This window comes from Bosea sp. F3-2, assembly GCF_008253865.1.
Classification (GTDB): domain Bacteria; phylum Pseudomonadota; class Alphaproteobacteria; order Rhizobiales; family Beijerinckiaceae; genus Allobosea.
The window spans coordinates 333,785-389,665 of the sequence record NZ_CP042331.1; the positions used below are offsets into that span (position 1 = coordinate 333,785).

Here is a 55,881-nt window from a genome sequence, read left to right on the forward strand (position 1 = left end):
CCGCGCAAGGTCCGCACTGTCGCGATCCGTCCCGACGGAACGCCGGTTCCTGCCGGCGTCGACAGCAATCAGCCGATCGCAACGGGCTCGGCCCCGAGTCGCTCGCTTGGCGCTGCTGCGACGAGCACCCAGCCCTCGCTGCAGCGGTCGGCTGCTGCGGCTCCTGCCCAGGCTGCTCCCAAGGCTCAGGAGCGCGCGACGACGCCGCCCGCCGCGACGACCCCGGCGGCTCCGACCCGTCTTGCCAGCGCTCCCGCAGCCGCTGCACCAGAGGCCGCTCCGGCGACAGCTGCGGTGCGAGCCGGCACCGGCGATTTCGTGGTGCAGCTCGGCGCGCCGGGCAGCGAGGCCGAGGCCCGCGCGACCTTTGCCGCGCTGCAGCGCAAATATCCGCAGCAGCTCGGCGGTCAGTCGCCGATCGTCCGCAAGACGGAGCTGGCGGGCGGCAAGACCGTCTATCGCCTGCGCGTCGGACCCTATTCCCGCGAGGATGCGTCGACGATGTGCACGGCGCTCCAGGCGGCTGGCGGGCAGTGCTTCATCGCGAAGAACTGAGCTCGCGCAGAACAGGCTGAAAATCGGGCGGCGGCATCCGGCAGGGTGCCGCCGTTCTGCTTTGAAACCGGCGCATGGCGGGGTGAGGGGCGCGCTTGTTTCGCCGCTTTGACCGTGCGAGTAGCCTGCCAACAACAGAAGGCTGCCTCGACCATCACGGCAGCCGTTGCCAGCTGGAGGTTACCCCATGGATCGCCGTAAATTCGTCAAGGTCACGGGTGCGGCCGCGGCCGGCAGTGCGGCCATCGCCGCGCCCGCTATCGCGCAGTCGCAGCCCAAGATCAGCTGGCGGCTGACCTCGAGCTATCCGAAGAGCCTGGACACGCTCTACGGCATCTCGACCCATGTCGCGAAGCGCGTCGCCGAGGCGACCGACAACAACTTCCAGATCCAGGTCTTCTCGCCCGGCGAGATCGTGCCGGCGCTGCAGGCGCTCGACGCCGTGCAGAACGGCACCGTCGAGTGCAGCCACACGCTGGCGAGCTTCTATATCGGCAAGGATCCGGCCTTCGCCTTCGAGACCTCGCTGCCCTTCGGCTTCAATGCCCGCCAGCAGAATGCCTGGCTCTATCAGGGCGGTGGCCTCGAGCTCTGCCGCGCCTTCATGAAGACCTACAACGTCCACACCATTCCGTCGGGCAATACCGGCGCGCAGATGGGCGGCTGGTTCCGCAAGGAGATCAAGTCGCTCGAGGACCTGAAGGGGCTGAAATTCCGCATTGCCGGCCTCGGCGGGCGTATCATGGCGCGGCTCGGCGTGGTGCCGCAGACCATCGCCGGCGGCGACATCTATCCGGCTCTGGAGCGCGGCACGCTCGATGCCGTCGAGTTCTCCGGCCCCTACGATGACGAGAAGCTCGGCTTCGTGAAGGTCGCCAAGTATTACTACTATCCGGGTTTCTGGGAGGGGAACGCCAATGTCAGCTTCCTCGCCAATCAGGATAAGTGGAACGAGCTGCCGGCATCCTATCGGGCGATCGTCGAGATCGCCTGCGCCGAGGCGAACGCCCACTGCTTGGCGAAATACGACAACAGCAATCCCGACGCGCTGATTCGCCTTGCCGGCAACGGCGCGGAGCTGCGGCCCTTCCCGCAGGAGGTGATGGCGGCGGCGTTCAAGGAAGCCTACGCGATGTATGGCGAGCTCGCCGCCAGCAACCCCAACTTCAAGACCTTCTACGATTCCTTCCTGCCGTACTGGAAGAAGGAGCAGCTCTGGTTCCGCATCGCAGAGCTGCCGTTCGACGCGTTCAACGCGCAGAACTACCAGCAGGTGAAGTAACCGGGCGCTCATTAGTCGAAACGCCGTCATTCCGGACAAGCGGCGAAGCCGCGCCGATCCGGAATCCATCGAAGGGCGATGCGCTCTACGATGGATTCCGGGTCTCCCTGTGGTCGCCCGGAATGACGAGATCCCAGGATGCGAGACGGGCGCTTGACCGCGCGCCCGCCGCTTCCTAACCCGGTGCGATGACTTCACGCGCCTTCATCGCCGGCTGCCTCGGCACGAGCCTCACCCAGGACGAGCGGGCCTTCTTCCGGGATGCCCGCCCCTGGGGCTTCATCCTCTTCAAGCGCAACACGCAGACGCCCGAGCAGGTTGCGGCTTTGACGGCGCAGATGCGCGAGACTGTCGGCTGGAACGCGCCGATCCTGATCGACCAGGAGGGAGGGCGCGTCCAGCGCATGGGGCCGCCGAACTGGCCGAAATACCCGTCGGCGCGCGCCTTCCTCGCCATCAACGACCCGATCAGCCAGCGCGAGATCGTCCGGCTCTCGGCGCGGCTGATGGCGCATGATCTGAAGAGCGTCGGCATCGATGTCGACTGCCTGCCGGTCCTCGACGTGCCGGTCGCCGGTAGCCATGACGTGATCGGCGACCGCGCCTATGCCTATGATCCCGATCAGGTGGCGCGGCTCGGCCGGGCGGCGGCGGAAGGGCTGATCGCCGGCGGCGTGCTGCCGGTCGTCAAGCACATGCCCGGCCATGGCCGGGCGCGGGCCGACAGCCACCATGACCTGCCCATCGTCGACGCATCGCTCGACGAATTGCGGGCGCATGATTTCCGCCCGTTCCGGCATCTCGCCGACATGCCGCTCGCGATGACCGCGCATGTCGTGTTCACGGCACTCGATCCGAAGCATCCGGCGACGGTTTCGCGCAAGATCGTGCGCGAGGTCATGCGCGGCGAGATCGGCTTCGACGGGCTGATCATGACCGACGACATTTCGATGAAGGCGCTCTCCGGTTCCTTCGAGGCCAAGGCGCGCGCCGCCATTCGCGCGGGCGTCGACGTGATCCTGCACTGCCACGGTATCATGGAGGAGATGGTCGCCATCGCCGGCACCGTGCCGGAGATGACGGGCGCCCGCGCCCGTCGCGCCACGGCGGCGCTCGGCCGCATCCGACACGAGCCGGAGCCGATCGATCTCGAAGCTGCGCGTGCGGAATTGGCGGCCGCGCTTGCGTTGAGCGCCTGAACGGCTGAATCTGCGTCCTCGGGGATGACAGTGGGGCAGGGCCTCAGATGACGGCCGAATTGCCATTCGAGGAAGATGCCGCGCGCCGTGAAGGCGAGCCATCACTCGTTGTCGATGTCGACGGCTATGAGGGGCCGCTCGACCTGTTGCTCGATCTCGCGCGCCGCCAGAAGGTCGATCTGCATCGCATCTCGATCCTGGCGCTGGCCGAGCAGTATCTTGCCTTCGTCGAGGAGGCGCGGGCGCTCAGGCTCGAGCTTGCTGCCGATTATCTCGTGATGGCGGCCTGGCTCGCCTATCTGAAGTCGCGGCTGCTGCTGCCCGAACCGCCCAAGGGCGAGGAGCCGAGCGCGGCCGATCTCGCCACGGCGCTGGCGCTGCGCCTGCGCCGGCTGGAGGCGATCCGCGCCGCCGCGCGCAAGCTCGCCTCGCGCGAGCGGCTGGGACAGGACGTCTTCGCGCGCGGCGCACCGGAAGAGATCGTCGCAGGCGCCCGGCCGGTTTGGGAGGCGGAGCTTTACGATCTGCTCGCAGCCTATGCGCAGCAGCGGCAGAAGCGGGTGCAGGGGCATATCTCTGTCGGCCATCGCGTCGTCTGGTCTCTGGTCGAGGCGCGAGAAGCGCTGCAGCGACTGGTCGGCGAGGCCGGGGATTGGACCGAACTCGACAGCTATCTGACGCAGTACATGACGTCCCATGGCCTGCCGGCGCGAGAGATGCGGGCGACGGTGCGAGCCTCGGCTCTGTCGGCCATGCTCGAAATGGTCAGGGAAGGGGTCCTCGATCTGCGGCAGGATGAGGCTTTCGCGCCGATCGAGCTGCGCCGCCGTTCGGCGCGGCCGCAGATTTTGCCCTTCGCCGGCAAGGATGCGTCATGACTGCCGCGATGGCCGCCCCCCTGGACGCCGAGGATGGTGGCGGCGTGGAAGCTTTCGCCCAGGCATTGCGCATTGTCGAGGCGCTGCTTTTCGCTTCGACAGCGCCCCTGTCGACAGAGGCACTGGGCCGGGCGATCCCGACCGGCATCGCGGTCGAGCAGGTGCTGGCCCGGCTTGTGGAGATCTATGCGACGCGCGGGGTCAACCTGCGCCAGGTCGCCGGCGGTTGGGCCTTCCGGACGGCGCCGGACCTCGGCTATCTGCTCGCCGCCGAGGCCGAGCCGCCGCGCAGATTGTCGCGCGCCGCGCTCGAGGTGCTGTCGATCATCGCCTACCACCAGCCGGTGACGCGCGCGGAGATCGAGGAGATTCGAGGTGTCGCCACCGCCAAGGGCACGCTCGATATCCTGTTGGAGGCAGGATGGGTGCGCCTGCGCGGACGGCGGCGCTCGCCGGGCCGGCCGGTGACCTATGGCACGACGCCCGGCTTCCTCGATCATTTCGGTCTTGACCGCATCGACGATCTGCCGGGCCTGGAGGAGTTGAAGGGAACCGGCTTCATCGAGGGCCGCCTGACGCGCGACCTCACGGTGCCGGTTCCGGATGACGATCCGAGCTTGCGCGATGACGAGGACCCGCTCGGTGATCTGTTCAGCCCGCTTGACGACGGCGAGGGGGGGGCGCAACAGGGGTGAGGAACGGCAATCTCGGTATTGCGGCTGTTTTCCCTGCGTCATCCCGGACAAGCCGCGAAGCGGCGCCGATCCGGGATCCATCATCGAGCGGTGTGTTCTACGATGGATCCCGGGTCTTCGCTTCGCTGTGCCCGGGATGACGCGTGAATTGTGAAAGGTGGGCATTCTTGGCGCGCAGCGACATCAAGGCGGGGTGGCTCGGCTGGGGCCGGCGCGGGACGGCCGGCGCGGCGATCCCGATGGCGCTGGGCTTCGAGAGCGTGACGCAGCGCTTCGGAGAGGTGGTGGCGCTGTCCAATGTTTCGCTGACAGTCAAACCGGGTGAGATCGTTGCGCTGCTCGGCCAGTCGGGCTGCGGCAAGACGACGCTGCTGAGGCTCGCTGCGGGTGTCGAGCGGCCGAGCTCTGGACGCGTGCTGCTGGAGGGGAGCGATGTTTCGGCGCCCGGCCGGTTCGTCGAGCCGGAGCATCGCGGTGTCGGCTTCGTCTTTCAGGACTATGCGCTGTTCCCGCATCTGACCGTCGGCGAGAATGTCTGCTTCGGCCTGCGCGGGCAGAGCGCGGCGTCGGCGGAGGCAACTGCGCTCAGGGCGCTCGCGCGCGTCGGCCTCGCCGACTTCTACGGGGCTTATCCGCATATGCTCTCCGGCGGCGAGCAGCAGCGCGTGGCGCTGGCGCGTGCCATCGCGCCGCGTCCCGGTGTGCTCCTGATGGACGAGCCCTTCTCCAATCTCGATCGGCGGCTGCGCGACGTGGTGCGCGACGAGACCGCCGCACTGCTGGAGGAAACCGGTGCCACTTCGATCATCGTGACGCATGATCCGGAGGATGCGATGCGCATCGCCGACCGCATCGTGCTGATGCGGGCCGGGCGCATCGTCCAGGTCGGCACGGGCGAGGAGCTCTATCGGACGCCCGCCAGCCTCTTTGCCGCCCGATTTTTCTGCGATTTTACCGAGGTCGAAGGTCGCGTCTCAGGCGGCGCGATCGATACGCCGCTCGGGCGCTTCGCGGCGCCGGGGCTGCCGGAGGGAAGCGAGGCGATCGCCTGCATCCGGCCGCATCGGGTGCGGATCGTGCCGAAGGGCTATTATCTGCCCGGGCGGCTCGTCGCGCGGCGCTTCCTCGGCGAGGTCGATCATCTGCTGATCGCCGTGGAGGGGTTCGACCGTGCGCTCTCGGTGCGGGCCGCGCTGTCGGACGAGATCACGGTGGGCCACGAGGTCGGCGTCGAGATTCCGTCCGACGAAGTCCTTGTGTTTCCGGCGGCAGATCAATAGGTTCCGCCGCCGAGCGATCGACCGGGCAGGGGTTGGGTTGGGGATTTCTCCCAGTCGAGGCAATTTCGGAGGAGTTTCGCCATGGGTGGCGTGAGCATTTGGCACTGGATCGTCGTCGGCGTCATCGTGATGCTGCTGTTCGGGCGCGGCAAGGTGTCCGAGCTGATGGGCGATGTCGCCAAGGGCATCAAATCGTTCAAGAAGGGCATGGCGGAGGACGATGAGCCGACGCCGAGCGCGACGACTGTCGATCCCAAGGTGATCGACCATACCCAGGCCAGCAACACGGCTGCGCAGGCTCAGGCCAAGGCCGAGCACAAGGCCTGATGCGGCTTGCGTCCGCTGGACGCGGTTTTGTGATGCGCGCGTTCTGATCCCTCGGCCTTGACGGCCGAGCGGAGGCGCGCCGAGAGGACGAGCCGTCGATGTTCGACATCGCCTGGAGCGAGATGGTGCTGATCGGGGCGGTGGCGCTCGTGGTGATCGGCCCCAAGGATCTGCCCAAAGCCCTGCGCACGGTCGGCCAGACGGTCAGCCGTATTCGCCGCATGGCCGCAGAATTCCAGGGGCAGTTCAACGAGGCCATGCGCGAGGCCGAACTCGCGGATCTCAAGAAGCAGGTCGAGGATGTCGGCGGGTCGGTGTCGAGTGCGCTCAACAACGACTACAAGCCGATCGAGGAGCCGAAGGATTTTTCGGCGGCGAGCGTGGGCGAGGCCGCCAAGCCCGAGGACGCAGCGCTGAAGGAAGCCGAGGCGAAGCTTGCTGCGCTGCCGACGCCGGAGTTGCCGCCGGTCGACATCGCCGCCGAGACGCCAACGCCCGCCGAGGAGCCTGTTCCGGCCGCCAAGCCGAAGCGGACGCGCAAGGCGAAGACTCAGGAAGAGCCGGTGGCCGAGAGCGCTCCGGCTGCCGAAACTGCACCCTCTGCCGAGGCAAGCGAGGCCGCCGAGAAGGCGAAGCCGGCGCGAGAGCGCAAGGTCAAGGCCGTGGCGGATGCGCCGGAAGAGCCCGATACGCCTTTCCCGGAGGCGGGTTCTGCTGAGGCGCCCCAAGAGGCGCCGAAGCCCGCTCGTAAACGCAAACCCAAGGCCGCTACCGCCAAGGGTGAGGAGACTTCCGCATGAGCGTCGCCAATCCTCGCGAGGGCGAGGACGAGATCGAGGCCTCGCGCGCGCCGCTCATCGAGCATCTGATCGAGCTGCGCTCGCGGCTGATCAAATCGCTGATCGCCTTCCTGATCATGTTCTTCATCTGCTTCGGCTTCTCGACGCAGATCTACAACATCCTGGTGATGCCTTATGTCTGGGCCGCCGGCAGCGCGGCCAACGCGCAGCTGATCTATACCGGCCCGCTCGAGCTGCTCTTCACCCATATCAAGGTGGCGGCCTTTGGCGCCGGCTTCTTCGCCTTTCCGGTGATCGCGACGCAGGTCTACAAATTCGTCGCACCCGGTCTCTACAAGAACGAGAAGGCCGCCTTCGCGCCCTATCTGGTCGCGACGCCGGTGTTCTTCACGCTGGGCGCGCTGCTGGTCTTCTTCTTCGCCATGCCGGTGCTGATGAAGTTCTCGCTCGGCATGCAGCAGGCGGCGACGGAGACCCAGGCCGGCATCGCGCTCCTGCCCAAGGTCAGCGAATACCTGTCGCTGATCATGACGCTGATCTTTGCCTTCGGCATCGCCTTCCAGCTGCCGGTGATCCTGACCCTGCTCGGGCAGGCGGGCATCATCGATTCGCAGTTCCTGAAGGACAAGCGCCGCTACGCGATCGTCTTCGTCTTCGTCATTGCGGCGGTGCTGACGCCGCCGGACGTGATCTCGCAGCTCATGCTCGCGATCCCGATGCTGCTGCTCTACGAGCTCTCGGTGTTCTCGGTCCGCCGCGTCGAGAAGAAGCACCAGGCGGCGAAGGCTGCTGAGGAGTAGACCTTTCTTCCCCACCGTCATTCCGGGCGTAGCGAAGCGAAGACCCGGAATCCATCGTAAGGCGCCTTGCTCTATGATGGATTCCGGATCGGCGCCGCTTCGCGGCTTGTCCGGAATGACGGGGTGGGGATGTGGCTCTACATCATGGCGAGTGGCTGGAACGGGACGCTTTATGTCGGCGTCACGAACAGCTTGAGCCGCAGGATCGCTGAACATCGCAAAGGACGCGGCTCCGACTTCGTTCGCCGATACGGTGTCATTCATCTCGTTTATGCGGAACGCTTTGAGCGCGCCGATGAAGCGATCGCACAAGAGACGCGCGTGAAGGCTTGGAAACGAGCCTGGAAGATTGCGTTGATCGAGAAAAGCAATCCGAGCTGGGCTGATCTGTCCGATACGATTCATCTCGATTGATCGGCCGTCATTCCGGACAAGCCGCGAAGCGGCGCCGATCCGGAATCCATCGAAGGGCGTTGTTCTCTATGATGGATTCCGGGTCTTCGCTTCGCTGCGCCCGGAATGACGGGAGCATATGGCAATGATGCCTGTTCCCTCCCGCGTCGTCCCGGTCTAGAGCATCCTGCGCTGTATTCCGCAGCGATGCATGGCCGGACGACGATGTACGACATCAGATGGATTCGCGAGAACGCCGCGGCGTTCGATGGAGGCTTGACGCGACGGGGCCTGGAGCCGCTGTCGTCGTCGTTGCTCGCGCTCGACGATGTTCGCCGCTCCGCCATTGCCAAGGCGCAAGGCGTGCAGGAGCGCCGCAACGCGCTCTCCAAGGAGATCGGCAAGGCGATGGGCGCGAAGGATGTCGCGCTCGCCGAGAAGCTCAAGGCCGAGGTCGCGGCGCTCAAGGAAGAGCAGCCGGCGCTCGAAGCCGAGGAGAAGGCCGCCAAGGAGGCGCTCGACGAGAAGCTCGCAGCCATCCCGAACACGCCCTTCGACGATGTGCCTGAGGGCGCCGACGAGCATGACAATGTCGTGCTGCATACGCATGGCGTTAAGCCGGAGGAGCGTGGGCTGCTCAAGGGCGTCAACGACCCGAAGCAGCATTTCGAGCTTGGCGAAGCGCTCGGACAGATGGATTTCGAGAAGGCCGCGAAGCTCTCGGGGGCGCGCTTCGTCGTGCTGGAGAAGCAGATCGCGCGGCTCTCGCGCGCGATCGGGCAGTTCATGCTCGATACGCATACGGAAGAGCATGGGTATACGGAAGCCAACCCGCCGCTGCTGGTGCGCGATGCGGCCGTCTACGGTGTTGGTCAGCTTCCAAAGTTCGAGGAGGATCTCTTTCGCACGACGACTGGTCATTGGCTGATCTCCACCGCGGAAGTAACGCTGACCAACTTTGTCGCGGACATGATTGTGTCCGAAGAGGAGTTGCCTCGCCGGTACACCGCGCTCACGCCCTGTTTCCGTTCGGAGGCCGGCTCGGCCGGTCGCGATACGCGCGGCATGCTGCGCCAGCATCAGTTCGAGAAGGTCGAGCTCGTCTCGATCACCGCGCCGGAGAAGTCGCGCGAGGAGCATGAGCGCATGCTCGCCTGCGCCGAAGCCGTGCTGAAGAAGCTCGACCTGCATTATCGCGTGATGACGCTGTGCACCGGCGACATGGGCTTCGCCTCGCAGAAGACCTGGGACATCGAGGTCTGGCTGCCGGGGCAGAAGACCTATCGCGAGATCTCGTCCTGCTCGGTCTGCGGCGATTTCCAGGCCCGGCGCATGAATGCCCGTTACAAGACCAGGGACGGCAAGGGCCCGTTCTTCGTGCACACGCTCAACGGCTCGGGCACGGCGGTCGGCCGGGCGCTGATCGCGGTGATGGAGAACTACCAGAACGCCGACGGCTCGATCACGGTGCCGGAGGTGCTGGTGCCCTATATGCGCGGCGTGACCAAAATCGAGAAGGTCTGACGCGCGTGCCGGTTTCCCCCTTCTCCCCTTGCGGGAGAAGGTGGCTCGGCGAAGCCGAGACGGATGAGGGGTCGCGCTGGCCTGCATCATTTGCTAGGGCGGTGCGATCCCTCACCCCAACCCTCTCCCGCAAGGGGAGAGGGGGCAGGGCGTGCCTCCCGCGCCCGCTTCATACGGCAGGTTCGAAACGACATGCGTATTCTCGTCACTAATGATGACGGCATCCATGCCGAGGGGCTGGAAGTGCTGGAGCGTATCGCGCGCCAGCTCTCCGACGATGTCTGGGTCGTGGCGCCGGAGAGCGACCAGTCCGGCGTCGCCCATTCGTTGTCGCTGTCCAATCCGCTCAGGCTGCGTGAGATCAGCGAGAAGCGCTTTGCCGTTGCCGGCACGCCGACCGATTGCGTCATCATGGCCGTGCGCTCGATCCTGGCCGAGGCCAAGCCCGACCTCGTGCTCTCGGGCGTCAATCGCGGCTCGAATGTCGCGGAGGATGTGACCTATTCCGGCACCATCGCGGCGGCGATGGAGGGCACGCTGCTCGGCATCCCGTCGATCGCGGTCAGCCAGGCCTATACGCCGGGCGATCGCACCAACATCCGCTGGGATTGCGCCGAGCATCATGCACCCGGCATCATCCGCCGGCTGCTGGAGGAGGGCATTCCCGAGGGCGTGCTCTTCAACCTCAACTTTCCCAATGCGGGGCCGAGCGAGGTGCAGGGCGTTTCCGTCACGGTGCAGGGCCGGCGCGACCAGGAACTGGTCAAGCTCGAGCCTCGCAAGGACGGGCGCGGCAACCCCTATTACTGGATCGCCTTCCAGCGAAGCCGCAAGGAGCCGGCGAACGGCACCGATCTGCGCGCCATGGCCGAGAACCGAATCTCGATCACGCCGCTGGAACTCGACCTGACCCATGAGCCGACACTGACCCGCTTCGCGCAAGTCTTCGCCTGAGAGGCGGCGGGGAGGGGGCATGAGCGAGGAGGTGCCGGCGAGCGAGGGCGAACGTACCGTCGCCTTTCTGCTGTCGCTGAGGGCGCGGGGCGTGCGCGACCTCGCGCTGCTTCGCGCCATGGAGCGGGTGCCGCGCGACCGGTTCGCTCCGTCCCGGTTTGCCGATCTCGCGCGCGAGGACGTCTCGGTGCCGCTGCCCTGCGGCCAGACGATGACCGCACCGCATACCGTCGCCAACCTGCTCGGCGCGCTCGACATGCAGATGGGCGCGCGCGTGCTCGAAGTGGGCACCGGCTCCGGCTATGTCTCCACCCTGCTTGCCGCGCTGGGCGGCGAGGTGGTTTCGCTGGAGCGTTATCGTTCGCTGGCGCTTGCCGCGCATGAGCGCGTCAGTGGCAGTGGCTTCGGCAAGCTGATCGATCTGCGCCATGCCGACGGCTTCCAGCCCGATCGCACGCTCGGCCGTTTCGACCGTATCCTCGTCAATGGTGTCACACAGACGGTGCCCGAGGCGCTGCTGATGCGGCTGTCGAATGGCGGGCGGCTGGTCGGCGCCCTGCGAATCGAGGGCGTGGCGCGGCGGGTGGTGGTGACGCGCCTCGGCGATGACCAATTCGACCACGCGACCGGGCCGGTGCTGCGCCTGCCGCCGCTGGTACCGGGAATTTCGCGCGCGCTCTGACGCACGATCGCGCCAGAGTCCGCTGATTTTGCCAGGAACCACGCGGTCAGCCCGGGCTTGACCCGGGATCCATGCCGGAGCGTTTCCGATCGAGGTTCAGGCATGGATCCCGGCTCACCGGCCGGGATGACTCGCGCTTCCATGAAAACGTAGCGGCTCTGGAGCGTTTTCCGATCAGGTTGATTGCAGACCCGTCATTGCGAGGAGCGAAGCGACGAAGCAATCCAGGGGGGTGGGTGAGACGTTCGACCCAGTCCTCCTGGATTGCTTCGCTGCGCTCGCAAAGACGGTTCAGACTGATCGGAAAGCGCTCCAACCGGCGGGGATTGCAGCGACACAGCCTGAAGCCACCGCGTCTGACGAAAAATCCAAAAAAGTGAAGACGGCTTCGCCAGCGAAACGCTTTCGTAACCTCAACGGGACTTTAATGCCCATCATCGAGTTGCGTCGTTCGCGAGTACTCTGTTCATGCGTAGCCAAGCCGGATCGATCAATCATCGCGCTCTCCGTCGCCTGTCGACGGTGTGCCTGTTTGCTGTCGGTGTCAGCGCCTGCTCCTCGGATACGATGCGCTTCACCGAAACACCCTTCGACAATCCCTTCAGGACGGCGCAGGCCCCGGCGCCGGCTCGCGACCCGGCGACCACCGGATCGATCGGGCGCTCCGCCAGCGCGCCGCTGCAGCCGGTCCCGTCCGCGCCAGTCGTACGGGCGCAGCCCCTGCCGCCGCCGCAGTCGGCCGTCGCGCTGAATTCGGCGCCACCGCAGGCGGTTTCCGGCAGCGCTAACGGCTGGTCGGCGCAGGGCGGTACGCCGATCGTGATCGCGCAGGGCGAAAGCCTCGACATGATCTCGTCGCGCTACGGCGTCCCGCGTGCGGCGCTCATGTCCGCCAACGGGCTGAGCAGCGCCAACGTTCCGCCCGGCACGCGGATCACCATCCCTGTCTATAATGCGAGCGGCGCCTCCGCTTCGGCGGCTGTTACCGCACCCGCTCCCCAGGCTGCGCCGGCTCCGGCTTCTTCGCAGCGCTTCGTCGCCGGCCCGGCTCCGGCCCGCCAGCCTGCTCCGGCAGTCGATGCGAGGGGGCAGGCCAAGGCTGCTGCCGATGCGAAGGTGGCCGCTGCCGCAGAAGCCAAGGCGAAGGCCGCTGCCGACGCCCAGGCGATGCGCGAATCCCGTGCCCGTTTTGCTGCCGAAGCCAAGGCCAAGGCCGATGCCCGCAAGGTCGGCACTGCCGTCCCCACGACGAGGCCCGTTGCCGAGGCGAAGCCCGCGGCTGCCCAGCAGCCGGTGAAGACCGCCGCTCCCGTTCAGCAGCCGGCGAAGCCGGTCGTGGTGGCGAACGCGCCTGCCGCCGAGCCGAAACCGACCGCGATTCCGAAGGCCGACCCTGCGCCCGAGCCGAAGACCACCGCCAGCCTGCCGAAGCAGGAAGAGGAGGCGTCTTCGGGCGACAAGGCCGATTTCCGCTGGCCGGCCCGCGGCCGCGTGATCACCGGCTACAGCAAGGGCGGCAACGAGGGCATCAACATCGCGGTTCCGGAGGGCACGCCGGTCAAGGCGGCCGAGGGCGGCACTGTCGCCTATGCCGGCAGCGAGCTGAAGGGCTACGGCAACCTCGTCCTAATCCGTCACCCCAATGGCTATGTCTCGGCCTATGCCCACAATGGCGAGCTCAAGGTGAAGCGCGGCGACACCGTCAAGCGCGGCCAGGTGGTGGCGAATTCGGGCCAGAGCGGCAACGTCTCCTCGCCCCAGCTCCACTTCGAGCTGCGCAAGGGCTCGACCCCGGTCGATCCGACGCCCTATCTGAACAACTGAGCCGAGTACGAAGCGAGCAAGTTCCAGCCTTCGATCGGTTCGCGAGACCCTCCCGATCGAAAAAAGGACGGGGCGGCCCCAGGAAGGGCCGCCCCGTTTTCGTTTGGATCGTGTTCTCCTCAACCGGAAACGCATGTCATTCCGGGCTTGACCCGGAATCCATCATAATGCTCAGCGCTCTACGATGGATTCCGGATCGGCGCGGCTTACGCCGCTTGTCCGGAATGACGGGCTTCTCAACCCTCCAGCCTCTTGCCCAGCCGGCCGGCGAGATCCTGGATGTACTGCCAGGCCGTGCGGCCGGAGCGGGAGCCGCGCGTCGTCGCCCATTCCAGGGCGTCACGGCGCAATTCCTCGGGGCCGATCGCCAGCCCGAAATGGCCGACATAGCCGCTGATCATCTCCAGATACTCGTCCTGGCTACATTTGTGGAAGCCGAGCCAGAGGCCGAAGCGGTCCGAGAGCGAGACCTTCTCCTCGATCGCCTCGCCCGGGTTGATCGAGGTCGCGCGCTCGTTGTCCATCATGTCGCGCGGCAGCAGGTGCCGGCGATTCGAGGTGGCGTAGAACACGACATTGTCCGGCCGACCCTCGACGCCGCCATCGAGCGCGGCCTTCAGCGATTTGTAGGAGGTGTCGTCGCTGTCGAAGGACAGATCGTCGCAGAAGACGATGGCGCGGTGCGGGTCGTTGCGCAGCTGGCTCATCAGGGCAGGGAGGCTCTCGATGTCCTCGCGGTGGATCTCGATCAGCTTCAGCGGCAGCGCGCCCTTGGGCGGATGCTGGTTGGTGTCGGCATGGACCGCTTTGACCAGCGAGGACTTGCCCATGCCGCGCGCACCCCAGAGCAGCACATTGTTGGCCGGCAGGCCCTTGGCGAAACGCTCGGTGTTCTCGGCCAGCGTGTCGCGGACGCGGTCGACGCCGCGCAGCAGCGACAGCGCCACGCGATTGACCTTCGGCACCGGCACGAGCTCGGAGCCAGCCGCCTGCCAGACGAAGGCATCGGCCGCCTTGAGATCGACCGGCTTGCGCCGCGGCGGCGCGATCCGCTCGAGCGCATCGGCGATCCGCAGCAGCGCCGCGAGGGTCTGGTCGGGGGCGATCTCGGTCGTGGCCATGGCTCTGCGCCTTCACTTCGTTTTGCCGAACCGTACCGTACCGTCCGGTACGGTTCTTGTGGCTAGCTAAACCGCGTCGTGGATCGAGCGCAAGGGGCATTGCGCGAATGGGGCTGAGCCCATAGGTGAGGTGCGCGCATGGACAACCGATCACGCCGCATTCGGGCAATTTTGTCCGAATGCGGAAAAACGTGATCGGCTCCAGAAAGATAGAGCATTGTTTCACGAAAATCGGTTTCCACTTTTCGTGCAATGCTCTAGGCGCATTCGGTTGATTTCACGGCGTTGCTGGCTATAGTCCGCGCGATTTTCGGCCGGGCGATGCTTTTGCCGCGTCTTGCGGCCGGCGGCCTGCTGCGCCGTCGTTAGAGAGGAGTCCTTCAGTGATCACCCCCGCTTTCGCCCAGGCGACAGGAGCCGGTGGCGGCACCGACATGCTGATCCAGCTCGTGCCGTTCCTGCTGATCTTCGTTATCATGTGGTTCCTGATCATCCGGCCGCAGCAGCGGCGGGCGAAGACCCATCAGGAGATGATCAAGAACGTGCGCCGCGGCGACACGATCGTGACCTCGGGTGGCCTGATCGCAAAGGTGTCGAAGGTCGTCGACGACGGCGAGCTGGAAGCCGAGATCGCCGATGGCGTGCGCGTGCGCATCGTGCGCGGCATGATCCAGGACGTCCGCTCCAAGAGCGAGCCGGTCAAGAACTAAGAACGCGGCGCTTCAGGCCCCGCATGGGGCCTGAGGCACCACAACAAGGCTGTTCACGCAGATGCTTCGTCTCCAGGCCCGCAAGGTCATTCTCGTCCTGCTCGTGCTGATCGTCGGCTGTGGGCTCGCCGTGCCGAACCTGTTCTCGCCGGAGACGCGCAAGTCGATTGCCGACAACGCGCCGTCCTGGATTCCGCGCATCTTCCTGCCGATCCATGCGGTGGTGCTCGGCCTTGACCTGCAGGGCGGCTCGCACGTCCTGCTCGAGATCGACCGGGCGGAGCTGGTGCGCAGCCAGGTGACCCAGCTGCGTGATGACGTCCGCCGCGTCCTGCGCGAAGAGCGCATCAGCATCCAAGGCGGGATTCAGACCACGACGCGCGGCGTGCAGGTGCGCGTCCCCGACGCGGCCGAGCGCGCCCGCGTGCTGCCGAAGCTGCGCGAGCTCGCCCAGCCGATCGGCACGCTCGGCGCCTTCGGTCCCTCGGGCAACCAGTCGATCGCTATTGCCGAGCAGCCTGATGGCCTGATCCAGCTGACGGTGACGGAAGCCGGCTCGAACGAGCGCATCCGTCGCGCCGTCGAGCAGGCGATGGAAGTCCTGCGCCGGCGCGTCGACGCGCTCGGTACCACCGAACCGAACATCCAGCGCCAGGGCCTCGATCGCATTCTGGTGCAGGTGCCCGGCCTGCAGGATCCGCAGCGCCTGAAGCAGATCCTCGGCGACACGGCCAAGCTGGAGTTCCGCCTCGTCGGCGACGCCAACAGCAGCGAAGTCGACATGCTGCCCTCGCAGGATGCCGGCGGCCAGACTGTCCCGGTGCTGCGCCAGCCCTCCGTCGACGGCGCCGACCTGATCGACGCGCAGCCGGCCTTCGATTCGCGCAGCGGTCAGCCGATCGTGAACTTCCGCTTCAACATCCGCGGCGCCCAGCGCTTCGGCCAGATCACCACCGAGAACCTCGGCCGCCCGCTGGCGATCGTGCTCGACAACAAGGTGATCTCGTCGCCGGTGATCCAGTCGCCGATCACGGGTGGCTCGGGCCAGATCTCCGGCAACTTCACGGTCGAGCAGGTCAACAACCTCTCGATCCTGCTGCGCGCCGGCGCGCTGCCCGCCAAGATGACGATCGTCGAGGAGCGCACGGTCGGTCCCGGCCTCGGTGCAGACTCGATCCGCGCGGGCAAGATGGCGACCCTGATCGCGACCGTGCTGGTGGTGATCTACATGCTGGCGACCTATGGCCTCTTCGGCCTGATCGCGAGCGTGGCGCTGCTCGTCCATGTCGGCCTGATCTTCGGCCTGATGTCCTTCCTCGGCGCGACGATGACGCTGCCCGGCATTGCCGGCATCGTGCTGACCATCGGCACGGCGGTCGACTCCAACGTGCTGATCTACGAGCGCATGCGCGAAGAGGAGCATCAGGGCCGCAGCCTCGTTTTGGCGCTCGAGGCCGGCTTCCAGCGCGCCTTCGCCACGATCATCGATTCCAACGTCACCATGCTGATTGCGGCGGTAGCGCTGTTCTCGCTCGGCTCAGGTCCGGTGCGTGGCTTTGCGGTCGTGTTCATCCTGGGCATTCTCACCACCGTCATCACGGCGGTGACGCTGACCCGGATGCTGATCGCGCTCTGGTATCGCTGGGCCAAGCCCAAGCACCTCCCGTTCTGACGCTGCCAGCTCTAGAGGAGATTGGCCATGCGCATGCGCCTGCTTCGCATCGTTCCCGACAATACCCGCATCAAATTCGTCTGGTTCCGCCGTGTCAGCTATCCGCTCTCGGCTGCCTATTCGGTCCTGGTGATCGTGCTGTTCCTGACGGTTGGGCTGAATTTCGGCATCGACTTCAAGGGCGGCACGCTGATCGAGATGCAGTCAAAGGCGGGCGCCGTCGACATCGCCCAGATCCGCCATACCGCGAACGGGCTCGGCTTCGGCGAGGCCGAGGTGCAGGAATTCGGCACGGGCGGCGAGGTCTCGATGCGCTTCGGCATGCAGCCGGGCGGCGAGACGGCGCAGCAGGCGGTCGTGGTGAAGGCGCGCGACGCCTTCGCCTCGCAGTACGAGTTCCGCCGCGTCGAGACGGTCGGTCCGCGCGTCTCGGGTGAATTGGTGCAGGCCGGCACGCTCGGCGTCGTGCTCGCGATCGTCGGCGTGCTGATCTACCTCTGGTTCCGCTTCGAGATGCCGCTGGCGATCGGCGCGATCATCGGCACGCTGCACGATATCGTGCTCACAATCGGCTTCTTCCTGATCACGCAGCTCGAGTTCAACCTCACTTCGATCGCGGCGATTTTGACCATCGTCGGCTACTCGCTGAACGAGACCGTCGTGGTGTTCGACCGTACCCGCGAATTGCTGCGCCGCTACAAGACCATGCCGGTGGCCGAGCTCCTCGACCTGTCGGTCAACTCGACCCTGTCTCGCACGGCGATGACGGCGACGACGACCTTCCTGTCGCTGCTGGCGCTGGTGCTGTTCGGCGGCTCGGCGATCGAAGGCTTCGCGCTCGTCATGCTGTTCGGCGTGGTGATCTGCACCTACTCGGCAATGTTCATCTCGACGCCGGTGCTGCTCTACATGGATGTCCGCTCGGCCGGCGCCCGCGAGGAAGCGCAGGAGACGGCGCGCGCCAAGGCTTCGGCCGCCAAGGCCAAGGCCTGATAGTTCCGTCATTGCGAGCGGAGCGAAGCAATCCAGGAGGACTGGGTTGAACGGTTCCGCCCTGCGGCCCTGGATTGCTTCGTCGCTTCGCTTCTCGCAATGACGGCGATGGAAGCCGGAGAGAGATAAGATGCCGCGCTTCGACGGTTTCGTTCCCGGCCGCTTCCCGCTCGACGCGATCGGGAGCGGCGGCTTCCGCTTCGCCGAGATGAGTCACAAAGGCTCGATCATCGCGACGCCGGCCGGCATCCGCATCTGGCCGGTGGCGCGCTTTTCCGAGGTGACGATCGAGAGCCTGCAGCCGGTGCTCGACGAGGCCGATAGCATCGACTTCCTGTTGATCGGGACAGGGGCCGATATTGCCTTCATTCCGCCCGCTCTGCGTGATCCGCTGAGGCAGGCCGGGATCACGGTGGAAGGCATGGCGACCGGAGCGGCTGCCCGCACCTACAATGTCCTCGTCGGTGAAGACCGACGCGTCGCCGCCGCGTTGATCGCGATCGACTAGAGCATCGGACCGAAAAGTGGAATCCACTTTTCGGACAAATCCGGTGCTCAGACAAAGGGATAGATCGCCACTTCGCGTCCGATAGGACGTGCGGCGTTCTAGGAACCCTGCCGGCAGTTTGGAAGGCCGGCCATGCGAGCGATGCGTAGCAGGGGCAAGGCGCTTGCCCTACATTAGGAACGGTCTCACGATGGCGGGCCGAGGCGGGACAATGCCGCACACTGAAACCGATGATCGTAGGGACATCGCGTCGGCGCGCTTGCCGGAGGCTTATGCTCATTGCGCGACGCTCGTGCGCGAGCAGGATCAGGATCGCTATATCGCCGGTCTCTACGCCCCCGAAGATCGCCGGGCGGCGCTCTATGCTCTCTATGCCTTCAGCCTCGAGATTGCGCGCGTGCGCGCGCTGGTCAGTGAGCCGTTGCCAGGCGAGGTCAGGCTGCAATGGTGGCGCGACGTGCTGGAAGGCCAGCCGGCCGGCGAGACGCAGGCGCATCCCGTGGCCGCGGCCCTGCTCGACACCGTCCGGCGCTATCGCCTGCCGATCGCGCCGCTGACCGCACTGATCGATGCGCGCATCTTCGACCTCTACGATGATCCGATGCCCTCGCTTCGCGATCTGGAGGGCTATGCCGGCGAGACGGCAAGCGCGGTGATCCGGCTGGCCTGCCTGATCCTGGCGGGCGGGCGCGATCCGGGTGGGGCGACGGCCTGCGGCCATGCCGGCGTCGCCTATGCGCTGACGGGTTTGATGCGCGCTTTCCCGTGGCATGCGGCGGAGGGGCAGGTCTATCTGCCGGCCGATATCCTCGCCCGCAACGGCGTCACGCGCGACGACATCGTGCGCGGGCGCGGCGGGCCTGGCGTGCTCTATACGCTGAAGGAGCTGCGGGAGATCGCCCGCAACCATCTGAAGAAGCTCGCGAGCCTCAGCGAAACGATTCCGCCGGCGCTGAAGCCGGCCTTCCTGCCCGCGGCTCTGGTGGAGCCCTATCTCAGGCGGATGGAGGTCAGGGGTTACGATCCCTACCGGACCATCATCACCCTGCCGGCCTGGCGCCGGCAATGGATCCTGTGGCGGGCGGCCCGTCGTCATGCCCGGGCTTGACCCGAGCATCTCGTGGCGCGGAACCACATCGTCATTCCGGGGCTTCGCGTCAGCGAAGAGCCCGGAACCCATGAGCACAACGCTGACTAAGGTTACGCGGGGAACCCTCTCCCGGAGGGAGAGGGCAGGGTGAGGGGTCGGCCGTTGGACGCTTTCGCCGTGATCTCACCGCTGCTGCGGTGAGGGCGTGCCTCGCTGGTCCAACGGCCTACACCTCACCCCTGCCCCTCTCCTTCCAGGAGAGGGGGTTCCCGCGCTGTCCGTGCTTTTCTGAAACAGCGTCGTGTTCATGGGTTCCGGGCTCAGGCCTTCGGCCTGCTCCGGAATGACGGAGTGCTTTACTCCGCCGCCTTCACCTCGATGCCGCTCGCCCAGGCATCCATCTCGACCTTCGCCCGCGCCGTCAGCGCCTGCTTGCGGGCAAGGCTCTTGGCCGGGCCTTTCAGGCGCTTGCCGTCAGGGCCGTGGGTGATGACCTGGTCGGGATGCGGGAACAGCCCGAAATTGATGTTCATCGGCTGGAAGGAGCGGGGCCCCTCGTCGATGGTGACGATGTGGCCGCCGGTGATGTGGTTGACCAGCGCGCCCAGCGCGGTCGTCGCCGGCGGCAGCGGCAGATCGCGGCCGAGGCGCTCGGCTGCTGCCATGCGTCCGGCGAGGAGGCCGGTCGCAGCGCTCTCGACATAACCCTCGCAGCCGGTGATCTGGCCGGCGAAGCGCAGGCGCTGGTCGGCCTTGAGCCGCAGGCTCTCGTCGAGCAGCTTCGGCGAGTTCAGATAGGTATTGCGGTGGATGCCGCCGAGCCGGGCGAACTCGGCGTTCTGCAGGCCGGGGATCAGCCGGAAGATGCGAGACTGCTCGCCATATTTCAGCTTGGTCTGGAAGCCGGTCATGTTGAACAGGGTGCCGAGCGCATTGTCCTGGCGCAGCTGCACCACGGCATAGGCCTTCACGGTCGGGTTATGCTTGTTGGTGAGGCCGACCGGCTTCATCGGCCCCCAGCGCAGGGTCTCGCGGCCGCGCTCGGCCATCACCTCGATCGGCAGGCAGCCGTCGAAATAGGGCGTGCCTTCCCATTCCTTGAACTCGGTCTTCTCGGCGGCAATCAGCGCGTCGATGAAGGCCTCGTACTGGTCGCGGTCGAGCGGGCAGTTGATGTAGTCGGCGCCGGTGCCACCCGGTCCCGCCTTGTCGTAGCGCGACTGGAACCAGGCAGTCTCCATGTCGATCGAATCGAAATGGACGATCGGCGCGATGGCATCGAAGAAGGCGAGCGAATCTTCGCCGGTCAGCGCCTGCAGCCCCTGCGCCAGCGCGGGCGAGGTCAGCGGGCCGGTGGCGATGATGACCTTGTCCCATTCGGCCGGCGGCAGGCCGGCGATCTCGCCGCGCGCGATGGTGACGAGCGGGTGGCTCTCCAGCGCGGCGGTGACGGCCTGCGAGAAACCGTCGCGGTCGACGGCGAGCGCGCCGCCGGCCGGCACCTGATGGGCATCGCCCTTGGCCATGATCAGCGAGCCGAGCCGGCGCATCTCCCAATGAAGCTGGCCGACGGCATTGCTGGATGAATCGTCGGAACGGAAGGAGTTCGAGCAGACGAGCTCGGCAAGCCCTTCGGTCTTGTGGGCGTCGGTGCCGCGCACGGGGCGCATCTCGTGGATGACGACCGGGACGCCGGCCTGCGCGATCTGCCAGGCGGCTTCGGAGCCGGCGAGGCCACCGCCGATGATGTGTACTGGTTCCATGGCTGCGATGTGTCCACAGCCGGCTTTCAGGTCAAGGGCAGAATCCGGATCGCCGTCATTGCGAGGAGCGAAGCGACGAAGCAATCCAGGGGGACTGGGTTGAACGTCTCACCCGGTCCCCCTGGATTGCTTCGCGGAGCCTGTCCTCGGGCTTGCCGAAGGCAAGACCCGGGGGCTCGCAATGACGGGAGAGCCATATCGTCTCCAAACGCAAAATGCCCGCCGTGAGGCGGGCATTCGCTCTTCGACCAGGTTCGAGGGGAGGGGAAACACGAACCCGGGAGAAACTAGGCTGAACGCGCCGCGCCCCATGCGCGGCGGTTCGAAGTCAGGATCTTCAGGCCGCCGCGTGCGAGCGGGCGATGAAGGTGATCTCCGAGCGCGACAGGCCGAGATCATCGAGCTCGCGGTCGGTCAGGCGGGAGAGCTCGCGAACGGTCTCGCGATAGCGGAGGTAAGCGCGAATTTTGGCAGCGATCATCGTGACGAACATGGTGGTCTTCCTTGCGTAATCCGGAGCGGGGCGGTGCCCACAGCGATAATTTCGTTGTGCACTGCATATAAGCGAGGCGGACTGCCTCCAACAGGGGCTGTCGGTCAGCTCTGTTATGCTTTTTGCGCATGACGAATTAAGTTTCCGGTCATTTTTGTGAGGTCGACCTGCGCTGAGGTAAGGGTTGTGGCTGAAATATGGTTGATTCTCTGCCCATAAATTAGGCTCTGGCTTTGTTTTGACGCTGGCGTCGTTCGGCCTGATTATTCGACAGGCATATTGCACTTGCTCAATCGAGCGTCGCGCAGGTGCTACAATTTTGCGTTGCAAAATGAGCTGCCGCCTATGCCGTCGCAGGCGACCAAAGCGTCTGCCGATCGCTCGCCGAATCCAGTCAGGAGGCGATGTTTGCCGGGCAGAAATTGCCGAATCTGCGCGGCGCGGCAAGTGTTTCCTTTCGCCGCTTGTCGGGTAACAATTTGAAATATCTGCTAAATTCATGATGGTTGGCGACGGCCTGGAGATTGCGTGTTCCTGCCCAGCAGAAAGGAGCGCGCGATGTCCGTCTCGTTCTCGACCTCGAACTGGCCCATCAATCTACCGACGACCTATGCGACGAAGCCGACAACGGAAGGCGAGTCGAAACAGGATTCCACCGCTTCCACCGCGGCCTCCTCGTCCTCGACCTCGACCGAGGCCGAGTTTCTGAAGATCGCCCGGATGACACCGGAAGAGCGGGTTCAGAAGGCGATCCTCGACAAGCTGGGCATGACCGAGGAGCAGTTCAACAAACTCGACTCGAAGGCCAAGGCTGACGTCATGGCCAGGGTTCGCGAGGAGATGCTCAGGCAGATGGAGGCGAAGAACGAACGCCGGACCGGAGCCTTCGCCGACATCAGCGTCTAGGGCCTGCCGATTTTCTACGGAAACACGCCGTCATCCCGGGCTTGACCCGGGATCCATGCCAGAGCGCTTCCCGACAAAGGTTCAGGCATGGATCCCGGCTCTCCGCTTCGCTCCGGCCGGGATGACGCGTGTTTCCATCAAAACACAGCAGGCTCTAAATGCGCTAAAGCCGGGCCTTCCGCCCGGCTTCATTGTTTCAGGTCGATCCGTCTGCGGCTGTCAGCTGGCCTTGCCTGCGTCGAAGCGCAGCAGCCGCAGCGCGTTGGCGGTGACGATGACGGTCGCGCCAGTGTCGGCGAGGATCGCGACCCAGAGCCCGGTGTAGCCCAGCACGCTGGTGACCAGGAACACGGCCTTCAGCCCGAGCGCGATCGTGATGTTGGCGTGGATATTGGCCATCGCCGCGCGTGCCAGCCGGATCAGCGCCGCGACGTCGCGGACGCGGCTCTTCAGCACGGCGCCATCCGCCGTCTCCAGTGCGACATCGGTGCCCGAGCCCATGGCGACGCCGATGCTGGCGGCGGCGAGAGCAGGGGCGTCGTTGATGCCGTCACCGACCATCATCACCGGGGTTTCCGCCGCGAAGGCCTTGATCGCCGTGACCTTGTCGTCCGGCATCAGCTCAGCCTTGTGTTCCATGCCGAGCTGACCGGCGATGGCGGCGCCCGTGCGGGCATTGTCGCCGGTCAGCATGGCCGAGCGGACGCCCATCGCCTTGAGCTCGGCGATGGCGGTGGCGGCGTCCTCGCGCGGCTCGTCACGCAAGGCGATGAACCCGGCGAGCGCGCCATCGACCACGACCGCGGCGACGGTCTTGCCGGCGGCTTCCAGTTCTTCGGCGGCAAGGCGTGCCCGCTCGTCGAACGGAGCCCGCTTCTCTGCATGGCGCGGCGCGCCGACGAAGACGGCGCGCCCGGCGACCGTGCCGGTGACGCCCTGGCCGGCGAGGGCCGCCGCCTCGGTCGCCGGTCCGTAGGCGATGCCGTCTGCGCGGGTACGCTCAAGCACGGCCTCGGCGAGCGGGTGGGCGGAGCCGTGCTCGACAGCGGCGGCCAGCGCCAGCACTTCGGATTCCGTACCGGCGAGGGCGGTGACATCGGTGACGCGCGGCTTGCCCTGGGTGAGCGTGCCGGTCTTGTCGAACGCGACGAGGCCGGTCTTGGCTGCTGTCTCGATGACGACGCCGCCCTTCATCAGCAGGCCCTGGCGCGCGCCGGCCGAGAGCGCGGCGGCGATCGAGGCGGGAACCGAGATGACCAGCGCGCAGGGGCAGCCGATCAGCAGCAGCGCCAGCGCCCGGTAGATCCAGACCGACCACTCCGCCCCAAACGCGAGCGGCGGCACCAGCGCGACCAGCAAAGCGAGCCCGACGATCGCCGGCATGTACCAGCGCGAGAAGCGGTCGATGAAGCGCTCGGTCGGCGCGCGTGCTTCCTGCGCCTCCTCGACCAGGCGGATGATGCGGGCGATGGTGTTGTCCTCGGCAGCCTTGTCGACGCGTACGCGCAGCGCCGCCTCGCGATTGACCGAGCCGGCGAAGACGGGCTCGCCGACGCCCTTGGTCTTGGGCACGGACTCTCCCGTGACCGGGCTCTCGTCGATGCCGGAGATGCCGTCGGTGATCGCGCCATCGGCCGGGATGCGGTCGCCCGGACGGACCAGCACGATCTGGCCGATTGTCAGGCTGGCGGCATCGACCTGGCGGGTCGCGCCATTCTCCTCGACGAGGGCGGTCTTGGGAACGAGGTCGCCCAGTGCCCGGATCGAGGCGCGGGCACGGTCGGCCGCCACACCTTCCAGCACCTCGCCGACGGCGAAGAGGAAGACGACCAGCGCTGCTTCCTCGGCCGCGCCGATGAAGAGCGCGCCGATGGCGGCGATCGTCATCAGCATCTCGATGGTGAAGGGAATGCCGGCGCGGGCGGCCGCGAAGGCGCGCTTCGCGACGGGCATGACGCCGACGATACAGGCCAGGATGAAGGCCCAGTGGCCGATATCCGCCCAGAGCAGGCGGACGGCGTAGGCGGCGCCGAGGAGCAGGGCGGTGCCGATGACGAGGCGGCCCTTGCCAGTCTGATACCAGCGCGCGCCGTCGGGCGTCATTTCATGGATATGGCCGGGGAGGCCGTGGCCATGATCCTTCGCCGCGGCTGCCTTGGTCGCCCTCGGGCCGTGGTCGTGCCCGGCATGATCGTGGCCATGGGCATGATCATGGTCGTGTGCATGGCCAAAGCGGCAGGCGTCGCCATGCTCATGCCCAGCATGGTCACGCGCGTGCCCGCCATGATCGTGGTCATGATGGTCGTAGTCGCGGCAGTTGCCCTTCGCGGCCGGCTTCTCGACCGGAGCCTTCGCCAGCGCCGCGGTGGTGTAACCGAGCCCGTTCACGCGCTTCTCGATCGCCTCGGGCGTGGTCGACCCTGCGTCGAGCGAGAGCGTCAGCGTCTCCGACATCACCGAGAGCTTCACGTCGCTGACGCCGGGGAGGCGTTCGACCGCGCCGCGAATCTTCGTCGCGCAGCTCGCACAATCCATGCCGCCGACCTTCCAGGCAAGGGTCTTGGCTTCGGCTTGGGAGGGGGCGGCCATAACTCGAGTCTCCGTCTCGCTTCGCTACGGGACTCCTTCTCTACAAGCTGTAGCCACTTCAGGTTCAAGAGAGAATTTCAGACCCACCCATGACGTCGATTCAGGGCGGCCATGCGGAGCCCGCTCAGGATTTGAGGCAGCGATCGGCGGGAGTGACGCGCTCCGCGCCATGCACGCCATGCCTGCATGCAGTATGCAAGTGGTGATTGACGGCTTCGGGAAGCGGGCCGGATAGTTCGCTCCGGGAGGAGCGAACAAAAAATGGCGCAGCTGAAACCATCAACGGCCCTCGCAGGGCTCCGGGTGCTGGATTTGACCCGCGTGCGGGCGGGACCGACCTGTGTACGGGTCTTCGCCGATTTCGGCGCCGACGTGATCAAGGTGGAGAGCCCGCCGGGCGTCGATCCGAACGAGAACATGAGCGGGCCGCGCCTCGGCTACGACATGCAGAACCTGCATCGCAACAAGCGCTCGCTCGCGCTCAACCTGAAGACGCCCGAGGGCAAGGCGATTCTGATGAAGCTCGTCGATGATGCCGATCTGCTCGTCGAGAACTTCCGGCCCGATGTGAAGGAGCGGCTCGGGCTCGATTTCGAGACGTTGCATGCCCGCAACCCACGTCTGATCCTCGTCTCGATCTCCGGCTTCGGCCAGTCCGGCCCGTATCGGACGCGCGCCGGCTTCGACCAGATCGCACAGGGCATGGGCGGGATGATGTCGGTGACCGGCCTGCCGGGGCAGGGGCCGGTCAGGGCCGGCATCGCGCTCGCCGATTCCTCGGCAGGGATCTATGGTGCTGTCGGCGCGCTGGTCGCGCTGCAGGAGCGAGCCACCTCCGGCAAGGGGCAGTGGGTGCAGACCTCGCTGCTCGAAGCCCAGATCGCGATGATGGATTTCCAGGCGGCGCGCTATCTCGTCGAAGGCTCGGTTCCGCCGCAGGCCGGCAACGACCACCCCTACCAGACGCCGATGGGCGTCTATCGGACACGCGACGGCGCGATCAATCTCGGCGTCGGCGGCGAGGAGCAATGGCGCTCCTTCTGCCGTGCGATCGGGCGGCCCGAATGGGGCACCGATGCCCGCTACGACAGCACCGAGAAACGTTTCGCGTGCCGGCCAGAGCTGCGGGAACTGATCGAAGAGCGGCTCTGCGAGGCCGACAACGCCGACTGGCTCGCGGCGATGGAGCGCCACAGCGTCCCGGCCGGGCCGATCTATGCGGTCGACCAGATGTTCGAGGACCCGCAGGTCCGCCATCTCGGCATCGCCAAGCCGCTGACCCATCCCGATCTCGGCGATATCCGCCTCGTCGGCCAGCCCGTGACGCTCTCGCGTACGCCGGCCGATGTCGCGACGCCGACACCGACGGCGGGCCAGCACAATGACGAGATCCTGGCCGAACTCGGCTATGACGAAGTGGGGCTCGCAAGGCTGCGGGCCGAGGGCGTGATCTGACGGAGGCCGGCGTGAACGACGAAATTCTATATGCGGTCGAGAACGGGGTCGGCACGATCACGCTCAACCGGCCGCAGGCGCGCAACGCGCTGACCTTCGCCATGTATGAGCGCATCGCCGAGATCTGCCGCGATCCGGCGGCTCATGGCGATCCGCGCGTGATCATCATGACCGGGGCCGGCGACAAGGCGTTCGGCGCCGGCACCGACATCTCGCAGTTCCGCGCCTTCTCCGGCGCCGACGATGCTCTGGCCTATGAGGAGCGGATCGAGAAGGTCATCGGCACGATCGAGCGCTGCCCGGTGCCGACGCTGGCGGCAATCTCCGGCGCCGTCACCGGGGGCGGCGCCAGCATCGCGCTCTCCTGCGACCTGCGGATCGCGACCGTGACGGCGCGCTTCGGCTTCCCGATCGCGCGCACGCTCGGCAACTGCCTGTCGATGGAGAATTATGCACGGCTTTACGCCATGCTCGGCCCGGCGCGGGTCAAGGACATCGTCTTCACGGCGCGGCTGGTCGAGGCGGAGGAGGGGCAGCGCATCGGTCTCTACAGCGAATTGCTGCAGGACCATGCCGCTCTGATGCGCCGGGCGGGCGAGCTGGCGCAGACCATCGCGGGCCATGCGCCGCTGACCATGCGCGCCACCAAGGAGGCGATGCGCCGCCTGACCGCCGCGACCGCTGAGGGGCTCGAAGGTCGCGATCTGGTCACGCTCTGCTACACCAGCGCCGATTTCCGTGAAGGCATGGAGGCCTTCCTCGGCAAGCGTCCCCCGAACTGGACGGGGCGTTGATCGGAAGCTGTGCCGTCATTCCGGGGCAGGCCGCAGGCCTGAGCCCGGAACCCCTGGATTCCGCAATCGTCATGCTCGGGCTTGACCCGAGAATCTCGTGCCAAGGGCGGCTCGGGAGCCTCCATCTTCGTGAGATTCTCGGGTCTCCCTTCGGGCGCCCGAGAATGACGGTGGAGAGGGGGCCCGCTCAGCTGTAGCGACCTTCCAGCCTGCGGTCGATCGCCAGCGCTGCCAGCGTGCAGAGCGCGCCGGAGAGCAGATACACGCCGACCCAGGCGAGGCCGAAGGTGCTCGACACCGTCAGCGCCACAAGTGGCGCGAAGCCTGCGCCGATGAGCCAGGCGAGGTCGGAGGTCAGGGCGGCGCCGGTGTAGCGGTACTGCGTGCCGAAGCTCGAGGCGACCGCGCCGGCAGTCTGGCCGTAGGAGAGGCCGAGCAGGCCGAAGCCGATGATGACGTAGATCGTCTGGCCGGCGAGGCTGTCGCCGAAGAGCAGCGGCGCGACGATGCTCGACAGGCTGAACAGGGCGATCATCGAGCCGGACAAGAGCAGCGTGTTGCGGCGGCCGATCTGGTCGGCGATCAGGCCGGAGGTGACGATCGCGCCTGCGCCGACCACAGCGCCGGCGCCCTGCACCAGCAGGAACTCCGAGACCGAGCGGTCGGTGAAGAGGTTGATCCAGCTCACCGGGAAGATGGTGACGAGGTGGAAGAGCGCGAAGCTCGCCAGCGGCACGAAGGCGCCGAGGACGAGCGTCCAGCCATGGGCCCGGATAAGCTCGGATACCGGCACCGGCATCAGCTCGCGCGTTTCCATCAGCTCGGCGAATTCATGGGTCGCGACCATGCGCAGCCGGGCGAACAGGGCCACGACGTTGATCGTCAGCGCGACGAAGAAGGGGTAGCGCCAGCCCCAGCCGAGGAAGTCCTCCTTCGAGAGAGCGCCCTCGAAATAGGCGAAGAGCCCGGCGGCGAGGATGAAGCCGAAGGGGGCGCCGAGCTGCGGCAGCATCGCATACCAGCCACGGCGATTGGGCGGCGCGTTGAGCGCAAGCAGGGAGGACAGCCCGTCCCAGGCACCGCCGAGCGCGATGCCCTGCAGCAGGCGGAAGCCGGCGAGGATGACGACGGACCAGATGCCGATCGTCTCGTAGCCCGGCAGGAAGGCGATGGCGGCGGTCGAGCCGCCGAGGAGAAAGAGCGCCGCGGTGAGCTTGGTGGCCCGGCCGTGGCGGCGGTCGATCGCGAAGAACAGCACCGAGCCGAATGGGCGTGTCACGAAGGCCAGCGCGAAGATGCCGAAGGCGTAGAGCGTGCCGGTGAGCCGGTCGGCGAAGGGGAAGACCAATTCGGGGAAGACCAGGACGCAGCCGAGACCGAAGACGAAGAAATCGAAATATTCCGATGTGCGGCCGATGATGACACCGAGCGCGATGTCGGCGGGCGTGACATGGTCGCGCCCGTGATCGACCGCCAGATGCCCCGGTGAATGGCTCGCCGCGTCAGCGCTCATGACCGCGAATTCCTCGCTGAGGGGCTGACCGGAACGACCGGGCTTGCCCGCGCCTCATACAAATGGATACGGTGGATAGAAGCTACCCGTCAAACCGTCGCAATGGGACAGATTGTCCGATGTGCGGTGCGAAAGAATGAGAATAGAGAACGGCTGTTCCCGGAAGAGGGGGGTCTCGAGTCTCTTGCGGATCTTTCGATTTTTAGCGGCTTTGCCGGTTTTTGCGCTGCTTGGCGGATGCCAGTGGGTACTGCTGTCGCCCTCGGGCGACATTGCGCTGCAGCAAAGAAACCTGATGCTCGCCTCCACGGCGCTGATGCTGCTCATCATCATTCCGGTGATGGCGCTGACGATTTTCTTCGCCTGGCGCTATCGCGCCTCGGCCAAGGCCACCTATCATCCGGACTGGAACCATTCGCTGCCGCTCGAGGTGGTGATCTGGTCGGTGCCGCTGCTGATCGTCGTCATCATCGGCGCGATGACCTGGATGGGCACGCATCTGCTCGATCCCTATCGGCCGCTCGACCGCATCAGCGCGGGCAAGCAGGCTCTCGCGGCCAAGGCCGGCGAGACGGCCCCCAGGAAGGAGCCGCTGGTCATCCAGGTCGTGGCCCTCGACTGGAAATGGCTGTTTCTCTATCCGGCGCAGGGCATCGCCTCGCTCAACGAGGTCGTGGCGCCGGTCGATCAGCCGATCGAGTTCCGCATCACCTCCTCTTCGGTGATGAACTCGCTCTTCATTCCCGCGCTCGCCGGCCAGATCTACGCCATGCCGGGCATGCAGACGAAGCTCAACGCCGTGATCAATCACCCCGGCGATTTCGAGGGCTTCTCCGCGAACTATAGCGGCGCCGGCTTCTCCGACATGCGCTTCCGCTTCCGCGGGGTCGACGAGAAGAGCTTCGGCGATTGGGTGCAGGGCGCGATCCGCAACGGCAAAACGCTCGGGCGCGAGGAGTATCTCGTGCTGGAGCGCCCCAGCGAGCGCGAGCCGGTGCGCCAGTTCCGCGACGTCCCGTCCGATCTCTTCGGCGCCATCCTCAACATGTGCGTCGACCGCGCCAAGATGTGCACGCGCGACATGATGGCGATGGATGCCAAGGGCGGCGGCGGCAAGGAGGGCATCCATATCGTCGCATCGCTCGAATACGACAAGAGCGTGCGCCGGGGCGGGCAGCCGATGCCGCCGCGTCCCTTCGTGACGGCGATCTGCACGCCGACCGATGTCTACGGCACCGCGGGCGTCACCGCTCGCGTCGCCAACTAGGGCGCTTGCGCGGAGCGAGCGAGGGAACCATGACGTCCTACCCCGACTGGTGGAAGCTGCTGTTTGGACGCTTCACTCTCGAAGCGATCCCCTATCACGAGCCGATCCTGATCGGGACCTTCGCCGCGGTCGCGCTCGGCGGCCTCGCGCTCGTCGCGCTGATCACCCGGTTCAAGCTCTGGGGCTATCTCTGGCACGAGTGGTTCACCAGCGTGGACCACAAGAAGATCGGGATCATGTACATGATCCTGGGCGTGATCATGCTGCTGCGCGGCTTTGCCGACGCGCTGATGATGCGCGGCCAGCAGGCGATCGCCTTCGCCGGCAGCGAGGGCTACCTGCCGCCGCACCATTACGACCAGATCTTCACGGCGCATGGCGTGATCATGATCTTCTTCGTGGCGATGCCCTTCGTCACCGGCCTGATGAACTATGTCATGCCGCTGCAGATCGGCGCGCGCGACGTCGCCTTCCCCTTCCTGAACAATTTCAGCTTCTGGATGACGGTGGGCGGCGCGGTGCTGGTGATGGCCTCGCTCTTCGTCGGCGAATTCGCCAAGGTGGGCTGGCTCGCCTATCCGCCGCTCTCGGGCGCAGCGTACTCGCCCGGGGTCGGCATGGATTACTACCTATGGGCGCTGCAGATCGCCGGCGTCGGCACGACCCTGTCGGGCGTCAACCTGATCGCGACCATCGTCAAGATGCGCGCCCCCGGCATGGACATGATGAAGATGCCGGTCTTCAGCTGGACGGCGCTGTGCACCAACGTGCTGATCGTCGCGACCTTCCCGGTCCTGGCGGCGACGCTCGCGCTGCTGACGCTCGACCGCTATGTCGGCACCAACTTCTTCACGAACGATCTCGGCGGCAACCCGATGATGTACGTGAACCTGATCTGGATCTGGGGCCATCCCGAGGTCTACATCCTCATCCTGCCGATCTTCGGCGTCTATTCGGAGGTGGCCTCGGCCTTCTGCGGCAAGCGCCTCTTCGGCTACGCCTCGATGGTCTATGCGACGGTGGTCATCACCATCCTGTCCTACCTCGTCTGGCTGCACCACTTCTTCACGATGGGCTCGGGCGCCAGCGTGAACTCCTTCTTCGGCATCACGACGATGATCATCTCGATCCCGACGGGCGCGAAGATCTTCAACTGGCTGTTCACGATGTATCGCGGCCGCATCCGCTTCGAATTGCCGATGATGTGGCTTGTCGCCTTCATGCTGACCTTCGTCATCGGCGGCATGACCGGCGTGATGCTCGCGGTGCCGCCGGCCGATTTCGTGCTGCATAACAGCCTGTTCCTGATCGCCCATTTCCACAACGTCATCATCGGCGGCGTGGTCTTCGGCGTCTTCGCCGGCATTGCCTACTGGTTCCCGAAAGCCTTCGGCTTCAGGCTCGATCCGTTCTGGGGCAAGCTTTCCTTCTGGTTCTGGGTGGTCGGCTTCTACGTCGCCTTCATGCCGCTCTATGTGCTCGGCCTGATGGGCGTGACGCGGCGCCTGAGCCGCTTCGAGGATCCCTCGCTGCAGATCTGGTTCGTGGCTGCGGCTGTCGGAGCGGTGCTGATCCTGTTCGGCATCCTCTGCTTCCTGATCCAGATCGGCGTCAGCATCCTGCGCCGCGAGGCGTTGCGCGATACGACCGGCGACCCCTGGGATGCGCGCACGCTGGAATGGTCGACCTCCTCGCCGCCGCCGGCCTACAACTTCGCCTTCACGCCGATCGTGCATGACCTCGACGCCTGGGCCGACATGAAGAAGCGCGGCTATGAGCGCCCGCTCGGCGGCTTCCGGCCGATCCACATGCCGCGGAACACCGGCGCCGGCGTGATCATCGCCGGGCTCGCGACGATCTGCGGCTTCGCGCTGATCTGGTACATCTGGTGGCTGGCGGCGCTCACCTTCGTCGGCGTCCTGGCGACGACGATCGCGCATACCTTCAACTACGACCGCGACTTCCACATCCCCGCCGAAGCCGTTCTGCGCGAAGAGGATTCGCGCACCGAACTGCTGAGCCGGGCCTGAGGGGCGATGATGAGTATAGACCCTCAGGCGATAGCGGAAGCGCAGGCCGCGAACGGCGTTCCGGCGTTCTACGTGACGGAAGACGAGCACGCGCACTCCGGCGGCTCGACCATGCTCGGCTTCTGGCTCTACATCATGAGCGATTGCCTGGTTTTTGCAGTCCTCTTTGCGACCTTTGGCGTGCTGGGGCGCAACTACGCGGCGGGGCCTTCAGGCGCTGATCTGTTCGACCTCAGGCTGGTGGCGGTCAACACCACCATGCTGCTGCTGTCTTCGATCACCTACGGCTTCGCCATGCTGGCGATGGACAAGGGCCGGCAGGCGGCGATGCAGGGCTGGCTGGTCGTCACCGGGATCTTCGGCCTCGCCTTCCTGGCGATCGAGCTCTACGAGTTCGCGCATATGATCCATGAGGGCGCGACGCCGATGCGCAGCGCCTTCCTGTCCTCCTTCTTCACGCTGGTCGGCACGCACGGGCTGCACGTCACCTTCGGCCTGATCTGGCTGACGGTGCTGATGGTCCAGGTCTCGCGGCGCGGGCTGATCGAGGCCAACCGGCGCCGGCTGATGTGCCTGAGCATGTTCTGGCACTTCCTCGACATCGTCTGGATCGGTGTCTTCACCTTCGTCTATCTGATGAGCGTGCTGAAATGAGCGCTAGCCAGAACCACGCCGAGCATCACGACGGGCACGGCAGCCACGGCGAGCCGCATGGCAGCCTGCGCGGCTATATCACCGGCTTCCTGCTTTCGGTCGTCCTGACCGCGATTCCGTTCTGGCTCGTCATGAACGACGTGCTCGCCAATTCGATGCTGACCGCGATCGTGATCATGGGCTTCGCCGCCGTGCAGATCGTCGTCCACATGGTCTACTTCCTGCACATGAACAGCCGCTCCGAAAGCGGTTGGACGATGATGGCGCTGATCTTCACGATCGTCATCGTGGCGATTGCGCTCTCGGGCTCGCTGTGGGTGATGTACCACCTCAACAGCAACATGATGCCGACCGAGCTGCACAAGATGTGAGAGACCGCTTGGCAACTCTACTGCGGCGGTCGACTGACGGCGCTTTCTGCGCTTCCGGTGCTCACGTACGAAAGTACGCTCCGCTCCGGTTCTCGAAAACACCGCCATTCGACTCACCGCAGCGAGTTGCCAACCAATCTCTAAGCGCGCCGCGATGACGCCGCCGCTGGAAGCCAGAGCGAAAGGCCGCCCGCGCCTAGCTCGTTTCGTCTTCGCCGTGGCGCTCTGCCTGATTACGTTCGTCTCGGCCGGCCTTGGCATCTGGCAGGTCCAGCGGCGGAGCTGGAAGCTCGCCCTGATCGCCCGCGTCGAAGCGCGCATCCACGCCGCGCCCGTCGCGGCGCCGGGGCCAGCGGAATGGCCGGCAATCGATGCTGACAATGCCGAGTATCGCCGCGTCGCCCTTCAGGGCCGCTATCTCGACGCGCCCGAGACACAGACCATGGCTGTGACCGAGCGCGGCCCCGGCTTCTGGGTGCTCGCGCCGTTCCGAGACGACGCTGGCTTCACCGTTCTCGTCAATCGCGGTTTCGTGTCGGAGGAACGGCGCGGGCCGGAGGAGCGGCGCAAGGTGGCCGGCGAACAGGCGAGGGTGGTTGGGCTGCTGCGACTGACGGAGCCGGGCGGCGGCTTTCTGCGCGCCAACGATCCTACCGGCGGGCGCTGGTATTCGCGTGACGTTGCCGCGATCGCCTCGGCGCCAGAACTGGGCGTGGTCGCGCCCTACTTCGTCGACGCTGACGCTGCCTCCGAACCTGGCCCATTGCCGCAGGGTGGCATGACCCAGGTCGGCTTCCGCAACACGCATCTGATCTACGCGCTGACCTGGTTCTGTCTCGCGCTGATGAGCGCCGGTGCCGGCATCTTCCTGCTGAGAGGCAAGGCCGATGAGGAAACGTCGGCCTCATAACACCGCGACGAGAAGGCGTCATTCCGGGCGGAGCAAAGCGAAGACCCGGAATCCATCGTGGAGCGCAGCGCCCTTCGAGGGATTCCGGATCGGCGCCGCTTCGCGGCTTGTCCGGAATGACGTCGGAGTCGGGCTGGTTCTCAGCCTTCGTTCTGCAACTGGCCAAGTTCGTGCAGCAGCGCCGCGCCCGTCCGGATGCCGCTCTGGAAGCAGTCCAGCGTCATGTTCTCGTTCGGGGCGTGGTTGGCCTCGTCATGGTTGGCATAGGGCGTGACATAGGCGGGGATGCCGAGGATCTTGGTGAAGACGTAGTTCGGCAGGCTGCCGAAGCCGGCCGGGATCAGCAGCGGCTCCTCGCCATGGGCGGCGACGAAGGCGCGGCGCAGCGGCGCGGTATAGCGCGAGGCGATCTGCGTCTTGGAGGGCAGCATGCCCGTTTCCTCGACGATGAACTCGACCTCCGGCGCGTGCTTTTCGACATGCGCCCTGACCTTGCGCAGGATGTCCTCCGGGTCCTGCGCCTCGACGAGGCGGATGTCGCATTTCACCAGCGCCTCGTTCGGCAGCACGGTCTTGGTGCCCGGGCCGCCATAGCCGCCATGGAAGCCGTTGATCGTCAGCGTCGGCTGGAAGCAGAGGCGGTCGTAGAAGGGGCGATCGAGCGGCGCGTCGAGGCGCTTGAGACCGAGGCCCTGCTTGAAGGCCGCGATATCGAGCGGCAGGCGCTCGATCGCCTCCAGGTCCTCGGCTGTCGGCGGTTCGACGTCGTCGTGCAGGCCCTCGATGGTGATCTCGCCAGCCTCGTTCTTCATGGTGGCGAGCAGATGGACCAGCGTCCAGATCGGGTTCGGCACCACGCCGCCGAAATTCCCGGAATGGACGTCGCGGCTGGCATGGCGGCAGCGCAAATCGAAGGAGACGACGCCGCGCGATCCGAACTTGATGGTGGGCGCGCCGCTGGCATGGCGCGGGCCGTCGGCGGTGACGGCAAGATCGGCCTTGAGCAGCTCCTGGTTGGCGCGCACGAAGCCGGCGATGCGCGGGCTGCCGATCTCCTCCTCGCCCTCCAGCAGCAGAATGACGTTGCAGGGCAGTTCGCTATGGACCTTGAGATGGGATTCGATCGCCAGGATCTGGGCGAAGTGCTGGCCCTTGTTGTCCCCGACGCCGCGCGCATAGAGCCGGCCGTCGCGGATCGTGGGCTCGAAGGGCGGGGAAACCCATTTGTCGAGCGGGTCCGGCGGCTGCACGTCGTAATGGCCGTAGAGCAGCACCGTCGGCTTGCCCGGCGCCTTCTCCCAGCGCGCGACGACCATGGGATGTCCTTCGGTCGGCACGAGGCTGGTCTCGAGCCCGATCTCGGTCAGCATCTCGACCAAGAGCGCTCCGACCTCGGCGATGCCGATGTTCTCGGCGCTGATGCTGGGGTGGCGCAGATAGGCGATCAGCCGGTCGAGGAAGGCGCTGCGGTTGGCTTCGATATGATCGAAGACCGGAGCCAAGGCGTCGGAGGAAGCCATTTCGTTGTAGGCCTTTGCAGAGAAGCGTTGACATCGTGATTCAGGGGGCGGCCCGCATGTCGAGTCGGCTCCCCGAGCGCGGCGCGGCCAGCCTAGGGGGTGATCCTGCGGCTCTCAACCAGCGCCTCGCCATTCCTGCCGCAGCGGCCATGCGGCAAGGGCAGGCCGTGAAATATAAGACCCTCGCGCCCTTCGCCCGCCTCGTCATGCTGAATTTGGAAAGCTGACGCGGCGATTTCACCGGTTTACGCCCGCGATCCGACGCGGCAAAACGGGCGGCGGCGGGCCGGATCCAACATGTCCCGGCCGCTTCTGGGGAACATCAATGTTTAGAACGCCGGACTTCGACGAGCTGATCGACCGCCGCGGAACCCATTCCGCGAAATGGGACACGATGGAGAAGAACTATGGCGTGTCGGCTTCCGACGGCATCGCGATGTGGGTGGCCGACATGGATTTCCGGCCACCGGCCTGCGTCCAGCAAGCGGTCGAGCGCATGGCAAGCCACGGCGTCTACGGCTATTTCGGCGATGACCGCACCAACAGCGACGCCGTCCGCTGGTGGATGAAAACCCGCCATGGCTGGGAGGTGGCGTCGGAAGCGATCTTCACGACCCACGGTCTGGTCAACGGCACGGCGCTCTGCGTCGATGCCTTCACCGCGCCGGGCGACGGCGTCGTGCTGATGACGCCGGTCTACCATGCCTTCGCCCGCATCATCCGCTCCGCCGGCCGGCAAGTGGTCGAGTGCAGGCTGGGGACCGAGGAGGGGCGCTACGTCCTCGACATTCCGTCGTGGGACGCGCAGATGACCGGCCGCGAGCGGATGCTGATCCTGTGCTCGCCCCATAACCCGGGCGGGCGCGTCTGGACCGCTGATGAACTCCGCGAGATCGCGGCCTTCTGCAAGCGCCACGACCTGATCCTTGTTGCCGACGAGATCCACCACGATCTGGTCATGCCGGGGTATCGGCACACCGTGATGCCGCTGGCCGCGCCCGACATCACCGACCGGCTCGTGATGATGACGGCGACCACCAAGACCTTCAACATCGCCGGCGCCCATATCGGCAATGTCATCATCCCCGACGAGGCCCTGCGCGAGCGCTTCCGCGCGCGGATGAACGCACATGGCATCTCGCCCAATTCCTTCGGCATGGCGATGGCGACGGCCGCCTACAGCCCGGAAGGCGCGGCCTGGGTCGACCGGCTCGTGGCCTATATCGACGGCAACCGGAAGCTGTTCGACGACGGGGTGAACGCTATCCCCGGCCTGCGCTCGATGCCGCTCGAGGCGACCTACCTTGCCTGGGTGGATCTTGCCGGAACCGGCATGGAGCGTGCGGAATTCACCGCTCGCGTCGAGAAGCAGGCAAAGATCGCGGTAAACCACGGTCCGAGCTTCGGCTTGGGCGGTGACAGCTTCCTGCGCTTCAACCTCGCGACGCCACGCGCCACCGTGGTCGAAGCCGTCGAACGGTTGCAGGAAGCGTTCCGCGACCTGCAGTAGCGCTGTTTGCTAGAGCATCGGACCGAAAAGTGGAATCCACTTTTTGGAGAAATCCGATGCTAAAACAAAGGGCTAGATCGCCACTTCGCGTCCGATAGGACGCGCGGCGATCTAGGCAGCTGCGCCCGGCAGGCAGAACGCGCGTTGCGCCTCGTGCGGGACGATTGCCTCGCCCCGCATTCATCTCTCCGCTTTTCGCCGGGCCCGCACCGGCTTATTGATGGGAGCGGGGGACCTCATGAAACGGATACCCGGATACCGCCGCCGCCTGGCTGACATCGGATAGCTGATGACGGCCGATGCTTCCCACCACGTCGTCATCGTCGGGGCCGGTTTCGGCGGCCTGGAAGCGGCGCGCAACCTTGCCGGCGCGCCGGTCAGGATCACGGTCGTCGACCGGCGGAACCATCATCTCTTTCAGCCACTGCTGTATCAGGTCGCGACGGCGTCTTTGCCGACCTCCGAGATCGCCTGGCCTGCCCGCTCGCTGCTGCGCCGCTACCCAAACGTCACCACGCTGCTCGGCAGCGTTGTTGGCGTCGATACGAGCGCAAGGAAGGTGCTGATCGAAGGCGAGCCGCCGCTCGCCTTCGACAGCCTGATCCTCGCGACGGGAGCGCGCCACTCCTATTTCGGCCATGACGAATGGGAGCCTTACGCGCCCGGCCTGAAGACGCTGGAAGATGCGACGAAGATCAGGCGGCGCGTGCTGTCGGCCTTCGAGCAAGCGGAGTGGGAGACCGACGAGGCCCGGCGCGCCGAATTGCTGACCTTCGTCATCATCGGCGCGGGGCCGACCGGCGTCGAGCTTGCCGGGACGATCGCGGAGTTGGCGCATGACACGCTGCGCGCCGACTTCCGCAATTTCGATACGCGCAGCGCGCGGGTGGTTCTGGTCGAGGCTGGCCCGCGCATCCTGGCGGGCTTCACCGAAGATCTCTCGGCCTATGCCGACCGCGCGCTGACCCGGCTCGGCGTCGAGGTCCGAACCGGACATGCGGTGTCGCGCTGCACCGAGGACGGCATCGAGCTCGGCGGCACCTTCCTGCCGGCGAAGACGATCCTGTGGGCGGCGGGCGTCGCCGCCTCGCCGGCGGCGGAATGGCTGGGCGCTCCGGCCGACCGGGCGGGACGGGTGATGGCCAAGCCCGATCTCACCGCACCTGGTCATCCCGACATCTTCGTCGTCGGCGATACGGCCCATGTCGTCTCGGCCGATGGCAAGCCCGTGCCGGGCGTCGCGCCCGCGGCCAAGCAGGAGGGGCGCTACGTCGCCGGGGTGATCAAGGCGCGGCTGAAGGGCGAGGCCGCGCCGCCGCCCTTCGCCTACAGCAATGCCGGCAATCTCGCGACCATCGGCAAGCGCGCGGCCATCGTCGATTTCGGCTGGATCAAGCTGAAGGGACGCATCGCCTGGTGGGCCTGGGGCATCGCGCACATCTTCTTCCTGATCGGCCTGCGCAACCGCCTCGCCGTCGCGCTCAACTGGCTGTGGATCTATACCAGCGGGCATCGCAGTGCCCGCCTGATCACGCAGGGGCAGACGAAAGGCGGTGAGACAGGTTTGCCCCGCTAGGAACCACGCCGTCATCCCGGGCTTGACCCGGGATCCATGCCGGGGCGCTTCCGACCAAGCTTCAGGCATGGATCCCGGATCTCCGCTTCGCTCCGTCCGGGATGACCCGCGTTCCAGGCGAACAGGGCACGCTCTAGGAGTGCGGGAAATCCTCTGGCCTGAAAAACGGCGTGTCCTTCAGCTCCGGCTCGTCGAAGGCTTCGAGGTCGCGCCTGACCTCGACGATGTCCTGCCGGAAAAAGGCTGCGACGAGCGCCTGCGCGACTCGCTCTCCGGCGATGGCGACGCCGGGGATATCGCTCGCGATCGCACCGTGGCTGACAAGGGCGCCGTGGTTGACGAGGTGGATGCGTGAGAGCTCGGCCGGTGCGTTGGCATCACGCGGCTGCAGCTCGAAGCCCGGTCCGAGATAGGGCGCCTGCGCCAGAGCTGGGCGCATGAGCCCGGTCGGCGGGGTGTAGCGATCGCTCCAGCGCGCGATATGCGGCGCGAACTCTGCAAGCTCCGGGATGCGGGTCGCATCGACCTGGAAGCCGGTGGCCACGACCAGGAAGTCATGGCGGCGCTCGATGCGGTCTTCGGGCGTCTCGATGTCGAGCACGACCTGTTCACCCTCGCGCCTGACCGCTGCCACGCTATGCCGGAAGCGGATGTCGAGCCCGTCGGATTTCAGGGCGCGCAGCACGGTCTCATGTGGTGGCGGCGCCAGCATGTCGTCGATATAGGCCGCGAGCGCCCAGCGCTCGGCGTCGGGCAGGGCGCTCCAACCGTGGAAGTAGCCGGGATTGGCCGAGCCGCGGCCCTTGTTGATCTGCGGCAGATGCGGCCGGCGCAGATACATCGTTGCGCTCGCTGCGCCCTGCTCCAGCGCCGTCGCGGCATTGTCCCAGGCCGAGGCGCTGCCGCCGATCACGCCGACCGATTTGCCGCGCAGCCTCTCGAAATCGATCGGGTCGTTGCTGTGGGCGGCGAAGTCAGGTTTCAGCGACTGTGGCACGACATCCGGCCAGACATCACCACCTGCGCCGCCACGCCCCGTGGCGAGAACGGCATGGCGGGCGAAAACAGTCCTTGCTCCTTCGGCTGTCTCGATATCGAGGGCGAGCAGGTCGTTCTGCGGCCGCAGCTTCGTCAGTGCGGCCCGGTGCTCGACGGGCAGTGACAGCACGCGCTGCAGCCAGCTCAGATAGTCCACCCAGACGGCGTTCGGGATCTTGTAGAGTGCTTCCCACGCCGCCTCACCGAAGCTCGCGCCATACCAGGCGGCGAAAGTGAGTGAGGGGATGCCGAGGGCCGGCCCTGTCAGGGTCTTGGGCGAGCGCAGCGTGTCCATGCGCGCATAGCGATTCCACGGGCCTTCGCGCCCGGGCTCGTTGGCGTCGAACAGGGCGATGTTGACGATGCCCTTGGCGAGCAGGGCCGAGGCCGCGGCGATGCCGTTCATGCCGGCGCCGATAATGGCGACGTCGAGAACCGGTTCACCTGCGTCCGTCGTCCGCGGATGGAGCCAGGGCTTGGCGGGGAAGCCGAGCAGGGCGAGGTCGCGCTTCAGCTGCGCCTCATGCCGGGTGAGGCCGCCCGCGATCGGAACCGGCGTGGCGATGCGCTTCATCACGGAACCTCCGCCGTTTCGCGAACAGCCTCGACCGTGCCGAAGCCCTGGCCGGGGATCGAGGCCAGCAGGGCCTGCGTATAGGGGTGCCTGCGTTGGCCGAAGACCTCGGCCACCGTTCCGGCCTCCACGACCTCGCCGTTCTTCATCACCGCCACGAGATCGCAGACCTGTGCCGCGACGCGCAGATCATGGGTGATGAAGACGATGGAGAGGCCGAGGCGCTCGCGCAGATCGGCGAGCAGCTTGAGCACCTGCGACTGCACGGAGACGTCGAGGGCGGAGACCGGCTCGTCGGCGACGAGGACGTCGGGTTCGAGCGCCAGCGCCCGTGCCAGCCCGATGCGCTGGCGCTGGCCGCCGGAGAACTCATGCGGATAGCGGTCCACCGCAGCCGGATCGAGCCCGACGAGACCGAAGAGCTCGCGAGCGCGCTCCAGAGCCTGCCGGCGCGGCATGCCGTTGACGACGAGCCCCTGTGCGACGAGATCCCCGACCTTGCGACGCGGATTGAGCGAGGCGAAGGGATCCTGAAACACCATCTGGATGTGCCGGCTGCGCGCCCGCATTTCGGCGCGCGAGAGGGCGGTCAGATCCTCGCCCCTCAGGCGGATCGCGCCGGTGTCGGGGTCGATCAGCCGGATGATGCAGCGCGCCAGCGTCGACTTGCCGGAGCCGGATTCGCCGACGATGCCGAGCGTCGCCCCTTTCGGCAGCCTCAGCGATACGTCCTTCACCGCATGGGTGACGCGCTGGCCGCGGCCGAGGAAGCCGCCGGTGCGATAGGTCTTCGAGACGTTCTCGATCGTCAGGATCGCCTCGCTCGCGAGGGGGCGCGGCGGCGGCGGCTCGAGCGCCGGCACGGCCGCGATGAGCTGGCGGGTATAGGGGTGGCTCGGCCGGCTCAGCACGGACGCGGGCTCGCCCTGCTCGACGACGAGGCCGTGCTGCATCACCACGACGCGATCCGCGATCTCGGCGACGACGCCGAAATCATGGGTGATGAAGAGCACGGCGGTGCCCTTGCGCGCCTGCAACTCGCGGATGAGCTTGAGGATCTGCGCCTGGGTGGTGACGTCGAGCGCCGTCGTCGGCTCATCGGCGATCAGCACCTTCGGATCGAGCGCGAGCGCCATCGCGATCATGGCGCGCTGGCGCTGCCCGCCGGAGAGTTCGTGCGGATAGGCCTTGGCGGCACGCTCGGGCTCGGGGATCTGCACCTCTGCCAACAGGTCCTGGACACGGGCCGCGATCGCGCGCTTGCCGAGGTCGGTGTGGATGCTGAGCATCTCACCGATCTGGTCGCCGATCGTTCGCAGCGGATTCAACGCCGTCATCGGCTCCTGGAAGATCATGGCGATACCGGCGCCGCGAACCTTTCGCATCTCGGCTTCGCCGAGGGCGGCGATGTCGCGGCCTTCGAAGAGGACGCGGCCGCGCTCGATCGCGACGCCCGTGGGCAGGAGCCGCATGATCGCATTGGCGGTCATCGACTTGCCGGAGCCGGATTCGCCGACGACGCAGACGATCTCGCCCGCGTTCAGGTCCAGCGAGACGTCCTGCATCGCGTAGGGACGATCAGCGCCCTTGGGCAAGGCGACGGTCAGTCCGTCGAGGGTGAGGATCGCGCTCATCGTCCCTTGAGCCTCGGATTGAGGGCGTCGTTCAGCCCCTGGCCGACGAGCGAGACGCCGAGCACGGTGAGCAGGATCGCGACGCCGGGGATGGCCGAGACGTACCACTGCACGCGCAGGACATCGCGGCCGAGCCCGATCAGGTTGCCCCAGGAGGCGACGTTGGGATCGGAGAGCTTGAGGAAGGCGAGCGAGCTTTCGAGCAGGATCGCCACCGCCATCACAACGCTGGCATAGACGATCACCGGCGGCAGCGCGTTGGGCAGGATCTCGCCGAAGATCAGCTTGAGGTCGGAGAGGCCGATGGTGCGGCCGGCCTGCACGAATTCGCGGTTGCGCAGCGAGAGGAACTCGGCGCGGGTGAGGCGGGCGGGTGCCGGCCAGGAGACGATGCCGATCGCCACCATCACCGTCGGCAGCGTCGAGCCGAAGACGACGACCAGCACCAGCAGGAGCAGGAAGTTAGGCAGGGTCTGGAAGGCCTCGGTGATCCGCATCAGGGCGGTGTCGACCTTGCCGCCGTAGAAGCCGGCGAGCGCGCCGATGACGATGCCGATCGCGACCGCAATGACCGTCGCGACGACGCCGATCAATAGCGAGATGCGCGCGCCGTAGAAGATCTGCGCGGCGATGTCGCGGCCGGAATTGTCGGTGCCGAGCAGGAAGCGCGGATTGGCGAAGGGCCATTGCAGCGGCCGGCCGGCGAGCGCCAGCGGATCGCGCGGGAAGAGCCAGCCGGCGCTCGCCGCCATGGCGATGACGACCAGCAGGAGGACGAGCCCGATCACGGCGGCCGGGCTGCGGAAATAGCGCTTGAGGGCGTCCATCGCTCAGCCCTCCGGCGCGATGCGCGGGTCGAGACGCGCATAGAGCAGGTCGACGATGAAGTTCACGACGATGACTAGGAGCGCCGAGACGAAGACGATGCCGAGCAGCGTGTTGAGGTCGCGCTGGATTACCGATTCATAGGCGAGGCGGCCGAGGCCCGGCAGCGAGAAGACGCTCTCGACCACGACCGAGCCGCCGAGCATCGTGCCGGCCTGAAGGCCGATCAGCGTCACCATCGGCAGCAGTGCGTTGCGCAGGACGTGGCGGGTGATGACCCGCGTCTCGTCGAGGCCCTTCGAGCGGGCGGTGCGGACGAAGTCAAGGTTCAGCACCTCCAGCATCGCGCCGCGCATCAGGCGCAGATAGATGGCGAGGTAGATCAGCCCGAGCGTCAGCGTCGGCAGGATGAGGTGGCGCGCGATGTCGAGCGTGCGGGCGAAGCCGGTGAGGCCGGCGCCGATATCCTCGAAATCACCCGCCGGCAGCCATTGCAGGTGGACGGAGAAGACGACGATCGCCATCAGCCCGAACCAGAAGGAGGGCGTGGCGTAGAAGATCAGGCCGAGCGTCGAGATCAGCGTGTCCTGCCAGCGGTTGACGTCGCGCGCGGCGAGGACGCCGAACACGATGCCGGCGAAGAAGGCGAAGGAGAGGGCCGAGACCATCAGCAGCAGCGTCGCGGGCAGGCGCTCGACGATGACGCTGGCGACCGGCTTGCCGTAGATGGCCGAATGGCCGAGGTCGAAGCGCACCAGCCGCCAGAGATACTGGCCGAGGCGCTCGGCGGTGGAGAGATCGAGCCCGTAGAAGCGGCGCAGCTCTTCGGCGAGCTTCGCGTCGCCGCCGCCCATCTGCGCCATCATGGCATCGACGGTGTCGCCGGGCGCGAACTGCAACAGCAGGAAGATGCCGATCAGGATCAGCAACAGGGTCGGGATCGAGGCGGCGAGCCGCCGCCCCGCGAGGGTGAGGATACGCATGCCGTGTTGCCGCGGGCCGCGCGGAAGGGCGGCCCGCTCTCCTGTTCTTACTCGGCCAACCAAAGGTCGTGCCAGCTCGACGAGCCCCAGCGCGGGGTGTTCGAGTGGTTGCGGGCCTTGGCGCTGATCGTGGTGACGAAGATCTGCTCGATCGGCGTCCAGATCGGCAGCTCGGTGTTCACCTTGCGGACGAACTCGCCATAGAGCGCCTTGCGCTTGGCCGGATCGACCTCGGTCGCGGCGTCGTCGATGATCTTGTCGATGGCCTCGTCCTTCCAGTCCCACTGGTTGGTCCAGGGCGCGCCTTTCGGCTGGCCGGAGCGGTACCAGACCGTGGTCGAGACGGCCGGATCGTTGCGGTACTGGTGCCAGCCTGTGGCGAGATCGAAATCCCAGTCGTTGTAGACGCTCTTCAGGAAGCCGCCGCCGTCGACGCGCACGATATCGACCTTGATGCCGACCTGCGCCAGCGACTGCTGGATGAAGGTGGAGAACAGCGAGATGTCCTCGCCCCAGGGGGCAGGGGTGAGACGCAGCGAGAAGCGCGTGCCGCCGGCGCCGGGCTTGTAGCCGGCCTCGTCGAGCAGCTTGACCGCCAGCGCCTTGTCGAACGGGTATTGCGGGCCGTTGTCGGCCGGGTAGAAATCGGTCGAGACCGAGGGGATCGGTCCGGTGCCGCGCTTGGCGAAGTCGCCAAGGAAGTTCTCGATGAAGAACGGGATGTCGAGCGCATGCGCGATGGCGCGGCGCACGCGGATGTCGGCGAGCTCCTTGCGGCGGAAGTTGAACTCGATCGTGTTGGTGCGGGCGTTGCCCTCGTTGCCCTTGGTCGAGACGATGAAGCGCTTGTCCTGCGACAGGCGGGCCATGTCCGAGATCGTCAGGCCAGAGAAGGGGCTGTAGTGCAGCTGGCCGGCCTCGAGCTGGGCGGCCGCGGCCGAACGGTCCGTGATGACGCGCCAGATGATCCGGTCGAGATAGGGGGCGTTATCGCGCCAGTAGTTCGGGTTGCGGTCGGCGATGATGTGCTGGCCGCGCTCATAGGCAACGAACTTGAACGGCCCGGTGCCGACAGGAGCGAGATTGACCGGGTTGTTCCGGATATCGCCCTTGCCCTCGTAGAGATGGCGGGCCGAGACGTAGCCGAGATCGGGCAGGGCGCGCAGCAAGAGGTTGAGCGGCATCGGCCGCTCGTAGCGGAAGATCGCGGTATGCGGATCGGGCGTGTCGACGGCGGTGAGGAAGAGCTGCAGCGTGGTGCCGTAGTTCAGGATCTTCTTCCACATCTCCATCGCGGTGAACTGGACGTCCGCCGAGGTGAAGGGCTGGCCGTCATGCCAGGTCACGCCCTTGCGCAGCTTGAAGGTGATGGTCTTGCCGTCCGGCGCCGCCTCCCAGCTCTCGGCGAGCACGCCGACCGGCTGGCCCTTGGCGTCGAGATCGACCAGCGGCTCCTGAATCTTGCCGCCGATGATGTAGACGCCGGTCGAAGCCTGCAGGCTCGGGTTGAGCTGGCGCTGCTCGGCTCCGTAGTGCACGCCGAAGACGCCGCCGCGGCGCGGCGTCTCCTGCGCGAAAGCCTTGAACGGGTCGACGACATTGGCCGCGATGGCGGCGGAGGTCATCAGGATTGAGCGACGGGTGAAGTCCATGAGGATTCTCGACGATCTGAGCTCGGAGGCTGAAAGGCCGGATACAAGAGGCGTGCCGGTCAGGCCGGCACGAAGCTGAGCACGGAGCCCGAGGCGCGATTGGCGGGAACGCTGGCCGCATCGCCATGGCGGATCGCGCCGGACGCCGCGGCGGCGGCGTCGAGATCGCGCGTGGCGAGGACGAGGGCCGCGACGCCCTTCGTCGCCGCGCCTTCCCGCACGGCGTCGGGATAGCGTTCGGCAAAGGTCTCGGCGGCATAGAACAGGATGTCGGCGCGCGAACGGCCGGAAGCGACGCGCCAGGCCGCGCCGTCCTGCCGGGCCGGCTCGTCGATCAGCCGCGAGAGATGCGCGGCGGCCGCCTGCGGGTCGACCGACAGGATTTCGATGCGTCGGATGGCGACGGCACCGTTGGCGTGCTGCTGCAGCACCGGCAGCCAGACATTCTCGCGTGTCAGATGCTGGCAGGCGAAGATGCGGATGCCGCCGGGCTGCTCGTCGAGCGGCCAGCGGAAGACGTTGAACTTGGCGTCGGCCTCGCCGCCACCGGGAAGCGGCACCGGCCGGCCGAAATGCACCGGGCCGATCGCCGGGAAGCCTCGCGCCGTGATCTCGGCGGCGCCGGCCGCGGCGTCGTCGGTAGTGAAGGCGATGCGCTCGACACCCTCGTGCTTCGCCAGGAAGTCGCGCATCGGCTGGTTCTGGTCCGTCGCGGCGACCACGCCGAGCAGTTCGAGATAATCCTCCTGCAGCATGATCGTGTAGTTGGCCGAGCCCATATGCGGCGAGTGCAGGCCGCGCGGCGAGATGGTGAAGCCGAGCTCCGCCCAGGCCTTGGCCGAGAAAGCGAGATCGCGGACGGCGACGACGACATGGTCGACGCCGAGAACATGAGCAAGAGACATTCTGCGGTCCGAGATGGTGCCGCCCAGCGGCAAGATGGGATGAAGAATTTCCTTCTTCGGGCGGCAATCTAATCGGGCGATACGGGGAATGTCCTTATCGTTGTTTTCCATTTTTGGAGATGAATAATCTCCTTTGAGAGGTGATTGCCGAACGCCCGAACTTCCGTGAAGCAGAGCAGGGCGCCCGAATGGAATCGCCATTGACGCGGCAATGAAGCGGGCATATACCCGCGATCAAATGTCCAGCACCTGCCACTGCACGCGCCTGAGGATTGCGACCCGCAAGATTGCGAGCTTGTACGATGCCGCGCTCACGCCGACGGGCATCAACATCGCGCAGTTCGCCCTGCTCAGGCATGTCAGGCGGCTGCAGCCGGTGAGCCTGACGGAGCTCGGCCGGCACCTCGAACTCGATCGATCGACGATGGGCCGCAATGTCCGCGTCGTCGAGAAGCTCGGCCTCGTCTCGCTCGGGCGCGGCGAGGATCACCGCGAGGCGGTGGTCACGCTGAGCGAGCAGGGGGAGGCGGTGCTCCGAAAGGCTACGCCCCTCTGGGAGGCCTGCCAGAACGATATCGTCGGCCGCCTCGGTGCCGAGCGCCTGAAGGCGATCGAGGAGCTGGGGCAGTTGCTCTGACACATTTAGACAGAAACGGGTAGATACCCATAAATTGGACCGAGTCATGTCGCAAAACTCAGTTGCCGGGGATCTGCCGGCGCTTCCACGCTTCTTCGCCGGCCGGGGAATCCACTATGGCTGGGTGGTCGCGGCGGTCACCTTCCTGACCATGCTGGTGACGGCCGGGGCGGTTGGCGCGCCTGGCGTGCTGATCGGCCCGCTGCAGCAGGAGTTCGGCTGGTCCACCTCGGATATCTCCTCCGCCTTCGCGATTCGCCTGGTTCTGTTCGGGCTGATCGGGCCATTTGCCGCTGCCTTCATGAACCGCTTCGGCGTCCGGCGCGTCGCCGCCGTCGCCCTGACGCTGATTGCTGCGGGCGTGCTTGGTTCCTTCGTGATGTCGACGGTCTGGCAGCTCATGCTGTTCTGGGGGATCGTGGTCGGGCTCGGCACCGGGTTGACGGCGATGGTGCTGGGCGCGACCGTCGCGACACGCTGGTTCTCGGCGCGGCGCGGGCTGGTGGTCGGCCTGCTCACGGCGAGCACGGCGACGGGTCAGCTCGTCTTCCTGCCCCTGCTCGCCTCGCTGTCGGAGGCGTTCGGCTGGCGCAGTGCGCTCGCCTTCGTGTTGGGCATGCTGCTTCTGGCGGCCGTCGCCGTGCTGATCCTGATGCGTGACCGGCCGTCCGATATCGGGCTTGCGCCCTATGGCGCGACGGCGCCGGCACCGACCGCTTCGGCGGCAGCTCCGCAGACGCTCGGCGCGATGCTGGCTTCGCCTCTGATCGCGCTGAAGGATGCTTCGCGCTCCGGCATCTTCTGGGCGCTGTTCGGCACCTTCTTCGTCTGCGGCGCCAGCACGAACGGGTTGGTACAGACCCATTTCGTTTCGCTCTGCGGCGATTTCGGCATGGCACCGGTGGCCGCAGCCGGGATGCTTGCGATCATCGGCATCTTCGACTTCGCCGGCACGGTCGGCTCCGGCTGGCTGTCCGACCGCTTCGACAGCCGCAAGCTGCTGTTCTGGTATTATGGCCTGCGCGGGCTCTCGCTGATTTACCTGCCCTTCACCAGCTTCAGCTTCTACGAGCTTTCCATTTTCGCGGTGTTCTACGGGCTCGACTGGGTGGCGACCGTCCCGCCAACGGTCAAGCTCGCGGCAGACCGCTTCGGCGAACGCGCCAACCTCGTCTTCGGCTGGATCTTCGCCGGCCACCAGCTGGGCGCGGCCTTCGCAGCCTGGGGCGCGGGCTTCAGTCGCACGGTTTATGCGAGCTATCTGCCGGCCTTCTTCATCGCCGGCGTGCTCTGCCTGATCGCAGCGCTCGCCATCGTTTCGGTGCGCGAGCCGCGCGAGCAGGGGCTCGTCCCGGCGGCTGCATGACTGTTGACGTTGCCATGCCGGCCGGCGCGCATATCTACGGATCATGATCGCGATTCCATTCGACAACTCCTATGCGCGCCTGCCGGAGCGCTTCTACGCCGCGGTCAATCCGACCGCGGTCGCTGCGCCCCGTCTGGTCAAGCTGAACGAGGCATTGGCGCGGCAGCTCGGCCTCGATCCGGACTGGCTGAAGGGGCCGGACGGCCTGGCCATGCTGGCCGGGAACAGCCTCGTCGAAGGGACGACCCCGATCGCGACGGCCTATGCCGGGCATCAGTTCGGCGGGTTCAGCCCGCAGCTCGGCGACGGGCGGGCGATCCTGCTGGGCGAGGTGGTGGACCGCGACGGCCAGCGCCGCGACATCCAGCTCAAGGGAGCTGGGCCGACACCGTTCTCGCGGCGCGGCGACGGACGGGCGGCGCTGGGGCCGGTGCTGCGCGAATACATCATCAGCGAAGCGATGGCCGCGCTCGGCGTGCCGACGACGCGGGCGCTCGCCGCGGTGCTGACCGGCGAAACCGTCCGGCGCGAGACGCTGCTGCCCGGCGCCATCCTGACCCGTATCGCCGCCAGCCATATCCGGATCGGGACGTTTCAGTTCTTTGCCGCCCGCCGCGATGTCGAGGCGCTGCGGCTCCTCGCCGACCACGTCATCGCCCGGCATTACCCGCAAGTGGCGGAGAGTGAGGCACCCTACCTCGCCTTGCTCGAAGCGGTGGTTGCCGCGCAGGCCGATCTCGTCGCGCGCTGGATGCTGATCGGCTTCATCCATGGCGTGATGAACACCGACAATATGTCGATCGCCGGCGAGACGATCGACTATGGCCCCTGCGCCTTCATGGACAACTATGACCCCGCCACGGTCTTCAGCTCGATCGACGAATACGGCCGCTATGCCTATGGCAACCAGCCGCCGATCGCGCTCTGGAACCTGACGCGTTTCGCCGAGGCGCTGCTGCCGCTCCTGGCAGAGGACCAGGAGAAGGCCGTCGCGGTCGCGCAGGACGCGGTCAACCGTTTCAACGAGCTCTTCCAGGCCAGTCTGATCGCTGGCTTCCGCCGCAAGCTCGGCCTTTACATGGAAGCGCCGGACGACGTCCTGCTCATCAAGGCGCTGCTCGATACGATGCAGCGCGGGCAGACGGATTTCACGCTGACCTTCCGGCGGCTCAGCGACGATGCTGTTGGCAATGGCCAGAGTTGCCGCGAGCTCTTCACCAGCCCCGGCGCGTTCGACGATTGGCACGGCGGCTGGCAGCAGCGGCTGCTGCAGGAGAGCCTATCCGCGGAAGAGCGCCAGCGCGCGATGCGAAGCGTCAATCCGCTGTTCATTCCGCGGAACCACCGCGTCGAGGCGGTGATCCAGGCGGCCGTGGAGCGGGATGATCTGGCGCCATTCGAGGAATTGCTGGCCGTTCTGGCGAAGCCCTATGACGAGCAGCCGGGCCGGGAGGCGTACACCCAGCCGCCGGCCGCGCATGAGCGCGTGCTGGCAACCTTCTGCGGCACCTAGAGCCTGCTGATTTTACGCGGAAACACGCCGTCATCCCGGGCTTGACCCGGGATCCATGCCAGAGCGCTTCCCGACAAAGGTTCAGGCATGGATCCCGGCTCTCCGCTTCGCTCCGGCCGGGATGACCCGCGCTTCCACCAAAACGCAGCATGCTCTAGCGTTTTGTGCTTCCTGCGATGATCCGAGTTTGCGGGCCGCTGTCGGCGAGACAGCGGCAGCTTTGTCAGTGCTGGCCGAGATAGAGTTCGGCTGCCTTCGGATCGTCGAGCAGGCTTTGGGCGGGGCCCGCGAGCGCGACCTTGCCGCCGTCAAGGATGCAGCCATTGTCGGAGATCGCGAGCGACTGGCGAGCACGCTGCTCGACCACCAGAACCGAGACGCCGAGTTCGGGCAGGCGCTTGATCAGCGCGAAGGCCTCGGCCACCTTGGCGGGGGCGAGGGCCGCTGTCGGCTCGTCGAGGATCATCAGGCGCGGGCGCGTCATCAGGGCGCGGGCGAAGGCGAGCTGCTGGCGCTCGCCACCGGAGAGCGACCCGGCACGGGCGCGCTTGCGTTCACCGAGCAACGGAAACGCCTCGAACAGCTCGCGGATCCGCTGCGCCTGATCGCGCACGCCGACGACGACCTGCAGGTTCTCCAGGATGCTCATCGAGCCGAAGACGTTGGCGACCTGCGGGACGTAGCCGATGCCGGCCGCGATACGGTCTTCCGTTGCGAGCGGAAGCAGGTCGCGCCCCTCGAACTGGATGCCGCCGGAGACGCGCGGCAGCAGGCCGACGATCGCCTTCGCCAATGTCGATTTGCCGGCGCCGTTGGTGCCGGCGACGGTCAGGATCTCGCCGTTCTGCAGCGACAGCGAGATGCCGTTGAGGATGTCGACCTCGCCGTAGCCGCCGCGGACGTCCTTGATTTCAAGCAGCGTCACGACACGCCTCCGAGATAGGCTTCGCGCACGACCGGGTCTTCGAGGACGGCGGCGGGCGCACCCTCGGCCAGAACCTTGCCGCGATCCATGACGGCGAGCCGCGGCACGAGCCGGGTCAGCGCCTCCAGATCGTGCTCGATGATGACGAAGCCGATGCCGCGCGCGTTCAGCTCCTCGATCCGCTCCATGATCTCGCCGATCAGCACCGGGTTGACGCCGGCGAAGGGCTCGTCGAGCAGGATGAGCTTGGGCTCGACCATCAGGGCGCGCCCGAGTTCGAGGAGCTTCTTCTGGCCGCCGGAGAGCTTGCCGGAAGGCACGTCGGCGACCTTGCCGAGCTTGAGAAAGGCGATGGTGCGCTCGACGGTCTCGGCGATCGCCGCTTCTTCCTTGCGGACCTGGCCAGGGCGGAAAAAGAGGCCGAGCAGGCTCTCGCCGGTCTGATCGGGGGCGGAGGCCATCAGGTTCTCGCGCACCGTCAGATGCGAGAACTCGCGCGGAACCTGGAAGGTGCGAACCATGCCGGCGCGGGCGCGTTGCGGCGGGGACAGAGAGTCGATCGAATCACCGTTCAGCCGGATCTCGCCTGCATCGGCCGGGACGAAGCCGGAGATGACGGAGAAAAGCGTCGACTTGCCGGCGCCGTTCGGGCCGATGATCCCGAACAGCGCATCGGTCTCGATGGTGAGGCGCACGCCGTCGAGGGCCTGGAAGCCGCCGAAGGACTTGGTGATGTCGCGGATTTCGAGGCTCATCGCTTGGTGTAATCCCCCATGAGCCCCTGCGGCCGATAGATGATGAACAGGATCAGCAGCAGGCCGACGAGCCCGATCCGGACCGAGGCCATGTCGACCTCGGAAATGCCGGGCACGATATCGCGGATGAAGCGCGAGCCTTCGAGGAAGACCATCAGGATCACCGAGCCGATCACCGCGCCGGAGACGCGGCCGACGCCGCCCATGATGATCGCCATCCAGACATAGAAGGTGACGAGCGGGATGTACTGCTCGGGCACGATGTAGGTGATGTAGTGGGCGTAGAAGGCGCCGGCGATGCCGGCCAGAGCCGCGCCGACCACGAGCACCTGGATCTTGAAGCGCGGCGGGTCCTTGCCCAGCGCCTGCACCGCCTCTTCATTGTCGCGGATCGCCTCGATGATGCGGCCGAAGGGCGAGCGGGCGATCCGGAGGATCATCCAGGCGGCGACCACGGTGACGGCCAGTATGGTGGCGAAGGTGGCGAGCTGCCCGGCCGCACCGCCGAGGCCGGAATAGAGCCGCGGAATGCCGGGGATGCCCTGCACGCCCTTGGTCAGCCAGCGCTCGCTCGTCAGCACGATGCGCACGACCTCCGAGAAGCCAAGCGTGACGATGGCGAAGTAGTCATCACGCAGGCGCAGCGAGACCAGGCCGATCGGCCAGGCCGCTACGCCGGCGAGGAGGGCCGCGCCCGCAAAGCCGACGATGAACGGCGCGCCGTTCAGCACGAGCAGCGCGCTGGTATAGGCGCCGATCGCGAAAAAGCCGACATGGCCGAAGTTGATCAGGCCGGTGAGCCCGTATTGCAGCGTCAGCCCGAGGCTGAGCAGGACGTAGATCAGCGCGATGATGCCGATCGCGACGAGATAGGCTTCCATCAGCGCACTCCCTCGACGCGGCCGAACAATCCGCGCGGCCTGACCAGCAGGACGGCGAGCATGATCAGGAAGGCGATGGCGATCTTGTAGGTGAAGCCGACGAAGGGGGTCGAAACCTCCTGCATCGCGCCGAGGATGAGCCCGGCGACGACCGCGCCGACCGGCGAGCCGATGCCGCCGAGGATCGCCGCGGTGAAGGCGGGCAGCAGCATTTCCCAACCGAATTCGGGCGTCACGATCGTCTTCATGCCGAGCATCATCCCGGCGATGCCGGCGACGGCGCCGGCGAGCAACCAGAGTGCGATCATGACGCGGCCCGGGCGGATGCCGGAGACGCGGGCGAGGTCGCGGTTGTCGGCGACGGCACGCATCTGCCGCCCAATCGCGGTGAGGTAGAGCAGGCCGAAGACGGCGATCAGGGTGACGAGCGCGACCAGCGCCATCTGCAGGTCGAGCGGCAGGATGCGCAAGCCACCGAACAGGTAGGGGCGCGAGAGCGGCACCTGAAACACCTGCTGGCCATGGCCGAAGGCGACGCCGAGCGCGGCCCGCAGCACGAAGGCGATGCCGATCGAGGCGACGAGGAGCGCGACGACGGAACGGTTGGCGAGCTTCCGGAACACGCTCCAATAGGCGAGGAGCAGCACGATGCCCGTCGCGCCGGCCGCGCCGAGCCCGGCAACAATGAAGGAGCCGCTGGCCTTGTGGGCTGCCAGCGCCGCATAGGCGCCGAGCGTCATGGAGTCACCGGTCGCGGCATTCGGAAAGCGCGCGATCCCGAAGACGAGCGTGATCGAGAGTGCCGCCAGGCCGATGACGAGGCCCTGGAACAGCCCGTTTACGAAAAGCTGAGCATAGAACATGGAGCTACCTGCTCGGGCATCGCCGCGGCCGGAGCCAGCGGCCCCTGCAGGCACAGGCCTGCAGGGGCGATGCGTCAGACGTTGACGACGTAGCGCCGGTTGAGCTTGCCGCCTTCGATGAAGAAGACGCCGAAGGACGGGGAGACGTCGCCGTACTGGTCGAAATCCAGCACGGAGGACGCGCCCTCGTAGTTGATCTTGCCCTTCTTCAGCGCGTCCTTGCCCTCGGCGTAGCTGTAGACCTTCGTGCCGTCGGGATTGGAGACCTCGCGGATCTTGGCGTTGATCGCGGCCGTCTCGGTGGAGCCGGCGGCCTCGATCGCCAGGGCGAGCGCATGGACCATGTCCCAGGTCATGGCGCTGAAGATGTTCGACTGCCCGGACTGTCCGGTCGTCTTTTCATAGACCTCGGCATAGGCCTTGAAGGACGGCGCCGTTTCGTTGGAGATCGAGTCGACCGAGATCACGCCCTCGACGACCTCCGGGCCGGTCGCCTTGACCAGATCGGGATTGGCGGCCCAGCCGGGGATGATCCACTTGACCGGCTGGCCGGTCTGGAACCATTCGCGCATGATGATCGTGGTGTCCGACAGGTAGGAGCCGGTGACGATCACATCCGGGTTGGCGGCGAGGATCTTCTGCAGCTCGGAGCGGTAGGATGCCTGGTTCGGTTCGTAGACGACGCTCTCGACGACCTTGTTGCCCTTGGCTTCCCAGGCCTTGCGGAAGCCCTCGGTGTTGCCGATGCCGGAGGCGTTGTTGAACGCCATGGTGGCGGGGCGCTTGAAGCCTTCCTTCACGCAGATCTCGGCGAAGGCCTTGCCGAAGCGGTCATTGGTGGCCTGGAAGCGGTAGGCCAGGCCCTTGGCATTGGCGGGCGGCACGGAGAGCGCCGGAGCGCCCGAGGTGTTCATCATGATGATGTTGGCGTCGTTGGTCAGCGGCAGCACCGCCAGCGAGACGCCGGACGACCACGTCCCCATCAGCGCCTGGACCTTGTTGACGTCGATCAGCTTCTTGGCGGCGAGCACGCCGGCCTGCGGGCTGGTCTGATCGTCCTCGGCGACGACCTCGATCTTGCGGCCGGCAGCGCCGCCAGCGGCGTTCACGATCTCGGCGGCGGCGATGATCATCTTCTGCATGCCGGAGCCGTAGGGGCTGCCGGCGCCCGTCACCGGGCAGAGCGCGCCGATGCGGAAGACACCCTGCGACTGTGCGCGCAGGACGGAAGGCGCTGCGATCAGTGCAGAGGCGGCACCGAGCGTGCCGATGAACTGACGACGGTTGGTGGTCATGGCCTGTTCCCTTGTTGGTTAGTTCAGTTCATTCTTGATGAAGTCGCCGTTCTTCATGATGACCGGCATGTTGCGCCCCTGTCCCGTCAGGAGCGAGAGGTCGGCCAGCGGATCGCCGTCGACCACGATGAAATCGGCATAGGCGTCGGGCTTGATGGTGCCGATCTTGCCGGTCATGCCGATCAGCTCGGCCGCGTTGACGGTCGCCGAGCGGATGACCTCGATGGCCGGCAGCACACGCCCGCGGATGACGAACTCTTCCGATTGATGCCGGTGCATGGCGCCGAGCAGGTCCGTGCCATAGGCCATCGTCACGCCGGCCTCGCGCATGATCTCGAGCGATCCCAGGCCGCGCAGGCGGACGTCATCGATCTTGGCGACGGAGGAAGGGGGCAGGCCGTAGGAAGCCCCTTCATTGTTCAACGCCTCGTAGGTAACGAGCGTCGGGCAGGCGATCGCGCCCCGCTCATGCATGAGACGGGCCGTCGCGGCCTCGACGAGGTTGGCGTGCTCGATCGAGCGCACGCCGAGCTTCACGGCGCGCGCGATGCCCTCATCGGTGTAGAGGTGCGCGGAGACATAGGTCTGGGCGTTGCGGGCTTCCTCGACGATCGCGGCGATCTCGGCATCGCTGAAGCCGAGGAACGCGATCGGATCGGTCGGCGAGGCGACGCCGCCATTGGCCATGATCTTCACGAACTGCGCGCCCTGGCGGATCTCGTCGCGCGCCGCGGCACGGCAGGCATCGACGCCGTCGCAGATGCGGCCGAGCGAGCCGAGTTGATGGGTCTGGTAGTCGGGCCGGCGGTTATCGTAGCGACCGCGGAAATCGGCGTGGCCGCCGGTCTGCGACAGGGCCTTGCCGCAGATGACGAGGCGCGGGCCGACATAGAGACCCTGCTCCTGTGCCTCGACGAGGGCGTAGGTCGCGCCGCCGACATCGCGGACGGTGGTGAAGCCGCGGTGCAGCATCTCGCCCATCAGCTTCACGGCCTGCAGGGCGACGAGCGCGTCCGGAAGCAGCGCGTTCTGGCCGAAATTCGCCGAGTTCGCGATCACATGGACATGGCAGTCGATCAGGCCGGGCATCAGGGTCCGGCCCTTGAGATCGATGCGCCGCGCACCGCCATCGGCGATCGGTCGGTCCGAGACCTCGCGGATCAGCCCGCCTTCGATGCGCACGAAGCGGTCGCGCTCGCCTTCCGGGCTGGTGCCGTCTAGCAGCCTTGCGTTCTCGAAAATGATCGCCTGTGTCACTGGAGTCTGCCTTGGTCTGTCGGAACGGAAATGGCGCCTTCGCTGGCGCGGCTCTGCTGCGAGTGCTCGGCCAGGACCGTCTTCCAGAAGCCGAGAAGGCGCGCGTAATAGGCGGGGTCGTCGCGCAGGATGGTCTGCAG

Annotated in this window: 52 protein-coding genes (2 of these 52 only partly in view); 33 read left to right on the forward strand and 19 right to left on the reverse strand. The window is 66.5% G+C overall.

Annotated features, from left to right (window positions below; genetic code table 11):
* From FQV39_RS01660 to FQV39_RS01725, 14 genes are all read left to right on the forward strand, one after another.
* Positions 1-555: the 3' end of an SPOR domain-containing protein gene (locus tag FQV39_RS01660; protein WP_187640138.1), read on the forward strand. Its footprint begins 1,047 nt before the window's first position; only the last 555 of its 1,602 coding nucleotides appear in the window; the start codon falls outside the window, past its left edge; it ends in the stop codon at positions 553-555.
* Between the two features lie 187 nt (positions 556-742).
* The gene (locus FQV39_RS01665; protein ID WP_149128722.1) at positions 743-1,837 is read left to right on the forward strand and encodes a TRAP transporter substrate-binding protein; all 1,095 of its coding nucleotides are present in this window, start codon (positions 743-745) and stop codon (positions 1,835-1,837) included.
* Positions 1,838-2,025: 188 nt separating this feature from the next.
* Positions 2,026-3,036, forward strand: a complete 1,011-nt coding sequence (nagZ, locus tag FQV39_RS01670; RefSeq protein WP_149128723.1) for a beta-N-acetylhexosaminidase — start codon at positions 2,026-2,028, stop codon at positions 3,034-3,036.
* 47 nt (positions 3,037-3,083) lie between these two features.
* The gene (locus FQV39_RS01675) at positions 3,084-3,914 is read left to right on the forward strand and encodes a segregation and condensation protein A (protein ID WP_149128724.1); all 831 of its coding nucleotides are present in this window, start codon (positions 3,084-3,086) and stop codon (positions 3,912-3,914) included.
* Complete coding sequence (gene scpB, locus FQV39_RS01680; RefSeq protein WP_149128725.1) at positions 3,911-4,609, forward strand: SMC-Scp complex subunit ScpB; 699 nt, start codon at positions 3,911-3,913, stop codon at positions 4,607-4,609. Before FQV39_RS01675 ends, scpB begins: the two co-directional genes overlap by 4 nt.
* 239 nt (positions 4,610-4,848) lie before the next feature.
* Positions 4,849-5,889 (forward strand): ABC transporter ATP-binding protein, encoded by a 1,041-nt coding sequence (locus FQV39_RS01685; RefSeq protein WP_149133598.1) that lies wholly within the window; start codon positions 4,849-4,851, stop codon positions 5,887-5,889.
* An 81-nt stretch (positions 5,890-5,970) separates the two neighbouring features.
* Entirely contained in the window at positions 5,971-6,216 is a 246-nt protein-coding gene (locus tag FQV39_RS01690) for a twin-arginine translocase TatA/TatE family subunit (protein ID WP_149128726.1), read from the forward strand.
* Between the two features lie 98 nt (positions 6,217-6,314).
* Positions 6,315-7,016 (forward strand): Sec-independent protein translocase protein TatB, encoded by a 702-nt coding sequence (gene tatB / locus FQV39_RS01695; protein WP_149128727.1) that lies wholly within the window; start codon positions 6,315-6,317, stop codon positions 7,014-7,016.
* Positions 7,013-7,816, forward strand: coding sequence for a twin-arginine translocase subunit TatC (gene tatC, locus FQV39_RS01700; RefSeq protein WP_149128728.1), 804 nt, complete (start codon positions 7,013-7,015; stop codon positions 7,814-7,816). The genes tatB and tatC overlap by 4 nt, the downstream gene beginning before the upstream one ends.
* Before the next feature lie 129 nt (positions 7,817-7,945).
* Positions 7,946-8,230 carry a GIY-YIG nuclease family protein gene (locus tag FQV39_RS01705; RefSeq protein WP_149128729.1) on the forward strand — a complete coding sequence of 95 codons (285 nt, stop codon included), beginning with the start codon at positions 7,946-7,948 and terminating at the stop codon, positions 8,228-8,230.
* 204 nt (positions 8,231-8,434) lie between these two features.
* Positions 8,435-9,733: a serine--tRNA ligase gene (gene serS, locus FQV39_RS01710; RefSeq protein WP_149128730.1), complete on the forward strand. Its 1,299-nt coding sequence runs from the start codon at positions 8,435-8,437 to the stop codon at positions 9,731-9,733.
* A 192-nt stretch (positions 9,734-9,925) separates the two neighbouring features.
* Positions 9,926-10,687 (forward strand): 5'/3'-nucleotidase SurE, encoded by a 762-nt coding sequence (gene surE, locus FQV39_RS01715; RefSeq protein ID WP_149128731.1) that lies wholly within the window; start codon positions 9,926-9,928, stop codon positions 10,685-10,687.
* A gap of 19 nt (positions 10,688-10,706) precedes the next feature.
* Positions 10,707-11,369, forward strand: a complete 663-nt coding sequence (locus FQV39_RS01720; protein WP_149128732.1) for a protein-L-isoaspartate O-methyltransferase family protein — start codon at positions 10,707-10,709, stop codon at positions 11,367-11,369.
* Between the two features lie 468 nt (positions 11,370-11,837).
* The gene (locus FQV39_RS01725; RefSeq protein ID WP_248313204.1) at positions 11,838-13,193 is read left to right on the forward strand and encodes a peptidoglycan DD-metalloendopeptidase family protein; all 1,356 of its coding nucleotides are present in this window, start codon (positions 11,838-11,840) and stop codon (positions 13,191-13,193) included.
* Positions 13,194-13,429: 236 nt separating this feature from the next.
* Here the strand turns inward: FQV39_RS01725 and FQV39_RS01730 are convergent, their stop codons facing one another.
* Entirely contained in the window at positions 13,430-14,314 is an 885-nt protein-coding gene (locus tag FQV39_RS01730; protein WP_149128733.1) for an ATP-binding protein, read from the reverse strand.
* A gap of 434 nt (positions 14,315-14,748) precedes the next feature.
* Between FQV39_RS01730 and yajC the strand changes: the two genes are divergently transcribed.
* The 5 genes from yajC to FQV39_RS01755 all read left to right on the forward strand — a co-directional run bounded on the left by yajC (position 14,749) and on the right by FQV39_RS01755 (position 19,305).
* On the forward strand, positions 14,749-15,024 hold the full coding sequence (gene yajC / locus FQV39_RS01735; protein WP_149133600.1) for a preprotein translocase subunit YajC: 276 nt from the start codon (positions 14,749-14,751) through the stop codon (positions 15,022-15,024).
* 61 nt (positions 15,025-15,085) lie between these two features.
* Positions 15,086-16,696, forward strand: a complete 1,611-nt coding sequence (gene secD, locus FQV39_RS01740) for a protein translocase subunit SecD (RefSeq protein WP_149128734.1) — start codon at positions 15,086-15,088, stop codon at positions 16,694-16,696.
* A 33-nt stretch (positions 16,697-16,729) separates the two neighbouring features.
* Positions 16,730-17,689: a protein translocase subunit SecF gene (gene secF, locus FQV39_RS01745; protein WP_149133601.1), complete on the forward strand. Its 960-nt coding sequence runs from the start codon at positions 16,730-16,732 to the stop codon at positions 17,687-17,689.
* Positions 17,690-17,819: 130 nt separating this feature from the next.
* Positions 17,820-18,197 (forward strand): Mth938-like domain-containing protein, encoded by a 378-nt coding sequence (locus FQV39_RS01750; protein ID WP_149128735.1) that lies wholly within the window; start codon positions 17,820-17,822, stop codon positions 18,195-18,197.
* Between the two features lie 211 nt (positions 18,198-18,408).
* Complete coding sequence (locus FQV39_RS01755; protein ID WP_149128736.1) at positions 18,409-19,305, forward strand: phytoene/squalene synthase family protein; 897 nt, start codon at positions 18,409-18,411, stop codon at positions 19,303-19,305.
* 338 nt (positions 19,306-19,643) lie between these two features.
* Here the strand turns inward: FQV39_RS01755 and trmFO are convergent, their stop codons facing one another.
* Both trmFO and FQV39_RS01765 read right to left on the reverse strand, forming a co-directional pair.
* Complete coding sequence (trmFO, locus tag FQV39_RS01760) at positions 19,644-21,050, reverse strand: methylenetetrahydrofolate--tRNA-(uracil(54)-C(5))-methyltransferase (FADH(2)-oxidizing) TrmFO (RefSeq protein WP_149128737.1); 1,407 nt, start codon at positions 21,048-21,050, stop codon at positions 19,644-19,646.
* 337 nt (positions 21,051-21,387) lie between these two features.
* The gene (locus FQV39_RS01765) at positions 21,388-21,543 is read right to left on the reverse strand and encodes a DUF1127 domain-containing protein (RefSeq protein ID WP_149128738.1); all 156 of its coding nucleotides are present in this window, start codon (positions 21,541-21,543) and stop codon (positions 21,388-21,390) included.
* Between the two features lie 558 nt (positions 21,544-22,101).
* On the opposite strand from FQV39_RS01765, the gene FQV39_RS01770 reads away from it, so the two are divergent.
* A complete protein-coding gene (locus FQV39_RS01770; protein ID WP_149128739.1) occupies positions 22,102-22,449 on the forward strand; it encodes a hypothetical protein in 348 nt (115 codons plus the stop codon).
* Positions 22,450-22,668: 219 nt separating this feature from the next.
* On the opposite strand, the gene FQV39_RS01775 is transcribed toward FQV39_RS01770, so the two are convergent.
* On the reverse strand, positions 22,669-25,038 hold the full coding sequence (locus FQV39_RS01775) for a heavy metal translocating P-type ATPase (protein ID WP_149128740.1): 2,370 nt from the start codon (positions 25,036-25,038) through the stop codon (positions 22,669-22,671).
* Between the two features lie 261 nt (positions 25,039-25,299).
* Here FQV39_RS01775 and FQV39_RS01780 point away from each other — a divergent pair, with 261 nt between their 5' ends.
* The gene (locus FQV39_RS01780) at positions 25,300-26,493 is read left to right on the forward strand and encodes a CaiB/BaiF CoA transferase family protein (protein WP_149128741.1); all 1,194 of its coding nucleotides are present in this window, start codon (positions 25,300-25,302) and stop codon (positions 26,491-26,493) included.
* An 11-nt stretch (positions 26,494-26,504) separates the two neighbouring features.
* On the forward strand, positions 26,505-27,287 hold the full coding sequence (locus FQV39_RS01785; protein WP_149128742.1) for an enoyl-CoA hydratase/isomerase family protein: 783 nt from the start codon (positions 26,505-26,507) through the stop codon (positions 27,285-27,287).
* 187 nt (positions 27,288-27,474) lie between these two features.
* Here the strand turns inward: FQV39_RS01785 and FQV39_RS01790 are convergent, their stop codons facing one another.
* Entirely contained in the window at positions 27,475-28,800 is a 1,326-nt protein-coding gene (locus tag FQV39_RS01790) for an MFS transporter (protein ID WP_149128743.1), read from the reverse strand.
* A gap of 136 nt (positions 28,801-28,936) precedes the next feature.
* On the opposite strand from FQV39_RS01790, the gene cyoA reads away from it, so the two are divergent.
* The 5 genes from cyoA to FQV39_RS01815 all read left to right on the forward strand — a co-directional run bounded on the left by cyoA (position 28,937) and on the right by FQV39_RS01815 (position 34,032).
* Positions 28,937-30,067, forward strand: a complete 1,131-nt coding sequence (cyoA, locus tag FQV39_RS01795) for a ubiquinol oxidase subunit II (protein WP_149128744.1) — start codon at positions 28,937-28,939, stop codon at positions 30,065-30,067.
* Positions 30,068-30,096: 29 nt separating this feature from the next.
* Positions 30,097-32,097 (forward strand): cytochrome o ubiquinol oxidase subunit I, encoded by a 2,001-nt coding sequence (gene cyoB, locus FQV39_RS01800; protein ID WP_149128745.1) that lies wholly within the window; start codon positions 30,097-30,099, stop codon positions 32,095-32,097.
* Positions 32,098-32,106: 9 nt separating this feature from the next.
* Positions 32,107-32,751, forward strand: a complete 645-nt coding sequence (gene cyoC, locus FQV39_RS01805; protein WP_472840670.1) for a cytochrome o ubiquinol oxidase subunit III — start codon at positions 32,107-32,109, stop codon at positions 32,749-32,751.
* Complete coding sequence (gene cyoD / locus FQV39_RS01810; protein ID WP_149128747.1) at positions 32,748-33,122, forward strand: cytochrome o ubiquinol oxidase subunit IV; 375 nt, start codon at positions 32,748-32,750, stop codon at positions 33,120-33,122. The genes cyoC and cyoD overlap by 4 nt, the downstream gene beginning before the upstream one ends.
* A 154-nt stretch (positions 33,123-33,276) precedes the next feature.
* Positions 33,277-34,032 (forward strand): SURF1 family protein, encoded by a 756-nt coding sequence (locus tag FQV39_RS01815; protein WP_149128748.1) that lies wholly within the window; start codon positions 33,277-33,279, stop codon positions 34,030-34,032.
* Between the two features lie 140 nt (positions 34,033-34,172).
* On the opposite strand, the gene FQV39_RS01820 is transcribed toward FQV39_RS01815, so the two are convergent.
* The gene (locus FQV39_RS01820) at positions 34,173-35,552 is read right to left on the reverse strand and encodes a M20/M25/M40 family metallo-hydrolase (protein WP_149128749.1); all 1,380 of its coding nucleotides are present in this window, start codon (positions 35,550-35,552) and stop codon (positions 34,173-34,175) included.
* 56 nt (positions 35,553-35,608) lie between these two features.
* Here FQV39_RS01820 and FQV39_RS33000 point away from each other — a divergent pair, with 56 nt between their 5' ends.
* The 3 genes from FQV39_RS33000 (at position 35,609) to FQV39_RS01830 (ending at position 38,638) form a co-directional block, all read left to right on the forward strand.
* A complete protein-coding gene (locus FQV39_RS33000; protein ID WP_187640140.1) occupies positions 35,609-35,779 on the forward strand; it encodes a hypothetical protein in 171 nt (56 codons plus the stop codon).
* Between the two features lie 98 nt (positions 35,780-35,877).
* Positions 35,878-37,062 (forward strand): MalY/PatB family protein, encoded by a 1,185-nt coding sequence (locus FQV39_RS01825; RefSeq protein WP_149128750.1) that lies wholly within the window; start codon positions 35,878-35,880, stop codon positions 37,060-37,062.
* 289 nt (positions 37,063-37,351) lie between these two features.
* The gene (locus FQV39_RS01830) at positions 37,352-38,638 is read left to right on the forward strand and encodes an NAD(P)/FAD-dependent oxidoreductase (protein WP_149128751.1); all 1,287 of its coding nucleotides are present in this window, start codon (positions 37,352-37,354) and stop codon (positions 38,636-38,638) included.
* Positions 38,639-38,771: 133 nt separating this feature from the next.
* Here the strand turns inward: FQV39_RS01830 and FQV39_RS01835 are convergent, their stop codons facing one another.
* Genes FQV39_RS01835 through FQV39_RS01860 form a run of 6 tightly spaced genes read right to left on the reverse strand, consistent with a single transcriptional unit; the run spans position 38,772 to position 46,249 of the window.
* Positions 38,772-40,250 carry an NAD(P)-binding domain-containing protein gene (locus tag FQV39_RS01835; RefSeq protein WP_149128752.1) on the reverse strand — a complete coding sequence of 493 codons (1,479 nt, stop codon included), beginning with the start codon at positions 40,248-40,250 and terminating at the stop codon, positions 38,772-38,774.
* A complete protein-coding gene (locus tag FQV39_RS01840) occupies positions 40,250-41,884 on the reverse strand; it encodes an ABC transporter ATP-binding protein (RefSeq protein ID WP_149128753.1) in 1,635 nt (544 codons plus the stop codon). Before FQV39_RS01840 ends, FQV39_RS01835 begins: the two co-directional genes overlap by 1 nt.
* Entirely contained in the window at positions 41,881-42,711 is an 831-nt protein-coding gene (locus tag FQV39_RS01845; RefSeq protein ID WP_149128754.1) for an ABC transporter permease, read from the reverse strand. The genes FQV39_RS01840 and FQV39_RS01845 overlap by 4 nt, the downstream gene beginning before the upstream one ends.
* Before the next feature lie 3 nt (positions 42,712-42,714).
* Positions 42,715-43,692 carry an ABC transporter permease gene (locus tag FQV39_RS01850; protein WP_149128755.1) on the reverse strand — a complete coding sequence of 326 codons (978 nt, stop codon included), beginning with the start codon at positions 43,690-43,692 and terminating at the stop codon, positions 42,715-42,717.
* Between the two features lie 47 nt (positions 43,693-43,739).
* Positions 43,740-45,344 (reverse strand): ABC transporter substrate-binding protein, encoded by a 1,605-nt coding sequence (locus tag FQV39_RS01855; RefSeq protein WP_149128756.1) that lies wholly within the window; start codon positions 45,342-45,344, stop codon positions 43,740-43,742.
* Between the two features lie 59 nt (positions 45,345-45,403).
* On the reverse strand, positions 45,404-46,249 hold the full coding sequence (locus tag FQV39_RS01860) for a VOC family protein (RefSeq protein ID WP_149128757.1): 846 nt from the start codon (positions 46,247-46,249) through the stop codon (positions 45,404-45,406).
* A gap of 238 nt (positions 46,250-46,487) precedes the next feature.
* On the opposite strand from FQV39_RS01860, the gene FQV39_RS01865 reads away from it, so the two are divergent.
* From FQV39_RS01865 to FQV39_RS01875, 3 genes are read left to right on the forward strand one after another with little or no spacing between them, the layout of a single operon-like run.
* Positions 46,488-46,886, forward strand: coding sequence for a MarR family winged helix-turn-helix transcriptional regulator (locus FQV39_RS01865; RefSeq protein WP_149128758.1), 399 nt, complete (start codon positions 46,488-46,490; stop codon positions 46,884-46,886).
* A gap of 46 nt (positions 46,887-46,932) precedes the next feature.
* Complete coding sequence (locus tag FQV39_RS01870; RefSeq protein ID WP_187640141.1) at positions 46,933-48,252, forward strand: MFS transporter; 1,320 nt, start codon at positions 46,933-46,935, stop codon at positions 48,250-48,252.
* 40 nt (positions 48,253-48,292) lie between these two features.
* Entirely contained in the window at positions 48,293-49,765 is a 1,473-nt protein-coding gene (locus FQV39_RS01875) for a protein adenylyltransferase SelO (RefSeq protein ID WP_149128759.1), read from the forward strand.
* Positions 49,766-49,988: 223 nt separating this feature from the next.
* On the opposite strand, the gene FQV39_RS01880 is transcribed toward FQV39_RS01875, so the two are convergent.
* From FQV39_RS01880 to FQV39_RS01910, 7 genes are all read right to left on the reverse strand, one after another.
* Positions 49,989-50,690 carry an ABC transporter ATP-binding protein gene (locus tag FQV39_RS01880; protein WP_149128760.1) on the reverse strand — a complete coding sequence of 234 codons (702 nt, stop codon included), beginning with the start codon at positions 50,688-50,690 and terminating at the stop codon, positions 49,989-49,991.
* Entirely contained in the window at positions 50,687-51,445 is a 759-nt protein-coding gene (locus FQV39_RS01885; RefSeq protein WP_149128761.1) for an ABC transporter ATP-binding protein, read from the reverse strand. Before FQV39_RS01885 ends, FQV39_RS01880 begins: the two co-directional genes overlap by 4 nt.
* Positions 51,442-52,326, reverse strand: coding sequence for a branched-chain amino acid ABC transporter permease (locus FQV39_RS01890; RefSeq protein WP_149128762.1), 885 nt, complete (start codon positions 52,324-52,326; stop codon positions 51,442-51,444). The genes FQV39_RS01885 and FQV39_RS01890 overlap by 4 nt, the downstream gene beginning before the upstream one ends.
* Positions 52,326-53,189: a branched-chain amino acid ABC transporter permease gene (locus FQV39_RS01895; protein WP_149128763.1), complete on the reverse strand. Its 864-nt coding sequence runs from the start codon at positions 53,187-53,189 to the stop codon at positions 52,326-52,328. The genes FQV39_RS01890 and FQV39_RS01895 overlap by 1 nt, the downstream gene beginning before the upstream one ends.
* A gap of 74 nt (positions 53,190-53,263) precedes the next feature.
* Entirely contained in the window at positions 53,264-54,484 is a 1,221-nt protein-coding gene (locus FQV39_RS01900) for an ABC transporter substrate-binding protein (RefSeq protein ID WP_149128764.1), read from the reverse strand.
* Positions 54,485-54,502: 18 nt separating this feature from the next.
* Positions 54,503-55,741: a metal-dependent hydrolase family protein gene (locus FQV39_RS01905; protein ID WP_149128765.1), complete on the reverse strand. Its 1,239-nt coding sequence runs from the start codon at positions 55,739-55,741 to the stop codon at positions 54,503-54,505.
* Positions 55,738-55,881 carry the 3' end of a TetR/AcrR family transcriptional regulator gene (locus FQV39_RS01910; RefSeq protein ID WP_149128766.1) on the reverse strand. The gene runs 525 nt beyond the window's last position, so 144 of the gene's 669 nt are visible here — the last part of the coding sequence; its start codon lies beyond the right edge, outside the window — the gene reads right to left on this strand; the stop codon is at positions 55,738-55,740. Before FQV39_RS01910 ends, FQV39_RS01905 begins: the two co-directional genes overlap by 4 nt.

What these genes read in the sequence shown, in the direction of transcription:
- FQV39_RS01755 (WP_149128736.1), top strand. Translation starts at nt 18,409, where the DNA reads ATGCCGCACACTGAAACCGATGATCGTAGGGACATCGCGTCGGCGCGC.
- FQV39_RS01675 (WP_149128724.1), top strand. Translation starts at nt 3,084, where the DNA reads ATGACGGCCGAATTGCCATTCGAGGAAGATGCCGCGCGCCGTGAAGGC.
- FQV39_RS01820 (WP_149128749.1), bottom strand. Translation starts at nt 35,552, where the DNA reads ATGGCTTCCTCCGACGCCTTGGCTCCGGTCTTCGATCATATCGAAGCC.
- FQV39_RS01860 (WP_149128757.1), bottom strand. Translation starts at nt 46,249, where the DNA reads ATGTCTCTTGCTCATGTTCTCGGCGTCGACCATGTCGTCGTCGCCGTC.
- FQV39_RS01780 (WP_149128741.1), top strand. Translation starts at nt 25,300, where the DNA reads ATGGCGCAGCTGAAACCATCAACGGCCCTCGCAGGGCTCCGGGTGCTG.
- nagZ (WP_149128723.1), top strand. Translation starts at nt 2,026, where the DNA reads ATGACTTCACGCGCCTTCATCGCCGGCTGCCTCGGCACGAGCCTCACC.
- cyoA (WP_149128744.1), top strand. Translation starts at nt 28,937, where the DNA reads ATGAGAATAGAGAACGGCTGTTCCCGGAAGAGGGGGGTCTCGAGTCTC.
- secF (WP_149133601.1), top strand. Translation starts at nt 16,730, where the DNA reads ATGCGCCTGCTTCGCATCGTTCCCGACAATACCCGCATCAAATTCGTC.
- FQV39_RS33000 (WP_187640140.1), top strand. Translation starts at nt 35,609, where the DNA reads ATGTCGAGTCGGCTCCCCGAGCGCGGCGCGGCCAGCCTAGGGGGTGAT.
- FQV39_RS01720 (WP_149128732.1), top strand. Translation starts at nt 10,707, where the DNA reads ATGAGCGAGGAGGTGCCGGCGAGCGAGGGCGAACGTACCGTCGCCTTT.
- FQV39_RS01705 (WP_149128729.1), top strand. Translation starts at nt 7,946, where the DNA reads ATGTGGCTCTACATCATGGCGAGTGGCTGGAACGGGACGCTTTATGTC.
- FQV39_RS01690 (WP_149128726.1), top strand. Translation starts at nt 5,971, where the DNA reads ATGGGTGGCGTGAGCATTTGGCACTGGATCGTCGTCGGCGTCATCGTG.
- FQV39_RS01665 (WP_149128722.1), top strand. Translation starts at nt 743, where the DNA reads ATGGATCGCCGTAAATTCGTCAAGGTCACGGGTGCGGCCGCGGCCGGC.
- trmFO (WP_149128737.1), bottom strand. Translation starts at nt 21,050, where the DNA reads ATGGAACCAGTACACATCATCGGCGGTGGCCTCGCCGGCTCCGAAGCC.
- FQV39_RS01790 (WP_149128743.1), bottom strand. Translation starts at nt 28,800, where the DNA reads ATGAGCGCTGACGCGGCGAGCCATTCACCGGGGCATCTGGCGGTCGAT.
- cyoD (WP_149128747.1), top strand. Translation starts at nt 32,748, where the DNA reads ATGAGCGCTAGCCAGAACCACGCCGAGCATCACGACGGGCACGGCAGC.
- FQV39_RS01770 (WP_149128739.1), top strand. Translation starts at nt 22,102, where the DNA reads ATGTCCGTCTCGTTCTCGACCTCGAACTGGCCCATCAATCTACCGACG.
- FQV39_RS01840 (WP_149128753.1), bottom strand. Translation starts at nt 41,884, where the DNA reads ATGAGCGCGATCCTCACCCTCGACGGACTGACCGTCGCCTTGCCCAAG.
- FQV39_RS01835 (WP_149128752.1), bottom strand. Translation starts at nt 40,250, where the DNA reads ATGAAGCGCATCGCCACGCCGGTTCCGATCGCGGGCGGCCTCACCCGG.
- FQV39_RS01730 (WP_149128733.1), bottom strand. Translation starts at nt 14,314, where the DNA reads ATGGCCACGACCGAGATCGCCCCCGACCAGACCCTCGCGGCGCTGCTG.
- FQV39_RS01765 (WP_149128738.1), bottom strand. Translation starts at nt 21,543, where the DNA reads ATGTTCGTCACGATGATCGCTGCCAAAATTCGCGCTTACCTCCGCTAT.
- FQV39_RS01895 (WP_149128763.1), bottom strand. Translation starts at nt 53,189, where the DNA reads ATGTTCTATGCTCAGCTTTTCGTAAACGGGCTGTTCCAGGGCCTCGTC.
- FQV39_RS01750 (WP_149128735.1), top strand. Translation starts at nt 17,820, where the DNA reads ATGCCGCGCTTCGACGGTTTCGTTCCCGGCCGCTTCCCGCTCGACGCG.
- FQV39_RS01900 (WP_149128764.1), bottom strand. Translation starts at nt 54,484, where the DNA reads ATGACCACCAACCGTCGTCAGTTCATCGGCACGCTCGGTGCCGCCTCT.
- secD (WP_149128734.1), top strand. Translation starts at nt 15,086, where the DNA reads ATGCTTCGTCTCCAGGCCCGCAAGGTCATTCTCGTCCTGCTCGTGCTG.
- FQV39_RS01885 (WP_149128761.1), bottom strand. Translation starts at nt 51,445, where the DNA reads ATGAGCCTCGAAATCCGCGACATCACCAAGTCCTTCGGCGGCTTCCAG.
- FQV39_RS01870 (WP_187640141.1), top strand. Translation starts at nt 46,933, where the DNA reads ATGTCGCAAAACTCAGTTGCCGGGGATCTGCCGGCGCTTCCACGCTTC.
- FQV39_RS01685 (WP_149133598.1), top strand. Translation starts at nt 4,849, where the DNA reads ATGGCGCTGGGCTTCGAGAGCGTGACGCAGCGCTTCGGAGAGGTGGTG.
- FQV39_RS01855 (WP_149128756.1), bottom strand. Translation starts at nt 45,344, where the DNA reads ATGGACTTCACCCGTCGCTCAATCCTGATGACCTCCGCCGCCATCGCG.
- FQV39_RS01845 (WP_149128754.1), bottom strand. Translation starts at nt 42,711, where the DNA reads ATGGACGCCCTCAAGCGCTATTTCCGCAGCCCGGCCGCCGTGATCGGG.
- FQV39_RS01830 (WP_149128751.1), top strand. Translation starts at nt 37,352, where the DNA reads ATGACGGCCGATGCTTCCCACCACGTCGTCATCGTCGGGGCCGGTTTC.
- tatC (WP_149128728.1), top strand. Translation starts at nt 7,013, where the DNA reads ATGAGCGTCGCCAATCCTCGCGAGGGCGAGGACGAGATCGAGGCCTCG.
- FQV39_RS01815 (WP_149128748.1), top strand. Translation starts at nt 33,277, where the DNA reads ATGACGCCGCCGCTGGAAGCCAGAGCGAAAGGCCGCCCGCGCCTAGCT.
- yajC (WP_149133600.1), top strand. Translation starts at nt 14,749, where the DNA reads ATGCTGATCCAGCTCGTGCCGTTCCTGCTGATCTTCGTTATCATGTGG.
- FQV39_RS01890 (WP_149128762.1), bottom strand. Translation starts at nt 52,326, where the DNA reads ATGGAAGCCTATCTCGTCGCGATCGGCATCATCGCGCTGATCTACGTC.
- cyoB (WP_149128745.1), top strand. Translation starts at nt 30,097, where the DNA reads ATGACGTCCTACCCCGACTGGTGGAAGCTGCTGTTTGGACGCTTCACT.
- surE (WP_149128731.1), top strand. Translation starts at nt 9,926, where the DNA reads ATGCGTATTCTCGTCACTAATGATGACGGCATCCATGCCGAGGGGCTG.
- cyoC (WP_472840670.1), top strand. Translation starts at nt 32,107, where the DNA reads ATGAGTATAGACCCTCAGGCGATAGCGGAAGCGCAGGCCGCGAACGGC.
- FQV39_RS01725 (WP_248313204.1), top strand. Translation starts at nt 11,838, where the DNA reads ATGCGTAGCCAAGCCGGATCGATCAATCATCGCGCTCTCCGTCGCCTG.
- FQV39_RS01865 (WP_149128758.1), top strand. Translation starts at nt 46,488, where the DNA reads ATGTCCAGCACCTGCCACTGCACGCGCCTGAGGATTGCGACCCGCAAG.
- scpB (WP_149128725.1), top strand. Translation starts at nt 3,911, where the DNA reads ATGACTGCCGCGATGGCCGCCCCCCTGGACGCCGAGGATGGTGGCGGC.
- serS (WP_149128730.1), top strand. Translation starts at nt 8,435, where the DNA reads ATGTACGACATCAGATGGATTCGCGAGAACGCCGCGGCGTTCGATGGA.
- tatB (WP_149128727.1), top strand. Translation starts at nt 6,315, where the DNA reads ATGTTCGACATCGCCTGGAGCGAGATGGTGCTGATCGGGGCGGTGGCG.
- FQV39_RS01850 (WP_149128755.1), bottom strand. Translation starts at nt 43,692, where the DNA reads ATGCGTATCCTCACCCTCGCGGGGCGGCGGCTCGCCGCCTCGATCCCG.
- FQV39_RS01775 (WP_149128740.1), bottom strand. Translation starts at nt 25,038, where the DNA reads ATGGCCGCCCCCTCCCAAGCCGAAGCCAAGACCCTTGCCTGGAAGGTC.
- FQV39_RS01825 (WP_149128750.1), top strand. Translation starts at nt 35,878, where the DNA reads ATGTTTAGAACGCCGGACTTCGACGAGCTGATCGACCGCCGCGGAACC.